46 protein-coding genes and 6 pseudogenes (2 of these 52 running past the window's edge) are annotated in these 57,671 nt (G+C 70.1%); 31 read left to right on the top strand and 21 right to left on the bottom strand.

Features of this window, described 5'->3' with window-relative positions; all coding sequences use genetic code 11:
• The 6 genes and pseudogenes from ACZZ0J_RS03435 to ACZZ0J_RS03410 form a co-directional block, all read left to right on the top strand.
• Window positions 1-785: the end of a DUF885 domain-containing protein gene (locus tag ACZZ0J_RS03435; protein WP_463434863.1), read on the top strand. 895 nt of this gene lie to the left of the window's left edge; 785 of the gene's 1,680 nt are visible here — the last part of the coding sequence; its start codon lies beyond the left edge, outside the window; it ends in the stop codon at window positions 783-785.
• A gap of 159 nt (window positions 786-944) precedes the next feature.
• Window positions 945-2,422, top strand: a pseudogene (gene rpsA, locus ACZZ0J_RS03430) (30S ribosomal protein S1).
• A gap of 90 nt (window positions 2,423-2,512) precedes the next feature.
• Window positions 2,513-3,115 (top strand): dephospho-CoA kinase, encoded by a 603-nt coding sequence (coaE, locus tag ACZZ0J_RS03425; RefSeq protein WP_131920106.1) that lies wholly within the window; start codon window positions 2,513-2,515, stop codon window positions 3,113-3,115.
• A 202-nt stretch (window positions 3,116-3,317) separates the two neighbouring features.
• Window positions 3,318-4,019: a BPSS1187 family protein gene (locus tag ACZZ0J_RS03420; RefSeq protein ID WP_463434859.1), complete on the top strand. Its 702-nt coding sequence runs from the start codon at window positions 3,318-3,320 to the stop codon at window positions 4,017-4,019.
• A gap of 156 nt (window positions 4,020-4,175) precedes the next feature.
• Window positions 4,176-5,678: a class I adenylate-forming enzyme family protein gene (locus tag ACZZ0J_RS03415; RefSeq protein ID WP_463434857.1), complete on the top strand. Its 1,503-nt coding sequence runs from the start codon at window positions 4,176-4,178 to the stop codon at window positions 5,676-5,678.
• Complete coding sequence (locus ACZZ0J_RS03410) at window positions 5,675-6,898, top strand: acyltransferase (RefSeq protein ID WP_463434855.1); 1,224 nt, start codon at window positions 5,675-5,677, stop codon at window positions 6,896-6,898. Before ACZZ0J_RS03415 ends, ACZZ0J_RS03410 begins: the two co-directional genes overlap by 4 nt.
• Window positions 6,899-6,927: 29 nt before the next feature.
• Here ACZZ0J_RS03410 and ACZZ0J_RS03405 read toward each other — a convergent pair whose 3' ends face one another.
• Complete coding sequence (locus tag ACZZ0J_RS03405) at window positions 6,928-8,532, bottom strand: MFS transporter (RefSeq protein WP_463434853.1); 1,605 nt, start codon at window positions 8,530-8,532, stop codon at window positions 6,928-6,930.
• 193 nt (window positions 8,533-8,725) lie between these two features.
• Here ACZZ0J_RS03405 and uvrB point away from each other — a divergent pair, with 193 nt between their 5' ends.
• The 11 genes from uvrB to ACZZ0J_RS03350 all read left to right on the top strand — a co-directional run bounded on the left by uvrB (window position 8,726) and on the right by ACZZ0J_RS03350 (window position 22,935).
• Window positions 8,726-10,798, top strand: a complete 2,073-nt coding sequence (uvrB, locus tag ACZZ0J_RS03400; RefSeq protein WP_111084166.1) for an excinuclease ABC subunit UvrB — start codon at window positions 8,726-8,728, stop codon at window positions 10,796-10,798.
• Window positions 10,788-11,756 carry an SDR family NAD(P)-dependent oxidoreductase gene (locus ACZZ0J_RS03395; protein WP_463434851.1) on the top strand — a complete coding sequence of 323 codons (969 nt, stop codon included), beginning with the start codon at window positions 10,788-10,790 and terminating at the stop codon, window positions 11,754-11,756. Before uvrB ends, ACZZ0J_RS03395 begins: the two co-directional genes overlap by 11 nt.
• Complete coding sequence (gene uvrA / locus ACZZ0J_RS03390; RefSeq protein ID WP_228505224.1) at window positions 11,753-14,779, top strand: excinuclease ABC subunit UvrA; 3,027 nt, start codon at window positions 11,753-11,755, stop codon at window positions 14,777-14,779. The genes ACZZ0J_RS03395 and uvrA overlap by 4 nt, the downstream gene beginning before the upstream one ends.
• A 17-nt stretch (window positions 14,780-14,796) precedes the next feature.
• Window positions 14,797-16,863, top strand: a complete 2,067-nt coding sequence (uvrC, locus tag ACZZ0J_RS03385; protein ID WP_463434847.1) for an excinuclease ABC subunit UvrC — start codon at window positions 14,797-14,799, stop codon at window positions 16,861-16,863.
• A gap of 103 nt (window positions 16,864-16,966) precedes the next feature.
• Entirely contained in the window at window positions 16,967-17,866 is a 900-nt protein-coding gene (rapZ, locus tag ACZZ0J_RS03380) for an RNase adapter RapZ (RefSeq protein WP_111083956.1), read from the top strand.
• 75 nt (window positions 17,867-17,941) lie between these two features.
• Window positions 17,942-18,922, top strand: coding sequence for a DNA-binding protein WhiA (gene whiA, locus ACZZ0J_RS03375; RefSeq protein ID WP_111083957.1), 981 nt, complete (start codon window positions 17,942-17,944; stop codon window positions 18,920-18,922).
• A 279-nt stretch (window positions 18,923-19,201) separates the two neighbouring features.
• Window positions 19,202-20,206 (top strand): type I glyceraldehyde-3-phosphate dehydrogenase, encoded by a 1,005-nt coding sequence (gene gap / locus ACZZ0J_RS03370; RefSeq protein WP_111083958.1) that lies wholly within the window; start codon window positions 19,202-19,204, stop codon window positions 20,204-20,206.
• Between the two features lie 3 nt (window positions 20,207-20,209).
• On the top strand, window positions 20,210-21,427 hold the full coding sequence (locus ACZZ0J_RS03365; RefSeq protein ID WP_194647813.1) for a phosphoglycerate kinase: 1,218 nt from the start codon (window positions 20,210-20,212) through the stop codon (window positions 21,425-21,427).
• Window positions 21,424-22,203, top strand: coding sequence for a triose-phosphate isomerase (gene tpiA, locus ACZZ0J_RS03360; RefSeq protein WP_111084168.1), 780 nt, complete (start codon window positions 21,424-21,426; stop codon window positions 22,201-22,203). The genes ACZZ0J_RS03365 and tpiA overlap by 4 nt, the downstream gene beginning before the upstream one ends.
• A 108-nt stretch (window positions 22,204-22,311) precedes the next feature.
• A complete protein-coding gene (gene secG / locus ACZZ0J_RS03355) occupies window positions 22,312-22,563 on the top strand; it encodes a preprotein translocase subunit SecG (protein WP_017887256.1) in 252 nt (83 codons plus the stop codon).
• A gap of 3 nt (window positions 22,564-22,566) precedes the next feature.
• The gene (locus ACZZ0J_RS03350) at window positions 22,567-22,935 is read left to right on the top strand and encodes an RNA polymerase-binding protein RbpA (protein ID WP_027465686.1); all 369 of its coding nucleotides are present in this window, start codon (window positions 22,567-22,569) and stop codon (window positions 22,933-22,935) included.
• 430 nt (window positions 22,936-23,365) lie between these two features.
• Here the strand turns inward: ACZZ0J_RS03350 and pgl are convergent.
• The 6 genes and pseudogenes from pgl to tkt all read right to left on the bottom strand — a co-directional run bounded on the left by pgl (window position 23,366) and on the right by tkt (window position 31,665).
• A pseudogene (gene pgl, locus ACZZ0J_RS03345) lies at window positions 23,366-24,111 on the bottom strand (6-phosphogluconolactonase).
• A 122-nt stretch (window positions 24,112-24,233) separates the two neighbouring features.
• A complete protein-coding gene (locus ACZZ0J_RS03340) occupies window positions 24,234-25,178 on the bottom strand; it encodes a glucose-6-phosphate dehydrogenase assembly protein OpcA (RefSeq protein WP_463434839.1) in 945 nt (314 codons plus the stop codon).
• Window positions 25,175-26,711 (bottom strand): annotated as a pseudogene (gene zwf / locus ACZZ0J_RS03335) (glucose-6-phosphate dehydrogenase). The gene ACZZ0J_RS03340 and the pseudogene zwf overlap by 4 nt, the downstream one beginning before the upstream one ends.
• Window positions 26,712-26,733: 22 nt before the next feature.
• The gene (locus tag ACZZ0J_RS03330) at window positions 26,734-28,332 is read right to left on the bottom strand and encodes a glucose-6-phosphate isomerase (RefSeq protein WP_463434837.1); all 1,599 of its coding nucleotides are present in this window, start codon (window positions 28,330-28,332) and stop codon (window positions 26,734-26,736) included.
• Complete coding sequence (tal, locus tag ACZZ0J_RS03325) at window positions 28,332-29,444, bottom strand: transaldolase (protein WP_463434835.1); 1,113 nt, start codon at window positions 29,442-29,444, stop codon at window positions 28,332-28,334. The genes ACZZ0J_RS03330 and tal overlap by 1 nt, the downstream gene beginning before the upstream one ends.
• A 127-nt stretch (window positions 29,445-29,571) precedes the next feature.
• The gene (gene tkt / locus ACZZ0J_RS03320) at window positions 29,572-31,665 is read right to left on the bottom strand and encodes a transketolase (RefSeq protein WP_463434833.1); all 2,094 of its coding nucleotides are present in this window, start codon (window positions 31,663-31,665) and stop codon (window positions 29,572-29,574) included.
• A gap of 432 nt (window positions 31,666-32,097) precedes the next feature.
• Between tkt and ACZZ0J_RS03315 the strand changes: the two genes are divergently transcribed.
• Entirely contained in the window at window positions 32,098-33,024 is a 927-nt protein-coding gene (locus tag ACZZ0J_RS03315) for a heme o synthase (protein ID WP_111083966.1), read from the top strand.
• A 354-nt stretch (window positions 33,025-33,378) separates the two neighbouring features.
• On the opposite strand, the gene ACZZ0J_RS03310 is transcribed toward ACZZ0J_RS03315, so the two are convergent.
• The gene (locus ACZZ0J_RS03310; protein WP_463434830.1) at window positions 33,379-34,248 is read right to left on the bottom strand and encodes a COX15/CtaA family protein; all 870 of its coding nucleotides are present in this window, start codon (window positions 34,246-34,248) and stop codon (window positions 33,379-33,381) included.
• A 359-nt stretch (window positions 34,249-34,607) separates the two neighbouring features.
• Here ACZZ0J_RS03310 and sufB point away from each other — a divergent pair, with 359 nt between their 5' ends.
• The 5 genes from sufB to ACZZ0J_RS03285 all read left to right on the top strand — a co-directional run bounded on the left by sufB (window position 34,608) and on the right by ACZZ0J_RS03285 (window position 38,801).
• Window positions 34,608-36,026, top strand: coding sequence for a Fe-S cluster assembly protein SufB (sufB, locus tag ACZZ0J_RS03305; protein WP_111083968.1), 1,419 nt, complete (start codon window positions 34,608-34,610; stop codon window positions 36,024-36,026).
• Entirely contained in the window at window positions 36,027-37,292 is a 1,266-nt protein-coding gene (gene sufD / locus ACZZ0J_RS03300; RefSeq protein ID WP_123339674.1) for a Fe-S cluster assembly protein SufD, read from the top strand.
• Window positions 37,292-37,618, top strand: coding sequence for a non-heme iron oxygenase ferredoxin subunit (locus ACZZ0J_RS03295; RefSeq protein ID WP_111083970.1), 327 nt, complete (start codon window positions 37,292-37,294; stop codon window positions 37,616-37,618). The genes sufD and ACZZ0J_RS03295 overlap by 1 nt, the downstream gene beginning before the upstream one ends.
• Window positions 37,619-37,689: 71 nt before the next feature.
• Complete coding sequence (gene sufC / locus ACZZ0J_RS03290) at window positions 37,690-38,472, top strand: Fe-S cluster assembly ATPase SufC (RefSeq protein WP_463434826.1); 783 nt, start codon at window positions 37,690-37,692, stop codon at window positions 38,470-38,472.
• A complete protein-coding gene (locus ACZZ0J_RS03285) occupies window positions 38,472-38,801 on the top strand; it encodes a metal-sulfur cluster assembly factor (RefSeq protein ID WP_111083972.1) in 330 nt (109 codons plus the stop codon). The genes sufC and ACZZ0J_RS03285 overlap by 1 nt, the downstream gene beginning before the upstream one ends.
• A 210-nt stretch (window positions 38,802-39,011) precedes the next feature.
• Here the strand turns inward: ACZZ0J_RS03285 and ACZZ0J_RS03280 are convergent, their stop codons facing one another.
• Entirely contained in the window at window positions 39,012-39,611 is a 600-nt protein-coding gene (locus tag ACZZ0J_RS03280) for a biotin transporter BioY (protein ID WP_123294377.1), read from the bottom strand.
• 115 nt (window positions 39,612-39,726) lie between these two features.
• Between ACZZ0J_RS03280 and ACZZ0J_RS03275 the strand changes: the two genes are divergently transcribed.
• A complete protein-coding gene (locus ACZZ0J_RS03275; protein ID WP_159571247.1) occupies window positions 39,727-41,325 on the top strand; it encodes an ABC-F family ATP-binding cassette domain-containing protein in 1,599 nt (532 codons plus the stop codon).
• Between the two features lie 98 nt (window positions 41,326-41,423).
• Here ACZZ0J_RS03275 and ACZZ0J_RS03270 read toward each other — a convergent pair whose 3' ends face one another.
• The 4 genes and pseudogenes from ACZZ0J_RS03270 to ACZZ0J_RS03255 form a co-directional block, all read right to left on the bottom strand.
• Complete coding sequence (locus ACZZ0J_RS03270) at window positions 41,424-41,849, bottom strand: SURF1 family cytochrome oxidase biogenesis protein (RefSeq protein ID WP_463434821.1); 426 nt, start codon at window positions 41,847-41,849, stop codon at window positions 41,424-41,426.
• Window positions 41,850-42,003: 154 nt separating this feature from the next.
• Window positions 42,004-42,183: pseudogene (locus ACZZ0J_RS03265) on the bottom strand (SURF1 family cytochrome oxidase biogenesis protein); the annotation flags it as partial.
• Between the two features lie 218 nt (window positions 42,184-42,401).
• Complete coding sequence (locus ACZZ0J_RS03260; RefSeq protein WP_463434819.1) at window positions 42,402-42,629, bottom strand: hypothetical protein; 228 nt, start codon at window positions 42,627-42,629, stop codon at window positions 42,402-42,404.
• Between the two features lie 79 nt (window positions 42,630-42,708).
• Window positions 42,709-43,131 carry a DUF3099 domain-containing protein gene (locus tag ACZZ0J_RS03255; protein WP_123312561.1) on the bottom strand — a complete coding sequence of 141 codons (423 nt, stop codon included), beginning with the start codon at window positions 43,129-43,131 and terminating at the stop codon, window positions 42,709-42,711.
• A 165-nt stretch (window positions 43,132-43,296) separates the two neighbouring features.
• On the opposite strand from ACZZ0J_RS03255, the gene fabG reads away from it, so the two are divergent.
• Window positions 43,297-44,010 carry a 3-oxoacyl-ACP reductase FabG gene (gene fabG / locus ACZZ0J_RS03250; protein WP_027465673.1) on the top strand — a complete coding sequence of 238 codons (714 nt, stop codon included), beginning with the start codon at window positions 43,297-43,299 and terminating at the stop codon, window positions 44,008-44,010.
• Between the two features lie 126 nt (window positions 44,011-44,136).
• On the opposite strand, the gene serB is transcribed toward fabG, so the two are convergent.
• Together serB and glgC are read right to left on the bottom strand one after the other, a co-directional pair.
• Complete coding sequence (serB, locus tag ACZZ0J_RS03245) at window positions 44,137-44,775, bottom strand: phosphoserine phosphatase SerB (protein ID WP_214546699.1); 639 nt, start codon at window positions 44,773-44,775, stop codon at window positions 44,137-44,139.
• Window positions 44,776-45,054: 279 nt separating this feature from the next.
• The gene (glgC, locus tag ACZZ0J_RS03240) at window positions 45,055-46,296 is read right to left on the bottom strand and encodes a glucose-1-phosphate adenylyltransferase (protein ID WP_123294454.1); all 1,242 of its coding nucleotides are present in this window, start codon (window positions 46,294-46,296) and stop codon (window positions 45,055-45,057) included.
• A 47-nt stretch (window positions 46,297-46,343) separates the two neighbouring features.
• Here glgC and glgA point away from each other — a divergent pair, with 47 nt between their 5' ends.
• The 3 genes and pseudogenes from glgA to ACZZ0J_RS03225 all read left to right on the top strand — a co-directional run bounded on the left by glgA (window position 46,344) and on the right by ACZZ0J_RS03225 (window position 48,691).
• A complete protein-coding gene (gene glgA / locus ACZZ0J_RS03235; protein ID WP_463434813.1) occupies window positions 46,344-47,543 on the top strand; it encodes a glycogen synthase in 1,200 nt (399 codons plus the stop codon).
• Between the two features lie 9 nt (window positions 47,544-47,552).
• Window positions 47,553-48,334, top strand: a pseudogene (locus ACZZ0J_RS03230) (ABC transporter ATP-binding protein).
• A 108-nt stretch (window positions 48,335-48,442) separates the two neighbouring features.
• On the top strand, window positions 48,443-48,691 hold the full coding sequence (locus ACZZ0J_RS03225; protein WP_017887280.1) for a type B 50S ribosomal protein L31: 249 nt from the start codon (window positions 48,443-48,445) through the stop codon (window positions 48,689-48,691).
• Window positions 48,692-48,770: 79 nt separating this feature from the next.
• Here ACZZ0J_RS03225 and ACZZ0J_RS03220 read toward each other — a convergent pair whose 3' ends face one another.
• Window positions 48,771-49,514, bottom strand: a complete 744-nt coding sequence (locus ACZZ0J_RS03220; protein ID WP_123339893.1) for a 3'-5' exonuclease — start codon at window positions 49,512-49,514, stop codon at window positions 48,771-48,773.
• A 58-nt stretch (window positions 49,515-49,572) separates the two neighbouring features.
• Window positions 49,573-51,299, bottom strand: a pseudogene (gene treS, locus ACZZ0J_RS03215) (maltose alpha-D-glucosyltransferase).
• Between the two features lie 95 nt (window positions 51,300-51,394).
• On the opposite strand from treS, the gene ACZZ0J_RS03210 reads away from it, so the two are divergent.
• Complete coding sequence (locus ACZZ0J_RS03210; RefSeq protein WP_463434783.1) at window positions 51,395-52,471, top strand: alpha/beta fold hydrolase; 1,077 nt, start codon at window positions 51,395-51,397, stop codon at window positions 52,469-52,471.
• 5 nt (window positions 52,472-52,476) lie between these two features.
• Window positions 52,477-53,550 (top strand): glycosyltransferase, encoded by a 1,074-nt coding sequence (locus ACZZ0J_RS03205; RefSeq protein WP_463438131.1) that lies wholly within the window; start codon window positions 52,477-52,479, stop codon window positions 53,548-53,550.
• A 151-nt stretch (window positions 53,551-53,701) separates the two neighbouring features.
• Here the strand turns inward: ACZZ0J_RS03205 and ACZZ0J_RS03200 are convergent, their stop codons facing one another.
• The 3 genes from ACZZ0J_RS03200 to ACZZ0J_RS03190 form a co-directional block, all read right to left on the bottom strand.
• The gene (locus ACZZ0J_RS03200; protein WP_463434781.1) at window positions 53,702-54,163 is read right to left on the bottom strand and encodes a hypothetical protein; all 462 of its coding nucleotides are present in this window, start codon (window positions 54,161-54,163) and stop codon (window positions 53,702-53,704) included.
• 347 nt (window positions 54,164-54,510) lie between these two features.
• Entirely contained in the window at window positions 54,511-55,149 is a 639-nt protein-coding gene (locus ACZZ0J_RS03195; protein WP_111083982.1) for a histidine phosphatase family protein, read from the bottom strand.
• Window positions 55,146-56,066, bottom strand: a complete 921-nt coding sequence (locus ACZZ0J_RS03190) for a Sir2 family NAD-dependent protein deacetylase (RefSeq protein ID WP_463434778.1) — start codon at window positions 56,064-56,066, stop codon at window positions 55,146-55,148. The genes ACZZ0J_RS03195 and ACZZ0J_RS03190 overlap by 4 nt, the downstream gene beginning before the upstream one ends.
• A gap of 108 nt (window positions 56,067-56,174) precedes the next feature.
• On the opposite strand from ACZZ0J_RS03190, the gene ACZZ0J_RS03185 reads away from it, so the two are divergent.
• The gene (locus ACZZ0J_RS03185; RefSeq protein ID WP_123339666.1) at window positions 56,175-56,993 is read left to right on the top strand and encodes a TrmH family RNA methyltransferase; all 819 of its coding nucleotides are present in this window, start codon (window positions 56,175-56,177) and stop codon (window positions 56,991-56,993) included.
• Between the two features lie 35 nt (window positions 56,994-57,028).
• Here ACZZ0J_RS03185 and ACZZ0J_RS03180 read toward each other — a convergent pair whose 3' ends face one another.
• Window positions 57,029-57,671, bottom strand: the 3' portion of a protein-coding gene (locus ACZZ0J_RS03180; RefSeq protein ID WP_463434776.1) for an AtzH-like domain-containing protein. Its footprint extends 971 nt past the window's final position; the window shows 643 of its 1,614 coding nt (coding positions 972-1,614); its start codon lies off the right edge, out of view; the stop codon is at window positions 57,029-57,031.

Genomic DNA, 57,671 nt, shown 5'->3' with positions numbered 1-57,671 from the left:
GGATCCTGCACGGCACGGACGCCCTGCAGCGCTGGATGCAGGAGACGAGCGACGCCTCCGTCGCGGCGATGGCCGGCACGTACTTCGACATCCCGGACCCGATCCGCCGGCTGGAGTGCCGCATCGCCCCGACGCAGGAGGGCGGCATCTACTACAGCGGGCCGTCCGACGACTTCTCGCGCGCTGGCCGGATGTGGTGGTCGGTGCCCGAGGGCGTCACCGAGTTCGGCACCTGGCGCGAGAAGACGACCGTCTACCACGAGGGCGTCCCCGGTCACCACCTGCAGATCAGCCAGGGCGTCTACAACCGCGGTGAACTGAACACGTGGCGCCGCCAGCTGTCCGGCTCGTCCGGACACGTCGAGGGCTGGGCGCTCTACGCCGAGCGCCTGATGGAGCAGCTCGGGTTCCTCGACGACGACGGCGACCGGCTGGGCATGCTCGACGGCCAGCGCATGCGTGCCGCCCGCGTGGTGCTCGACATCGGCGTGCACCTGCAGAAGACCAACCCGGACGGCGGCGGCTGGACGTGGGAGTACGCCCTCGACTTCATGCGCGAGAACGTCAACATGGACGACGCGTTCGTGCAGTTCGAGGTCGCACGGTACTTCGGGTGGCCCGGACAGGCGCCGTCGTACAAGGTGGGCCAGCGCGTGTGGGAGTCGATCCGCGACGAGGTGGCCGCCCGCGAAGGCGCCGACTTCGACCTGAAGTCGTTCCACCGTCGTGCGCTCGCCCTCGGCAGCATCGGTCTCGACACGCTGCGGAGCGCGCTGCTCGGCTGACGCGCGGGTGACACGCCCGGTTGTGGGGCTCCGCCGGTGCGGTTAGACTTGTGCGGCGCAATCCGCGTCACACAATCAATCGCCACGGCGGTGCACCACGGGGGTCTCGGCTCCTCGCCCGCCACGGCCCGACTCATGTCCGTTCGGAGCAATCTCTACATGACAACCACTACGACCAAGGCTCCTAAGCAGGTCGCCATCAACGACATCGGTTCGGCTGATGACTTCCTGGCCGAGGTCGAGAAGACCCTGAAGTTCTTCAACGACGGTGATCTCATCTCCGGCACCGTCGTGAAGATCGACCGCGACGAGGTCCTCCTCGACGTCGGTTACAAGACCGAGGGCGTCATCCCCTCGCGCGAGCTCTCGATCAAGCACGACGTCGACCCCAACGAGGTCGTCAAGGTCGGCGACGAGGTCGAGGCCCTGGTCCTCCAGAAGGAGGACAAGGAAGGCCGCCTCATCCTGTCCAAGAAGCGTGCGCAGTACGAGCGCGCATGGGGCGACGTCGAGAAGATCAAGGAGTCCGACGGCGTCGTGACCGGCACGGTCATCGAGGTCGTCAAGGGTGGCCTGATCGTCGACATCGGTCTCCGCGGCTTCCTCCCCGCCTCGCTCATCGAGCTCCGTCGCGTCCGCGACCTCACGCCGTACCTCGGCCAGGAGATCGAGGCGAAGATCCTCGAGCTCGACAAGAACCGCAACAACGTGGTCCTGTCGCGCCGTGCGCTCCTCGAGCAGACGCAGTCCGAGTCCCGGACCACGTTCCTCAACAACCTGCACAAGGGCCAGGTCCGCAAGGGCATCGTGTCCTCGATCGTCAACTTCGGTGCGTTCGTGGACCTCGGTGGCGTCGACGGTCTCGTCCACGTCTCCGAGCTCAGCTGGAAGCACATCGAGCACGCCAGCGAGGTCGTCGAGGTCGGTCAGGAAGTCACCGTCGAGATCCTCGAGGTCGACCTGGACCGTGAGCGCGTGTCGCTCTCGCTCAAGGCGACGCAGGAGGACCCGTGGCAGGTCTTCGCCCGCACCCACGCGATCGGTCAGATCGCACCGGGCAAGGTCACGAAGCTCGTCCCGTTCGGCGCCTTCGTCCGCGTTGCCGACGGCATCGAGGGCCTGGTGCACATCTCCGAGCTCTCGAACAAGCACGTCGAGCTCGCCGAGCAGGTCGTCTCGGTCAACGACGAGGTCTTCGTCAAGATCATCGACATCGACCTCGACCGTCGCCGCATCTCGCTCAGCCTCAAGCAGGCGAACGAGGGCGTGGACCCCGAGGGCACCGAGTTCGACCCGGCGCTCTACGGTATGCCGACCGAGTACGACGACAAGGGTGACTACAAGTACCCGGACGGCTTCGACCCGGAGACGAACGAGTGGCTCGAGGGCTACGACACCCAGCGCACCGAGTGGGAGGGCCAGTACGCGGCCGCCCAGGGTCGTTGGGAAGCCCACAAGGCGCAGGTCGCGAAGACCATCGCCGACGAGGAAAAGGGTGGCTTCGACCTCCCGGCCGGCGCTTCGACGTCGTCCGCTTCCTCGTCGTCGTCGTTCTCGAGCGAGACCGGTGGTGCAAGCCCCTCGCCGACGACGCTTCGCTGGCGGCGCTCCGCGAGAAGCTCAGCTCGACCAACTGATCGAGCGAGTCGCACTGACCGGAAGCCCGGCATCCCCCAGGGGTGCCGGGCTTCCGGCGTTTCCACGCTGCGGGTCGTTACCCTGTCGCAGTGCGCATCATCGGTCTCACGGGCGGCATCGCCGCGGGCAAGTCGACGGTCTCCAAGCGGTGGGCGGAGCACGGCGGGATCGTCGTCGATGCCGACCGGCTGGCACGGGACGCCGTCGCACCCGGCAGCCCCGGGCTCGCGCAGGTCGCCGAGCGGTTCGGCTCCTCGGTGATCGCGGCCGACGGCTCGCTCGATCGTCCCGCGCTCGGCGCGATCGTGTTCTCCGACCCGGCGGCACGCAAGGACCTCGAGGCGATCACCCACCCCGAGGTCTGGCGGCTCGCCCAGCGTGCCTTCGACGCGGCAGAAGCCGCCGACCCGGACGCCGTCGTCGTGTACGACGTGCCGCTGCTCGCCGAGGCCCGCGGATCCCGCCCGCTCCGGTTCGATGCGGTCGTGGTCGTCGACGCCCCCGCCGCGCAGCGCATCGAGCGGCTGGTCGAACACCGTGCGATGGCCCGCGACGAGGCCGAGCGCCGAGTCGCCGCACAGGCGAGCGACGCCGACCGTCTCGCCCTCGCCGACCACGTCGTCGACGCGACGGGCACACTCGACCAGACGATCCGGTCGGCCGACGAGGTGTGGTCGCGGATCACCTCGTGAAGCACCGGCTGCTGCTCGTCCTCGCCGCGATCGTGCTCGTCGCGATCGGCGGCGGAGCGCTGTTCGCGGCGAACCTCCTCGGTGCGCAGCGCATCGAGGACGACGGACGCGTCCCGACGATCGACCGCTCGCACGCCGCCGCGCCGCCATCGGGCGACGAGCGCGGACCCGAGGGGAGTTCCACCGGTTCCGGCTCGGCACCGTGGGCGGCGAACGGCTCACCCCGAACCGCGACGACTTCGCCGCCCGCACCTCGGCCGGCGGCCCCCTGCTGCTGTTCCTGCCCGCGACGCGGTCGCGGCCGGCGGAGTACCAGCGGTTCCTCGGACAGGCCCTCGCCGACGGCTACCACGTGCTCGGGCTGGACTACTGGAACCTCGGACGCACCCTGTCCGGCACGTGCGAGGCCGACGCCCGCTGCTACGGCATGGTGCAGCGCAACCGGTTCGACGGCACCCGCCAGTCCGAGTTCAGTTCGGTGACGCCCGCCGGGTCGATCGTGTCGCGCTTCCGTGACGCGGTGGCCTACCTCGACGACCACGACCCCGACGGCGGGTGGGGCCGCTTCGTGAAGGGCGACGACGACATCGCCTGGCAGGACATCGTCGTGGCCGGACACTCCCAGGGCGGCGGCGAGGCGGCGTACATCGCGCACATCCGGTCCGTGCGCGGCGCGCTGATGTTCTCGTCGCCCGTCGAGTCACGCGGTCCGTCGCACGCGGCCTGGATGAACCGTCCCGGCAAGACCCCGTCGCCCGGATGTACGCCGTCGACGACGTCCGCGACGCCTTCGGCCCGCGGATCACCGGGTCGTGGCGGGTCCTCGGGCTCGACGGCGTCGACGGCCCCTTCCGGACGGACACCGATCCACCGCCAGCCGGCGCGGACCCGCACGCGATCCTGACCGACGTCCGGGGCCGGGGGAAGGCGCACTCGTTCATCATCAAGGACTCCACGCCGCTCGGACCGGACGGGGACCCCCGGATGACCGCGCTCTGGCAGTGGATGCTGCACCGGTTCCCCTCTGACGGCTCATAGGGTCGCGCAATAGCCTCTGCTGGTGCAGCCCGTCGACGGAGAACCCGACCTGCGCTCGCTCATCCGCGACCGCGCGGCGGAGAGCCCCGAGCGCCCCTACCTGGAGGACGCCCGTTCCGCGCGCGTCCTGACCTACCGAGCACTCGAGGACGCCGTGACCGCCTGGTCCGCGACGTTCGACGCGATCGGCGTGCCCGCCTCCGGAGCCGTCCTCGTCGACGTCGGCGACCCCATCGCGTTCGCCGTGGTGCACCTGACCGCCGTGGCGACCGGGCGCCGTGCCGTCCCGGTCGACACCGGACAACCGGCGACCGAGCCGGCCCGTCTCGCCGACCTGATCGGCGGGGCCTCGATCGTGGTGTCGGACCGCGCCGTGGACGGGACCGTCCCCGGGGTGCCCGCCAGCGGGATCGACGCGGCCACGTTCCTCCCGGCCGCCGTCCGTGACGGTGACGTGCCCACGCAGAGTCCGGACGCACCGGGCGAGGGCTCCGTGGTGCTCTTCACCTCCGGGTCGACCGGCGCTCCGAAGGGCGTCGAGCTGCCGGAGTCGCAACTGCTGTTCGTCGCGCGGGCGGTCGCGCGGCACAACGGGTTGACCGGCCGCGACCGCGGGTTCAACTCGCTGCCGTTGTTCCACGTCAACGCCGAGGTCGTCGGCCTGCTGGCGACGCTCGTCGCCGGGGCGACGCTCGTGCTCGACGTGCGCTTCCGGCGGACCGGGTTCTGGGAACTGCTCGCCGAGCGGCGCATCACCTGGCTGAACGCGGTGCCGGCGATCCTCGCCGTGCTCGCGAAGACCGGGCCACTGGACTTCCCGGAGGGCCTCCGGTTCGTCCGGAGTGCTTCGGCACCGCTGCCGGACCCGGTGCGGACGGCACTCGGAGACGTCCCGCTCGTCGTGAGCTGGGGGATGACCGAAGGTGCGTCGCAGATCACCGCGACACCGTTGGACGCGCCTGCTCGCCCGGGGACCGTCGGCGTGCCCGTCGGGTCCGAGGTGCAGGCACGCGACGAGGACGGTGCTGCCCTGCCCGCCGACGAGGTCGGTGCACTGTGGGTGCGCGGACCGGGGATCGTCGGGCGCTACCTGATCGGGCGCGCATCCGACCGCTTCGACGCCGACGGCTGGCTGAGCACCGGCGATGTGGGGTCCGTCGCTTCGGACGGCTGGGTCTCGCTCGCGGGACGCTCCGACGACGTCATCAACCGTGGCGGCGAGAAGGTCTACCCCTCCGAGGTCGAGGACGTCCTGCTCGGCGATCCCCGGGTGCTCGAAGCCGTGGTGGTCGGGCGGCCGGACGACGTGCTCGGGGCCGTGCCGGTGGCGTACGTGATCCTGCAGCAGGACGCAGCCGACGAAGCGGACGCCGCTGCGCTCGTCGCCGACCTGACCGCGCGCGCCGTGGCCCACCTGACCCGCTTCCGCCGCCCCGTCGAGATCATCGTGGTCCCCGACCTGCCGCGCGCGCCCACCGGCAAGGTGCAGCGGGCGAAGGTGCGGACGATGGCGCAGCCGTCGTGACCGGCGCCCAGCCGCAGCCACAGGCCCAGCCGCAGCCGCAGGCCCGGCCGCAGGCCCAGCCGCGGCCGCAGGCCCAGACCCCGACCCGCACCGCGGCGGGCAAGCCGCGCCACCTGTACGAGGTCGACGTCCTCCGGATCCTGACCTTCGCCTGCGTCATCGGCGTGCACACCACGAGCCACACGGCCGCGTCCGACGACGTCGGCCTGAACGCGCTGCTCGCCCTGCTGCACTTCACCCGGCTCGTCTTCTTCTCGCTGACGGCCTTCGTGCTCGTCTACAGCTACACGCTGCGACCGCGGCCGATGGCGCAGTTCTGGCCGAAGCGGTTCCTGCTCGTCGGTGTGCCGTACCTGGCGTGGTCGTTCGTGTACGTCGGCTCGAGCTGGCTCCTCAGCAGCACCCGTCGGGGCGACGTGCCCGACCTGGTGCGCACGCTCGCCGAGGGCATCGTCACCGGCTCGTCCTGGTACCACCTGTACTTCCTGCTCGTGACCATGCAGGTGTACCTGCTGCTGCCGGTCATCGTGTGGCTGGTCCGGAAGACCCGCGGGCACCACGTCACGACGCTCGTCGTGGCGCTGGTGGTGCAGCTCGTCGTCTTCGCCGGGTACAAGTACTTCCCGGCGAGCGACGCCTGGCTGCACGGCTACCAGAAGCAGTTCTTCTTCTCGTACGTGTTCTTCATCGTCTCCGGGGCGATCGCCGCCGACCACGCCGACGCGTTCCTCCGGTTCATCCGGGTGCACCGCCGGGCCGTGCTCTGGGCGTTCGCCGGCGTCGGCGCGCTGACGCTCGGCGTCTGGGCACTCCAGGTCGCCCTCGGCCAGTCGCTCTACGCCGCCGGGACTCCGCTGCAACCGATCGAGGCCGTGTGGAGCACCGCGGTCTTCGTCGGCTTCCTGGCGATCGGTGCGCGCTGGGCGGATCGTCGGCGTCCCGGCAGCCCGGTCGCGCGCTTCGTCGACTACGCCTCGGACCGGTCGTTCGGGATCTTCCTGAGCCACCCGTTCCTCATCTGGATCCTGCTGTACGGCGACAGCTGGCTCGAGGCCGTGTTGCCGCGGCCGTGGCTGACGCTCGTCACGTACCTGCTCGTGGTGGTGCTGTCGGTGGCGGTCACCGAGGCGTTCCGGTGGACCCCGCTGAGCGTGCCGCTCACCGGCCGGCCGTCGCTCGCGTCCCGCGCCCAGCGTCGGGCCCGCGGCCCGCAGCGCTGACCCGCGCCTTCCGGGCGTCCCTGGTCGGTTCACCCGACCAGGGACGCCCGTTCCTGCTGCTGTGCGCGGCGGTGGACACGCTGCGCGGCGGTGGACGCGCTGCGCGGCGGTGGACGCGCTGCGCGGCGGACGGGAGGCGCGGGTCGGCCTGGACCCGGGCCTCCCGTCCGCCGGCCGGGGACCACCAGGCCCCGCGCACGTCCCGTGGGTCCGGTTGCGGACAGCGGAATCGGGCGTACCTGGTCGTTCCTCCCGACCAGGTACGCCCGATTCGGCACGGCGTGCCGCTGACAGTGCGCGTCGCGGGTCAGGGCGCGCTGCTCGGCGGCGGGGGTGCCGACCTCGAGGACGCCGTTCGTCGACGTGAGCCGCTGCGGCTTCATGAACCACGCGACGACCGCCGCGGCGCCGAGCAGCACGCACGACAGGGCGAACGGCAGCTGCCAGCCGGACGCGTCGATGAGCAGCCCGAAGACGATCGGGGAGACCACGCCGGCGATGCCGAAGCCGGTGTTCATGAAGCCGGACGCGGTGCCGGACCACTGCGGGGCGACGTCCATCGGGATCGCCCAGAGGTTCGCGTTGCAGAGCTCCAGGAAGAAGAACGACAGCGCGAGCGAGATCGTCGCGACGAGCAGGCCCTGCCCGATGACGAGCGGGATGAGGCAGACGAGCGACCCGCCGAGTCCGATCACCAGGACGGTCCGTCGGGCGTTCCGGGTGTTGCCGCCGCGGTGGATGATCCGGTCGCTGAGCATGCCGCCGACCGTGTCCCCGACGACGCCGGCGAGCAGGATGAGCGTGGTGAAGAGCGCGAAGTCGCCGATCTCGAGCCCGTAGGTCGAGCTGAGGAACGTCGGCAGCCACGTGAGGAACACCCAGAGGGTCCAGCCGTAGCCGAAGTCGACGAAGGTCACCGGCAGGATCTGCCGCGCCATCTGCCGCCACGGCACCGGCGGACGCGTCGCACGCGTCTCGACGGGTGGGAGCTCGTCGATCTCGACCTGCGTGATGCCCTTCGTGGACTCGGGCTTGTCGCGGAACCAGACGAACCAGACGATGCCCCAGGCGAAGGACAGGACCGCCGTGGCGAAGAACGCCCACCGCCAGCTGCCCGTCGAGCCGATCACCCAGGCGACGAGCAGCGGGGCCAACGCGTTGCCGAGCCGGGCCGCGGAGTGCACGACGCCCTGCGCGAAGCCGTTGCGGTCGCGGGGGATCCAGCGGGTCATGGCCTGGGTCGCGGTCGGGAACGCCGCGGCCTCGCTGAGCCCGAGGAGCGCCCGGGCCGCGAACAGGGTCCAGAAGCCGACGGCGAAGCCGGTCCACAGTGTCGCGACGCCCCACACCACGGTGATGACGAAGAGGGCCTTGCGCGGTCCGAACTTCTCGCTGATCGTGCCGCCGAAGACCTGCAGCAGCGCGTACGGCAGCGAGAACGCGGACACGATCAGGCCCGCGGTGGCCTCGTTGAAGCCGAACTCCTCGGTGATGTGCGGCAGCGCCGTCGAGATGTTCGTCCGGTCGATGTACGAGATCGCGTACATGCAGCAGAGCAGGAGGAGCACTCGTCCGCGGATGCGACCGCGGAACGGGGTGCCCTTCGTCGGTGCGGCGGGGGTCGCCGTCGTCATGGGGCCTCTTCGGGTGTGGCTCGTGCTGGCTCGTCGGGGACGTGCGGAGCGATCGGGTTGCTGAACGGACCGGACGCTATGCCCGCTGGTTATCAGCGGACTTGGAGGCTGCTTGGCGAGGACGATACGCCGAGGGCGAGCAGGGGCGCCGGTGTCAGGGGTGCCGACTACCGTTGAGGGCATGGGTGTTGCGATCGAACCGACCCGAGCGGTACGTCCGTTCGAGGTCATCAGCGAGTACACGCCGAGTGGCGACCAGCCAGCGGCCATCGCCGAGCTCGCCGGGCGCATCAACGCCGGTGAGACCGACGTCGTGCTGCTCGGTGCGACCGGTACGGGCAAGTCGGCGACGACCGCGTGGCTCATCGAGCAGGTGCAGCGGCCGACGCTCGTGCTCGCGCACAACAAGACCCTCGCCGCGCAGTTGGCGAACGAGTTCCGCAGTCTGATGCCGAACAACGCGGTCGAGTACTTCGTGTCGTACTACGACTACTACCAGCCCGAGGCGTACGTCCCGCAGACGGACACCTTCATCGAGAAGGACTCCTCGGTCAACGCCGAGGTCGAGCGGCTCCGGCACTCGACGACCAACTCGCTGCTCAGCCGGCGCGACGTCGTCGTGGTGTCGACGGTGTCCTGCATCTACGGTCTCGGCACACCCGAGCAGTACATGAACGCCTCGGTGGCACTGCACGTCGGGCAGACGATCTCGCGCGACCAGCTCGTGCGCAAGTTCGTCTCGATGCAGTACCAGCGCAACGACGTCGACTTCGCCCGCGGTACCTTCCGCGTGCGCGGCGACACCATCGAGATCATCCCGATGTACGAAGAGCACGCCATCCGGATCGAGATGTTCGGCGACGAGGTCGAAGCGCTCTCCTCCCTGCACCCGCTGACCGGCAACGTGATCAACGACCTGCCCGCCGTCTCGATCTTCCCGGCGTCGCACTACGTCGCCGACACCGACGTCATGCACCGCGCCATCGTCGACATCAAGGCGGAGCTCGCCGAGCGCCTGGCCGAGCTCGAGGGACAGGGCAAGCTGCTCGAGGCCCAGCGGCTCCGCATGCGCACCACGTTCGACATCGAGATGATGGAGCAGATCGGCTTCTGCTCGGGCATCGAGAACTACTCGCGGCACATGGACGGCCGCGTCGCGGGCGAGGCGCCGCACTGCCTCATCGACTACTTCCCCGACGACTTCCTCATCGTCATCGACGAGTCGCACGTCACCGTGCCGCAGATCGGCGCGATGTACGAAGGCGACGCCTCGCGCAAGCGCACCCTGGTCGACCACGGGTTCCGGCTGCCGAGCGCGCTCGACAACCGTCCGCTGCGGTTCGAGGAGTTCCTCGACCGCGTCGGGCAGAAGGTCTTCCTGTCGGCGACGCCCGGTCGGTACGAGCTCGGCATCACGGACAGCGTCGTCGAGCAGATCATCCGCCCGACCGGCCTGGTCGACCCCGAGATCGTGGTGAAGCCGAGCGACGGCCAGATCGACGACCTGCTCGAGGAGATCAAGCAGCGCGTCGACAAGGACGAGCGCGTGCTCGTCACGACCCTGACGAAGCGCATGGCGGAAGAACTGACTGACTTCCTCGGCAACGCCGGTGTGCGGGTGCGGTACCTGCACTCCGACGTCGACACCCTGAAGCGCGTCGAACTGCTGACCGAACTGCGGCAGGGCGTCTACGACGTGCTCGTCGGCATCAACCTGCTGCGAGAAGGCCTCGACCTGCCCGAGGTGTCCCTGGTGGCCATCCTCGACGCCGACAAGGAAGGCTTCCTGCGGTCGTCCACGTCGCTCATCCAGACGATCGGTCGTGCGGCCCGCAACGTGTCGGGCCAGGTGCTCATGTACGCCGACAAGATGACCGACTCGATGAAGACCGCGATCGAGGAGACCGATCGTCGTCGCGAGAAGCAGGTCGCGTACAACCTGGAGCGCGGCATCGACCCGCAGCCGCTCCGCAAGAAGATCGCCGACATCACCGAGGTGCTGCAGCGCGAGAACGACGACACCAAGGCGCTGCTGCAGGGTCGTCCCGGCGCCGACGGTCGCCGCTCGCCCACGCCCAACCTGAAGCGCGGCGGCATCGCGGGCGAGGGTGCGACCCAGCTCGAGGCGACGATCGGCGACCTCAACGACCAGATGCTCCAGGCGGCGGCGGAGCTGAAGTTCGAACTCGCCGCGCGACTCCGCGACGAGGTGCAGGACCTGAAGAAGGCGCTGCGGCAGATGGAGTCGGCCGGGCATGTCAGCTGACGGTCGCCGCACGGTCGTCGTCACCGGGGCGAGCGCGGGCCTCGGGTACCACGCGGCCGAGCAGCTCGCCGCGTCGGGGCACCGGGTCGTGCTCGCTACCCGCGACCGCGGTCGGGCCGCAGCGGCAGAACGGAGCATCCGCCGGCACGTGGACGGAGCCTCGTTGGCGCACGTGCACCTCGACCTCGCCGACCTCGACTCCGTCCGTGCCGCCGCCGACGAGCTCGCGGCCCTCGAACCGGACGGCGTCGACGCGATCGTGAACAACGCCGGTGTCGTCGGGGCCTCGACCCCGAGCACCACCGCACAGGGCACCGAGCTGCAGATCGGCACGAACCACCTGGGGCACTTCGCCTGGACGGCGCTGACGATGCCGCTGCTCGAACGGTGCAGCGGCCGCGTCGTGCACCTCGGGTCGATCGCGCACCGGTGGGCCCGTCTCGCCACAGGCGACCCGTTCCGCGTCGGCCACTACTCCAGTTACCGGCAGTACGGCCGCAGCAAGCTCGCGGTGATGCTGTTCGGCTTCGAACTCGCCCAGCGGTTGGCGGATGCGGGCTCGTCCGTCGCCAGCGTGGTCGCGCACCCCGGGCTGTCGCTCGACGCGCTCTCGCCGGAGCGCCCGGACGTCGCACCGTCGCGCCCGGAGCCCGCGTGGACCCGGCCGGCGCAGCGGCTGTACGCCCAGGGCAAGGACGCCGGTGCCGAGCCCCTCGTGCACGCTGCGGTCGCCGCGGACGTGCGATCGGGGAGTACTGGGGCCCGGCCGGGTGGATGCAGCTGCGCGGACCTGCAACCGTGGTCCGTGCCGAGCCGCGCGCACACGACCGGACCGCCGCCGCTCGGCTCTGGACGGCAAGCGAGCGTCGTTCCGGGGTCGCGTTCGCTCTCGACGCACTCGTCTGACACCGACTCGCGGGCGGATGTCGGACCCCTTTCGTACAATCGACGGCGATGACAATCACCTCTGACCGCGGCACCGCGACCTCGGGCCGGAACGCCTTCGGCGAGCCGACCGACCCCCACCTCCCCGGCGTGACCGTCCCGACCGGCTCCTCGACGCTCAGCGTCCGCGGGGCCCGGGTGCACAACCTCCGGAACGTCGACCTCGAGATCCCCCGTGACTCCCTCGTGGTGTTCACCGGCCTGTCCGGATCCGGCAAGTCGTCACTGGCCTTCGACACGATCTTCGCCGAGGGACAGCGACGCTACGTCGAGTCCTTGTCCGCCTACGCCAGGCAGTTCCTCGGCCAGGTCGACCGGCCCGACGTCGACTTCATCGAAGGGCTCTCGCCCGCGGTGTCGATCGACCAGAAGTCGACGAACCGCAATCCGCGGTCGACGGTGGGCACGATCACCGAGGTCTACGACTACATGCGTCTGCTCTGGGCGCGCATCGGGGTGCCGCACTGCCCGACGTGTGGCGAGGTCATCAGCAAGCAGACCGTGCAGCAGATCGCCGACCAGCTCATGGAGTTCGAGTCCGGCACGCGCTTCCAGGTGCTCGCCCCGGTCATCTCCAAGAAGAAGGGCGAGTTCGTCGACCTCTTCCAGGAACTCGCGGCGTCCGGCTACGCCCGCGCGATCGTCGACGGTGAGCGCATCCAGCTCAGCGACCCGCCGAAGCTCAAGAAGCAGGTCAAGCACGACATCTCGGTGATCGTCGACCGTCTGGTGTCGAACGAGGACATCCTCGGTCGGCTCACCGACTCGCTCGAGACGGCACTGCGCTTGACCGGTGGCACGGTCGGCATCGACCTGGTCGACCACGACGGCCCCGGTGCGGTGCGCACCTACTCCGAGAACCTGTCGTGCCCGAACAACCACCCGCTCGCGCTGACCGAGATCGAGCCCCGCACGTTCTCGTTCAACGCGCCGTTCGGCGCCTGCCCGGAGTGCTCCGGGCTCGGCACGCGCATGTCGGTGGACCCGGACCTGGTGCTCGGCGACCCCGACGCCTCGCTGCGTGACGGCGTCCTGCTGCCCTGGACCGGAGCGAGCGGGCTGTACTCGTACTTCGAGAAGCTCCTCGCCGGCCTCGGCAAGGACCTCGGGTTCACGCTCGACACCCCGTGGAGCCAGCTGGATGCCTCGGTGCAGGCCGCGATCCTGACGGGCAAGGACTTCCAGGTGTCGGTGTCCTGGCGCAACCGGTTCGGCCGCGAGATGCGCTACACCAGCGGGTTCGAGGGCGTCATGCCCTACATCGAGCGCAAGTTCGCCGAGGCCGAGTCGGACTCGCAGCGCCAGCGCTTCCAGGGCTACCTGCGCGAGGTCCCGTGCCCGGTGTGCGAGGGAACACGCCTCAAGCCCGAGGTCCTGGCGGTCACGGTCGACGGCCGCAGCATCGCCGACGTCACCGACATGTCCCTCGACAACGCGTACGCGTTCATGGACACCCTGACGCTCACCGACCGCGAAGCGCACATCGCCGCGGCGGTGCTGCGCGAGATCCGGGCGCGCCTCGAGTTCCTGCTCGAGGTCGGCCTGAACTACCTGACCCTGGCGCGCGGTGCCGGCGGGCTCTCCGGTGGCGAAGCACAGCGCATCCGTCTCGCGACGCAGATCGGCTCCGGCCTGACCGGCGTGCTGTACGTGCTCGACGAGCCGAGCATCGGGCTGCACCAGCGGGACAACCGCCGCCTCATCGACACCCTGGTCAAGCTCAAGGACCTCGGCAACACGCTGATCGTCGTCGAGCACGACGAGGACACCATCCGCACGGCCGACTGGGTCGTCGACATCGGCCCCGGGGCCGGTGTCAACGGCGGCAACGTCGTGCACTCGGGCTCGTACGAGGGCATCATCGCGAACCGCGAGTCGGTGACGGGGGACTACCTCGCCGGCCGTCGTGCGATCGAGGTCCCCGCCGAGCGTCGCAAGGTCAACCTGAAGCGCACCATCAGCGTGCAGGGCGCACGGGCGAACAACCTGAAGACGATCGACGCCGACTTCCCGCTCGGGGTGTTCACCGCCGTCACCGGCGTGAGCGGGTCGGGCAAGTCCACCCTGGTCAACGACATCCTGTACAAGGTGCTCGCGAACCAGCTCAACGGTGCGCGGCACATCGCCGGCAAGCACACCCGCGTCAAGGGTCTCGACCAGCTGGACAAGGTCGTGCACGTCGACCAGGCCCCGATCGGCCGCACGCCGCGGTCGAACCCGGCGACCTACACGGGCGTGTTCGACCGGATCCGTCAGCTGTTCGCCGAGACACCCGAGGCGAAGACCCGTGGCTACCAGCCCGGTCGGTTCAGCTTCAACGTCAAGGGCGGCCGGTGCGAGAACTGCTCCGGCGACGGCACGATCAAGATCGAGATGAACTTCCTGCCCGACGTCTACGTCGCGTGCGAGGTCTGCGGCGGCGCGCGCTACAACCGCGAGACGCTCCAGGTCCACTACAAGGGCAAGAGCATCTCCGAGGTCCTGGACATGCCGATCAGCGAGGCGGCCGAGTTCTTCGAGCCGATCTCGGCGATCCACCGGTACATGGCGACGCTCGTCGACGTGGGCCTCGGGTACGTCCGTCTCGGCCAGAGCGCGACCACGCTCTCCGGTGGCGAGGCGCAGCGCGTGAAGCTCGCCACCGAGCTGCAGCGCCGTTCGAACGGCCGGACCGTCTACGTGCTCGACGAGCCGACGACGGGTCTGCACTTCGAGGACGTCCGCAAGCTGCTCATCGTGCTGCAGAGCCTGGTCGACAAGGGCAACACCGTCATCACGATCGAGCACAACCTCGACGTGATCAAGTCGGCCGACTGGGTCATCGACATGGGCCCAGAGGGTGGCGCCGGCGGCGGTACGGTGCTCGCCACCGGCACCCCGGAGCACGTGGCCGACGTGCCGGAGAGCTTCACGGGCGTCTTCCTGCGCGAGATCTTCGACGCACAGGACGCCCGGGTCGGCAAGCAGCAGGCGGTGGAGGCCCGCACGGCGAGCCGACCGGGAAAGTCGACCAAGCAGAAGGCGGGTGCACGGTAGGTGGCGGACACCGTTCCGTGGCGCCCGAAGGCGGGGAGATCCCGACCGACCCGGGCGTCTACCGCTGGCGTGACGAGGCCGGCCGGGTGCTCTACGTCGGCAAGGCGAAGAACCTCCGCGCCCGGCTGAGCAACTACTTCGCACCGCTGCCGACGCTGCACGAACGCACCCGGCGCATGGTGCTGACGGCCCGCAGCGTCGAGTGGACGACGGTCGGCTCCGAGATCGAGGCACTGCAGCTCGAGTACACCTGGATCAAGGAGTTCGACCCGCCGTTCAACGTCAAGTTCCGTGACGACAAGTCGTACCCGTACATGGCGATCACCATGGCGGACGAAGCCCCACGGGTGATGGTCACGCGGAACCGGAAGATCAAGGGTGCGAAGTACTTCGGGCCGTACCCGAAGATCTGGGCGGTGCACGACACCATCGACCTGATGATCAAGGTGTTCCCGATCCGCACCTGCTCGGACTCGTCGTACAAGCGCGCGATGCAGACGGGCAAGCCCTGCTTCCCCGGGCAGATCGGCAAGTGCGGCGGTCCCTGCTCGCAGCGCGTCACCGTCGAGGAGCACCGTGCGCTCGTCGAGGAGTTCGTGCGGTTCATGAACAGCTACGACCGCCGGGTGATCACGGAGCTGCGCCAGCGCATGGGCGCCTCGGCCGACGCCATGCAGTACGAACAGGCGGCGAAGTTCCGCGACCAGGTCGAGGCGCTCGAGTCCGTGCTCGAGAAGTCCGCCGTGGTGCTCCGCGACTCGGTGGACCTCGACCTGTTCGGCATCGCCGAGGACGAACTCGCCGCCGCCGTCCAGCTGTTCTCGGTCCGTGGCGGGCGCATCCGCGGTGTCCGCGGGTGGGTCGTCGACAAGGAGCTCGACATCTCGACCGGTGACCTGGTCGAGCAGATCGTGCAGGGCGTCTACGCCGACAACGAGCTCACGCCGGCCGCCGTCGCCGAGGAACCCCCGCGCGAGGTCGTGGTGCCGACCCTGCCCGAGGACGCCGACGCGCTGCAGCAGTGGCTCAGCGAACGACGGGGTGGCCGCGGCACGAAGCTCAGCACGGCGCAACGCGGTGACCGGGCGGGCCTGGCCCGCACGGCCGCCCAGAACGCCGCCCAGGCGCTGATGCTCTACAAGACGAAGCGGTCCGCCGACTACACGACGCGCTCCGCGGCCCTCGCCGACATCCAGGACGCCCTCGGCATGACCGAGGCCCCGCTCCGCATGGAGTGCTACGACATCTCGCACCTGCAGGGCACGAACGTCGTGGCGTCGATGGTGGTGTTCGAGGACGGCCTGCCCCGCAAGGACCAGTACCGCCGCTACACGATCGCGGAGACCACCGACGACACCGACAGCATGTACCAGGTGCTGACGCGGCGTCTGGCGCGCCTCGACGAGGACGCTGACCTGCCGGACGTCCCCGACGTGACGAGCGCCGAGGTGGTCGAGGGCTCCAAGCCCTCGAAGCGGTTCGCCTACCGCCCGCAACTGCTCATCGTCGACGGTGGACAACCGCAGGTGCAGGCCGCCAAGCGCGCGCTGGACGAAGCCGGGGTGCAGGACATCGCGCTGGTCGGCATCGCGAAGCGACTCGAGGAGCTCTGGCTGCCCGACGACGACTTCCCGGTGATCATGCCGCGCAACTCCGAGGCGCTCTTCCTCATCCAGCGCATCCGCGACGAGGCGCACCGGTTCGCGATCACGCACCAGCGCACCCGCCGCAAGCGCGACGTGCGGTCCCGGCTGTCGGAGATCCCCGGGCTCGGGCCGTCGCGGGTGAACGCGCTGCTCAAGCACTTCGGGTCCGTGGCACGGCTGCGCGAGGCCACGGCCGACGAGATCAGCGAGGTGAACGGTGTCGGTCCGGCGACCGCTGCGGCGGTGGTCACGAAGCTGCAGCAGACCCCGACGAGCGCGCCGGCCACCAGTGCGGCCAGCCCGACGAGCGCGCCGGACGCCGAGACGGGACCGACGGCAACCCCGGAGCCGGCGGACCCCGCGGATGCTGCGCCGCTCGTCGGGAGCCCGGTGCGGGTCCCCGACGTGACCCGCGACGGTCCGCAGCTGCCCACGTGACGCATCCCGTGCCTCCCGACACCTGTCGGGCGATACCCTGGTCCCGCAGCCGAGACCTCCCCGGGCGACGCGCCCGGGCCGCCACGACGGAGCCCACTCCCAGATGACCGACAGCGCCACAGCGACCGCGCACGCGTCGCAGCACGACATCCTCATCGTCACCGGCATGTCCGGGGCCGGGCGTTCGACGGTCGGCAAGGCCCTCGAAGACCTCGGCTGGTACGTCGTCGACAACCTGCCGACGCAGATGCTGGCACCACTCACCGAACTGGCTGACCGCGCCGGCGAGAAGATCCCGAAGATCGCCACGGTCGTCGACGTCCGCGGCGGACGGTTCTTCACGGACCCGGAGCACGCGGTCGAGCAGGTGCGGTCGACCACGTCCGCACGGGTCCGGGTGCTGTTCCTCGAAGCCACCGACGCCGTCCTGGTGCGGCGCTTCGAGCAGGTCCGACGACCCCACCCGCTGCAGGGCGAGGACACCCTGCTCGACGGCATCGCGCGCGAGCGGACCCGGTTGGCCGGTCTGCGCGAGGCATCCGACATGGTGATCGACACCTCGGACCTCAACATCCACCAGCTCGCGAACACCGTCACCGAGCAGTTCGCCGACGATCACTTCGTGGGTGTTCAGGTGACGCTCATGAGCTTCGGGTTCAAGTACGGACTGCCCGCCGACGCCGACATGGTGGCCGACGTCCGGTTCCTGCCGAACCCCTACTGGGTCCCGGAACTCCGGGCCCACACGGGCCTCGACCAGCCCGTCTCGGACTACGTCCTGGCCCAGGCCGGAGCCCGTCCGTTCGTCGACCGGTACGTCTCCGTGCTCGAGCCGGTGCTCGAGGGGTACCAGCGCGAGAACAAAAGACACGCTACGATCGCCATCGGCTGTACCGGCGGGAAGCACCGCTCGGTCGCCATCGTCGCCGAGTTGGCGAACCTCCTCCGCGGGATGCCTGGCGTCGCCGTGCGTGTGAAGAACCGAGATCTCGGCCGGGAGTGACCGTCCCTCCGGCCGCTCCCCACGCACGTGCCGCCGGAATCGCGGGACCACCAGATGAACGTTAGGAATGATGCTGTGCCGTTGACTGCCGAGGTCAAGGACGAACTGGCCAGGGTCGCCGTGAACCGCAACACGGTCCGCGCCGCCGAACTGGCCACGATCCTCCGGTTCGCGGGTGGCCTGCACGTCATCTCGGGCCGCATCGCGGTCGAGGTGGAGCTCGACACCCGGATCATCGTGCACCGGGTCCGCAAGGACCTCGCCGAGCTGTACGGCGTCCGCAGCGAGGCGTCGGTCGGCTCGTCCGCGTCGTCCCGTCGTGGCACCCGCTACCTGGTCCGCGTGCTCGAGGCGGGGGAGACCCTCGCACGCCAGACCGGTCTGATGGACGCCCGTCGCCGCCCCGTCCGCGGGCTGCCGAACCGGCTCACCACGGGCAACCGCGAGGACCTCGCCGCGATCTGGCGCGGTGCGTTCCTCGCCTCCGGCACCCTGACCGACCCGGGCCGGGCCGCAGCGCTCGAGGTCACGTGCCCCGGCAACGAGGCCGCCATGGCCCTCGTCGGTGCCGCGTCGCGTCTCGGGGTCGCCGCGAAGGGCCGTGAGGTCCGTGGCGTCCACCGCGTCGTCATCCGCGACGGCGAGGCCATCGGCCAGATGCTCACGGTGATGGGTGCCGCCCGCACCACCGCCGACTGGGAGGAGATGCGGCAGCGTCGCGAGGTCCGTGCGACCGCGAACCGCCTCGTCAACTTCGACGACGCGAACCTCCGCCGCTCGGCGCAGGCCGCCGTCGCCGCCTGCGCCCGCGTCGAGCGCGCGCTCGAGATCCTCGGCGACGAGGTCCCCGACCACCTGCAGTACGCCGGCGCGCTGCGCCTGCAGCACCGCGACGCGTCGCTCGACGAGCTCGGCCAGCACGCCGACCCGCCCATGACGAAGGACGCCATCGCCGGTCGCATCCGCCGACTTCTCGCCATGGCCGACAAGCGCGCGTCCGACCTCGGCATCCCCGGGACGGAAGCGAGCGTCCCCGAGGAGCTCGAGGGCGTCTGAGACGGGTCGTCCGACCTGCATGACGGGAGGCGCGGTGCCAGCTGGCACCGCGCCTCCCGTCCGTTCTGTGGTCGACTTCGCGGGCCGCACCGACGTCCGTCAGGACACCGTGCGGGACCGTCCGGACGGACCGTCATCCGGCACGGTCTGGCAGGGTCCGACTGCTAGGGTCGTTACGGCGACGTTACGGGGCGTATCGTCCACCACACGCGGGCCCGACAGGGCCAGCGCCTCCGAAAGCAGCGCCCCTCGGGCGCTCCACACCCACCAGGAGATCCATTGACCGTCAAGATCGGTATCAACGGCTTCGGCCGTATCGGCCGCAACTTCTTCCGGGCCGCCCTCGCGAAGGGCTCCGACCTCGAGATCGTGGCGGTGAACGACCTCACCGACAACGCCGCTCTGGCGAACCTGCTGAAGTTCGACTCCATCACGGGTCGTCTCGGCGTCTCCGTCGAGCTCGACGGCGACAACATCGTCGTCGACGGCAAGGCCATCAAGGTCCTCGCGGAGCGCGACCCCGCCAACCTCCCCTGGGGCGAGCTGGGCGTCGACATCGTCATCGAGTCGACCGGCTTCTTCACCAAGGCCGCCGATGCGCAGAAGCACATCGACGCTGGCGCCAAGAAGGTCATCATCTCCGCCCCGGCCACCGGTGACGACGTCACCATCGTCCTCGGCGTGAACGAGGACCAGTACGACCCGGCGAACCACAACATCATCTCGAACGCGTCGTGCACCACGAACAGCCTCGCGCCGCTCGCAAAGGTGTTCAACGACAAGTTCGGCATCGAGCGTGGTCTCATGACCACGATCCACGCCTACACCGCCGACCAGAACCTGCAGGACGGCCCGCACAAGGACCCTCGTCGTGCCCGTGCGGCCGCGCTGAACATCGTCCCGACCTCGACCGGTGCCGCCAAGGCCATCGGCCAGGTCATGCCGGAGCTCGCCGGCAAGCTCGACGGCTTCGCGCTCCGCGTCCCGGTGCCGACCGGCTCGATCACCGACCTCACCCTCGAGACCAAGTCCGAGGTCACCGTCGACGAGATCAACGCCGCGTACAAGGAAGCTGCAGAGGGCCCGCTCAAGGGCATCCTGCTCTACAGCGAGGACCCGCTGGTGTCGACCGACATCACGACGGACCCGCACTCCTCGATCTACGACTCCGGCCTGACCAAGGTCATCGGCGGTCTCGTGAAGATCACCTCGTGGTACGACAACGAGTGGGGCTACTCGAACCGTCTCGTCGACCTGACCGAGTACGTCGGCGAGCGTCTGTAACACATGGCCCTCCGCACCCTCGAGGACCTCGGCGACCTCGCCGGCAAGCGAGTCGTCGTCCGTTGTGACCTGAACGTCCCGCTCAAGGACGGCACGATCACGGACGACGGCCGCGTGCGGGCGTCCCTGACGACCCTCAACACCCTCATCACCGCCGGCGCGCGCGTCATCGTGATCTCCCACCTGGGCCGCCCCGACGGGGAACCCAAGCCGGAGTTCTCGCTCGCGCCGGTCGGCCAGCGGCTCTCCGAGCTGCTCGGCAAAGAGGTCACGTTCGTCGGCGAGACCGTCGGCGACGAGGCGACCGCGGCCGCCGAGGCCCTCGAGGACGGTGACGTCCTGCTGCTCGAGAACCTCCGGTTCAACCCGGAGGAGACCTCGAAGGACGCTGCCGCGCGCTCCGCGTTCGCGGACCGCATCGCGGCACTCGGTGACGCCTTCGTCTCCGACGGCTTCGGTGTCGTGCACCGCAAGCAGGCCTCGGTCTACGAGCTCGCGTCCGCGCTGCCCAGCGCAGCCGGTTCGCTCATCGAGACCGAACTGCGGGTGCTCGAGCGCCTGACCACCTCGCCGGAACGGCCGTACACGGTCGTGCTCGGTGGCTCGAAGGTCAGCGACAAGCTCGGCGTCATCGACCACATCCTGCCCAAGGTCGACACGCTGTGCATCGGCGGCGGCATGCTCTTCACCTTCCTCGCGGCCCAGGGCCACGGGGTGGCGAAGTCGCTGCTCGAAGCCGACCAGCTCGACGTCGTCCGCGAGTACCTCTCGCGGGCGAAGGAACTCGGCGTGACGATCGACCTGCCGACCGACGTCGTGGTGGCCTCCGGGTTCTCCGCCGACGCGGCGCACGAGACGGTGGCGGCCGACGCGATCGAGTCGTCGTCGTTCGGCACCGATGGCATCGGCCTCGACATCGGCCCGGAGACAGCGGCACGGTTCGCATCGGCGGTGTCCGGTTCGAAGACGGTGTTCTGGAACGGTCCGATGGGCGTGTTCGAGTTCCCGGCCTTCGCCGCCGGCACGAAGACCGTCGCCAAGGCCCTGACCGAGGTCGACGGCCTCGGCGTGGTCGGCGGTGGCGACTCCGCCGCTGCGGTCCGCTCGCTCGGCTTCTCGGACGACCAGTTCGGGCACATCTCGACCGGTGGCGGTGCGAGCCTCGAGTTCCTCGAGGGCAAGTCGCTTCCCGGTCTCGAAGCACTGGGGTGGTCCGCATGACCCGCACGCCGCTCATTGCGGGTAACTGGAAGATGAACCTGGACCACCTCCAGGCCATCGCCACGGTCCAGAAGCTCGCGTGGACCCTGAAGGACGCCCGCCACGACTTCGACGACGTCGAGGTCGCGGTGTTCCCGCCCTTCACCGACCTGCGGAGCGTGCAGACGCTCATCTCGGCCGACAAGCTGCCGATCCACTTCGGTGCGCAGGACCTGTCGCAGTACGACTCCGGCGCGTACACCGGCGACGTCTCCGGCGCGTTCCTGTCGGCGCTCGACGCGCAGTACGTCATCGTCGGACACTCCGAGCGGCGCACGCTGCACGGTGAGACCGACGAGGTCGTCGCGGCCAAGACCGCCGCGGCCGTCAAGCACGGCCTCGTGCCGGTCGTCTGCGTCGGCGAGACCGGTGAGCAGCGCGAACAGCGCGGCGCCGGCGTCGTGCCGGTCGAGCAGCTCCGTGTCGTGCTCGACGCCGTGCAGCCGTCCGACATCGTCGTCGCCTACGAGCCCGTCTGGGCGATCGGTTCCGGCCAGGCAGCCACGGCCGAGCAGGCGCAGGACGAGTGCGCCGCGATCCGTCGCGGCATCGCTGCTGCCTGGGGCGACCAGGCTGCTGCCGACACGCGCGTCCTGTACGGCGGTTCGGTCAAGTCCGGCAACATCGCCGGGTTCCTCCGTGAGCCCGACATCGACGGCGCCCTCGTCGGCGGCGCATCCCTCGACGTGCAGGAGTTCGCGGCGATCGCCCGGTTCCGCCAGCACGTCGGGCTGTAGCCACACCTGCTGGCGTCGGGCTGTAGTCCGCACCACTCCCGTCCGTGTACCGGCCGTGCCTCGCGCGGCCGGTACACTGGTACGGCTGACTGACACGAAAGGTACGTCGTGGCGATACTCTCCGTCGTGCTGCAGGTCCTGCTCGCAATCACGAGCCTCCTGCTCACGCTCCTCATCCTCCTGCACAAGGGCCGCGGTGGCGGCCTCTCCGACATGTTCGGTGGCGGCGTGACGAGCAACCTCGGGGCGTCCGGCGTCGCCGAGCGCAACCTCAACCGCATCACGGTGATCCTCGGTCTGGTCTGGATCGTCTCCATCATCGTGCTCGGTCTCATCAACAAGTTCACGGCGGGGGTCTGATCCATGGCTAGCGGAGGCAGTGCAATCCGAGGGTCCCGCGTCGGCGCCGGACCGATGGGCGAACAGGACCGTGGGGTCCAGGCCGAGCGTGTGGCGATCTCGTACTGGGACGCCCTCGGCAACGAGGTCGTGCGGTACTTCGCCGCGAACCTCCCGGACGAAGAGATCCCGGAGACGGTCGATTCGCCGTCGAGCGGGCTCCCCGCCGGGCGCGACAAGGAGAACCCTCCCGTGGTCTCCAAGACGGAGCCCTACAAGACGCACCTCGCGTACGTGAAGGAGCGTCGCACCGAGGAAGAGGCAGCGCAGCTCCTCGAGGACGCGCTCCAGCAGCTCCGCGAGCGTCGCGGTACCGCGGCCAAGAAGGCGTAGCGCCCACACACTGACGAAGGCCCCCGCACCGTGATGGTGTGGGGGCCTTCGTGCGTCGCGGGGGCTCTTGGGCTCCACTCGGCGATTGTGTCCCGCCGAGGTTCCACGACATGCCGCGTGCGTTGCGTCGAGGTTCCACGGCCATCCGGTACGAGCGCCGAGATGCCGAAATCTCGGAACCTGGGGAAGTCGGCGGCCCGGGCGGCCACCGCGGCACGGGGCAGCTCGACGGGCTGGCGGTGCAGCAGCGTGTGGGCGTCGCCGAGGTTCCACGACATGCCGCGTGCGTTCCGCCGAGGTTCCACGGCCGGCCGGTGCGAGCGCCGAGATGCCGAGATTTCGGAACCTCGGGGGCAGGGCCGCGACGGCACGACGGACGGGAGGCCCGGTGCCAGCTGGCACCGGGCCTCCCGTCAGGCAGGACGCGCGTCTAGTACGTCGACGCGATGAGGTTCTCGGGGACGTCGCGCGCGGCGTCCTGGTCCACGAAGAAGACGGTGCGCTTGCGACCCTGGACGCCACCGACGGGGACGTCCTCGACGGAGGCGCCCGCCAGGGCGAGCCCGAGGACCGAGGCCTTCTCGGCACCGGACAGGATGACCCAGACGCGCTGCGAGGCGTTGATCACCGGGTAGGTGACCGTCAGACGCTGCGGCGGCGGCTTGGGGAGTCGTCGACCGACACGACGGCGCGGTCGGTGACCGTGAGCTGCGGGAACTCGGGGAAGAGCGACGCGGTGTGCCCGTCGGGGCCGACACCGAGCAGCGTGATGTCGAAGCGCGGAGCGACGGCACCCTCGTACGCGGCGTCCTGCAGCTCGCGCTCGTACTGCAGCGCGGCCGCTTCGATGTCGATGCCGGCGTCGGACGCGGGCATCGGGTGGATGTTCGACTCCGGGATGTCGACGTGGTCGAAGAAGTCGGTCTGCGTCCCCGTGGTGTTGCGGTCGGCGTCACCGGCCGGCACCCAGCGCTCGTCGACCCACCAGACGTGGACCTTCGACCAGTCGACGCTCTCGCGCGCCGGCGACTGGCCGATCGCGGCGAGGACGAGGGACGACACCGAGCCACCGCTGATCGCGATGTCGGCACGCTCCTGCTCGTCGAGCACGTCGATGATCTTGGTGATGAAGCGTGCGGCGACCGAAGCGCCGAGGGCCTGCTTGTCCGGGTGCACGAGCACCCGCCGTTCGTTGGTCACGTGACTCCCGTGTTCGTGGCGGCCGACCGGTCGTACGACCGCCTTCGGTCCGGTCGGGCCGCCTGCACCAGACAGACGACCCGACCGTTGTGGGGTGCTCAGCGGGCGATGGTCTCGCGCAGCTGGGGAACCCCGTGCTTGACGACGTCTCCGAAGAGGACGTCCGGGTCGAGTCTACGGAGTTCCTCGGCCAGGCAGTCACGCAGGTTGCGGCGTGGCAGCGACAGGTCGTGCGTGGGCTGACCGGGCATCGAGAGCGTCGCGACGTCCACCAGGGAACGCTCGAGGTCGATGGTGCCCGACTCGCGCACGAGCTTGACGCCGTGGATGCCGCTCGAGCCGGTCGCGCGCGGCGACGTGGTGACCGTCACCGGCACCTCGAGCTGGAGCTGCAGCCACGCGGCGAGCAGGATCGTCGACGGGCTGTCCGACGCGCCCGTCACCTCGACGCCGGTGATCGGCTCGTACGGCGGCTGGTCGAGCGCCGCGGCGAGCTGGTTCCGCCACAGGGTCAGTCGGGTCCACGCGAAGTCGGTGTCGCCCGGCACGTACGAGGCACCGAGCGCCTCGATCGCGCCGTTCGGGTCCCTCTGCGCGGCGGCGTCGGTGATCCGGCGCTGGGCGATGCGGCCCAGTGCCGAGGCCGACGGCTGCGACGGCGCGGTCTGCGGCCACCAGGCCACGACCGGGGCGTCCGGCAGGAGCAGGCCCGTGACCAGGCTCTCCTCGTCGGTCGCGGTCTCGCCGTAGGCGCGGAGGACGATGACCTCGCTGGCGCCCGCGTCGCTGCCGACGCGGATCTGCGCGTCGAGACGGCCGGGCGACTTCGTGTCGCCGTCGTTCTTCGACACGATGATCACGCGCATCGGGTGCTCGCGGGACGCCTCGTTCGCGGCCTCGATCGCTTCTTCCTCGTGGCCGAGGGCCGTCGAGATGATCAGCGTCAGGACACGACCGAGGGCGACGGCGCCGCCCTCTTCGCGGATGTGGACGAGCTTCTTCTGGATCTTCGAGACCGTGGTGTTCGGCAGGTCGATCTTCATGGACGCCTCCAGGTCCGGCCGTCGCGGGCGAGCAGGGCATCGGCGGACGCCGGACCCCACGTGCCGGGACGGTACTGCTCGGGCTGGCCCTGCGTGGCCCAGAACTCCTCGATCGGGTCGAGGATCTTCCAGGACAGCTCGACCTCCTGGTGCCGCGGGAACAGCGGCGGGTCACCGAGGAGCACGTCGAGGATGAGTCGCTCGTACGCCTCGGGGGACGCCTCGGTGAACGCGTGGCCGTAGCCGAAGTCCATCGTCACGTCGCGCACCTGGGTGCCGACGCCGGGGACCTTCGAGCCGAACCGGAGCGTGACGCCCTCGTCCGGCTGGACGCGGATGACGAGCGCGTTCTGACCGAGCGGGGACTGCGAGTTGCCGTAGACGTCCTCGGGGACGCGCTTGAAGACGATCGCGATCTCGGTCACACGACGGCCGAGCCGCTTGCCGGCGCGCAGGTAGAACGGGACGCCCTGCCAGCGACGGGTCGCGATGTCGAGCTTGATCGCCGCGTACGTCTCGGTGCCGGACTCGGGGTTCATCCCGGCCTCGTCGAGGAACCCGAGCACCTTCTCGCCGCCCTGCCAGCCGCCGGCGTACTGTCCGCGCGCCGTGGCGGTCGACAGGTCCTCGGGCAGCCGCACGGCGGACAGCACCTTCTCCTTCTCGGCACGCAGGTCGGCGGCCTTGAACGAGACGGGCTCCTCCATCGCGGTGAGCGCGAGGAGCTGCAGCAGGTGGTTCTGGATGACGTCGCGCGCAGCGCCGATGCCGTCGTAGTACGCGGCACGTCCGGCGACGCCGATGTCCTCGGCCATCGTGATCTGCACGTGGTCGACGTAGTTCGAGTTCCAGATGGGTTCGTACATCTGGTTCGCGAACCGGAGCGTCAGCAGGTTCTGGACGGTCTCCTTGCCGAGGTAGTGGTCGATGCGGAACACGTCGTCGGGCGCGAAGACGCTCTCGACGATGGCGTTCAGCTCGCGCGCGGTGCGGAGGTCGGAGCCGAACGGCTTCTCGACGACCACGCGGCTCCACGAGCCCTCCGCTTCGCGGTGAGGCCGGACAGCTTCAGCTGCTCGGTCACCACCGGGAACATCTTCGGCGGGATGGACAGGTAGAACGCGTGGTTGCCCAGCGTCCCGCGCTCGGCGTCCAGGTCGTCGACGGTCTGCTTGAGCTGCAGGAACGCCTCCGGGTCGTCGAACGAGCCCTGGACGAAGCGGATGCCCTGTTCGAGCTGACGCCAGACGTCCTCGTCGAACGGGGTGCGGGAGTGCTCCTTGACGGCGTCGTGCACGAGCTGGGAGAAGTCTTGGTCCTCCCAGTCGCGACGGGCGAAGCCGACGAGCGCGAACCCGGGGGCAGGAGCCCCCGGTTGGCCAGGTCGTAGACCGCCGGCATCAGCTTCTTGCGTGACAGGTCGCCCGTCACGCCGAAGATGATGAGCGTGCTCGGTCCCGCGATCCGGTTCAGTCGACGATCCGTCGGCAGCCGGAGCGGGTTGTGCTCCGGGGTGATTGCCACCGGTGACATGAGTCGGTGAACTCCTTACGAGTCAGTGGGAGACGGCGGAGGCGATGGCCGCGGTGGCGGCGCGCACGTCCGACGTCGTGAGGGTGAGGACCGGGCGGCCGTGCTGCGCGAGGACACTCGCGTCACCGGCTGCCTGGGCCTGGAGGAGCTGGCCGAACGTGAACGGCCGGCCCGGGATCGCCAGGTCGTCCGGTTCGTCCGCCACGATCTGCAGGAACACTCCCGTGGCGGGTCCGCCCTTGTGGTACTGCCCGGTCGAGTGCAGGAACCGTGGGCCGTACCCGAAGCTGACCGGCCGACGCGTGCGCGCCGCCAGGGCGTCGCGGAGCGACTCGAGGTCACGGTTCGTGGTGCGGTCGACGTACGCCTGCACCGCCACGTAGCCGGTGGCGTCCAGTTCGGACAGAAGGCCCGTCACGGCTTCTGCGAGCGTCGTCCCGACCGGCAGTCCGGGCGTCGCGGAGACGGCGATGCCGTCCTCGGTGAACGCGGGGTCCGCAGGCGCGGGACGGTCGTCGAGCAGCGCACGGGTCGCGACCTTGGCGGCCTCGACGTCGGGCTGGTCGAACGGGTCGATGCCGAGCAGCCGCCCGGCGACGGCGACGGCGTACTCCCAGACGAGGATCTGACCACCGAGGGTCCCGGTGATCTCGACCTCGCCCTCGGCGACGTGGCGCTCGTCCTCGCGCGAACCGACCAGGCGGATGACCTGGACGTCCGGCAGGGCTGCGGAGACCTCGGGGGAGTCGGCGTGCAGCACGACGGGCAGCAGGCCACGTCCGCTCTTGCCGGTCGACTCCGCGATCAGCTGCTCCGCCCAGTCGCCGAACCCGACGATGTGGGTGCCGTCCGGCACGATCGCGATCGTGGAGCGCAGCGGGTCGGTGCCGGCGAGGACCGCACCGAGCACGAGCCCGGGGTTCTCGTCGAGGTCGACCGACAGCAGCGCGGAGATGGCGTCGGCCTCGTCCAGCAGCTCGGCGATGTCCGCTCCGGCGAGACCGGAGGGCACCAGCCCGAACGCGGTGAGGGCCGAGTAGCGGCCGCCGACGGTCGGGTCGGCGGTGAAGACCCGGTAGCCGGCGTCGATCGCGGCGGCCTCGAGCGCGGAGCCCGGGTCGGTGACGACGACGATGCGGCCGGTGGGGTCGATGCCCGCGTCGCGGAACGCCTGCTCGTAGACGCGGCGCTGGGAGTCGGTCTCGAGCGTGGAGCCGGACTTCGACGAGACGACGAGCACGGTGCGCTCGAGGTCCGTCGTGACGGCGGCGCGGACCTGCGCGGGGTCGGTCGAGTCGAGCACCGTCAGCGGGACGCCAGCGGTGCGCGTGATGACCTCCGGCGCGAGCGACGAGCCGCCCATGCCGGCGAGGACGACGTGGTCGACCCCTTCGGCACGGAGCGACTCGCGCAGCGCGGTGATCTGGGCGACGAGCGGGCGGGAGACCGAGACGGCCTCCACCCAGCCGAGGCGCTTGGACGCCTCGGCCTCGGCGTCCGGTCCCCACAGCTCGGGGTCCTGGGCGGTGATGCCCGAGGCCACCAGGTCAGCGACGAGCCGCGGGACCACCGAGTCGATGGCCCGCGCGGCATCGCCGCTGGCAGCGATGGAAACCGTCACTACTTGGCGCCCTCGAGCGCGGTCTTCACGGTGTCGACGAGCTCGCCCCACGAGACGTTGAACTTGTCCACGCCCTCCTTCTCGAGCAGCGCCACGACGTCGTCGTAGTCGATGCCCTGCGCGGCGAGCTGGTCGAGGACCTGCTGCGCGGCGTCGAAGGTGCCGGCGATGGCGTCGCCGTGGATCTCACCGTGGTCGAACGTGGCGTCGAGCGTCTTGCCCGGCATCGTGTTCACGGTGTTCGGTGCGGCGAGCTCGGTCACGTAGAGCGTGTCGGGCAGCGACAGGTCCTTGACGCCGGTCGAGGCCCAGAGCGGACGCTGCGTGTTCGCACCGGCCTCGAGCAGGCCGAGGGCGCGCTCGGAGGCGAACGCCTCGGTCCAGACCTGGTAGGCGAGCTGCGCGTTGGCGATGCCGGCCTTCGACTTCAGGGCCTTGGCCTCGTCGGTGCCGACGGCGTCCAGGCGCTTGTCGATCTCGGAGTCGACGCGCGACACGAAGAACGAGGCGACCGAGTGGATCTTCGACAGGTCGTGGCCGGCGGCCTTGGCCTTCTCGAGCCCACCGAGGTAGGCGTCGATGACGGCGCGGTAGCGCTCGAGCGAGAAGATCAGGGTGACATTCACCGAGATGCCCGCGCCGATGACCTCGGTGATGGCCTCGAGGCCCTCGACCGTTGCCGGGATCTTGATGAGGACGTTCTCCTTGCCGACCTTCTCGAACAGGAACTTGGCCTGCTCGATGGTCTTGGCGGTCTCGTGCGCGAGACCCGGCTCGACCTCGATCGAGACGCGGCCGTCGAAGCCCTTGGTCTCGTCGTAGATCGGCTTGAAGACGTCGGACGCGTTGGCGACGTCCTGCGTGGTGATCTCGAAGATCGCCTCGGTCACGTCGGTGCCGGCAGCGGCCAGCTCCTTGACCTGGGCGTCGTAGCGCTCGCCCTTGGCCAGGGCCGACGCGAAGATCGTCGGGTTGGTGGTCACGCCGACGACGTTCTTCTGCGCGATGAGGTCGGTGAGCGCACCGGTCTCGAGGAGCTCGCGGGACAGGTCGTCGAGCCAGATGCTCACGCCGACCGCGGAGAGGGCGGCAGTGGGGGTGTTCTCAGCCATGTGTTTCTCTTCTTTCCTTCATCGGCCTGATGGCCGGGGTCTGAGGGACCGGGGGCGCGTGGCGGAGCCGAACCGCGCCTCCCGGCAGAAGGGCCGGATCCGGCGAACCGGACCCGGCCCCTGCGGGTCAGGAAGCCGCGATGGATTCCTTCGCGGCGGCCACGACGTGTTCCGTCGTGAAGCCGAACTCCTTGAAGAGCGTCTGGTAGTCGGCCGAGGCACCGAAGTGCTCGATCGAGACGCTGCGGCCCTTGTCGCCGACGATGTCGCGCCAGCTCATGGCGATGCCGGCCTCGACCGACACGCGAGCGGTGACGTCCTTCGGGAGCACCTGGTCCTGGTAGTTCTCGGACTGGGCGCGGAACCACTCGATGGACGGTGCGCTCACGACGCGGGCGTTGATGCCCTCGCCCTTGAGCTGCTCACGGGCCTCGACGGCGATCTGGACCTCGGAACCCGTCGCGATGAGGATCACGTCCGGGGTGCCGTTCGGCGCCTCGGCCAGGATGTACGCACCCTTGGCGACGTTCTTCGCCGAGGCGAAGACCTCACCGGAGGCGTCGCCCTCGCCACGCTCGAACACCGGCAGGTTCTGACGGCTCAGCGCGATGCCGGCCGGGCGGTCGGTGTGCTTGAGCATCTCGAGCCAGGCGTACGCGACCTCGTTGGCGTCGGCGGGGCGGACCACGTCGAGACCCGGGATCGCACGGAGCGACGAGACCTGCTCGATCGGCTGGTGCGTCGGGCCGTCCTCGCCGAGGGCGACGGAGTCGTGGGTCCAGACGTAGATCGCCGGGGCGCCCATGAGCGCGGCGAGACGGACTGCCGGACGCATGTAGTCGCTGAAGATCAGGAACGTGCCGCCGAAGGGGCGGGTGTTCCCGTGCAGGACGATGCCGTTGAGGATCGAGCCCATGGCGTGCTCGCGGATGCCGAAGTGCAGCACGCGGCCGTACGGGTCGGTGCTCCACGTCGACGTCGAGGCCTCGGCCGGACCGAAGGACTTGGCGCCCTCGATCGTGGTGAGGTTCGACTCGGCGAGGTCGGCCGAGCCACCCCAGAACTCGGGCATCAGCGGCGCGATGGCGTTGATGACCTTGCCGGAGGCAGCGCGGGTCGAGACGGCCTTGTCGGCCGGGAAGACCGGCAGTGCTGCCTCGAGGTCCGCGGGGAGCTCCTTGGCGTTGACGCGGTCGAACAGCGCCTTCTTGTCGGCGTTGGCAGCAGCCCACGCGTCGAAGGTCTTCTGCCACTCGGCGTGCTGCGCCTGGCCCTTCGCGACGGCGCCGCGGGTGTACTCGAGGACCTCGGGTGCGACCTCGAAGGTCTTCGACGTGTCGAAGCCGAGGACCTCCTTGAGGCCCTTGATCTCGTCGGCGCCGAGCGCCGAACCGTGGATCTTGCCGGAGTTCTGCTTGGTCGGCGACGGCCAACCGATGATCGTCTTGAGGACGATGAGCGATGGCTTGTCGGTGACCTGCTGGGCGGCCTCGATCGCGGCGTGGAGCTCCACGGCGTCCTCGGAGTACTCGCCGGTCTTCTTCCAGTCGACGATCTGGACGTGCCAACCGAGCGCCTCGTAGCGCTCGGGGACGCTCTCCGAGAACGCGATGTCGGTGTTGTCCTCGATCGAGATCTGGTTCGAGTCGTAGAACGCGATCAGGTTGCCGAGCTGCTGACGGCCGGCGAGCGAGCCCGCCTCGTTCGTCACGCCCTCCTGCATGTCGCCGTCACCGGCGATCACGTAGGTGAAGTGGTCGAACGGCGACTGGCCGGCCAGGGTCTCCGGGTCGAACAGGCCGCGCTCGAAGCGCTGGGCGTAGGCGAAGCCGACCGAGGACGCGAGGCCCTGGCCGAGCGGGCCGGTGGTGATCTCGACACCGTCGGTGTGGCCGTACTCCGGGTGACCCGGGGTCTTCGAGCCCCACTTGCGCAGGTGCTGCAGGTCGTCGAGCTCGAGGCCGTAGCCGTGCAGGTAGAACTGCACGTACTGCAGGATCGAGGCGTGACCGGCGGAGAGGATGAAGCGGTCGCGGCCGATCCAGGTGGAGTCGCTCGGGTCGCGACGCATCACCTTCTGGAAGAGCAGGTGTGCGAGCGGCGCGAGGCTCATCGCGGTGCCGGGGTGACCGTTGCCGGCGGCCTCGACCGAGTCGGCGGCGAGAACGCGGGCCGTGTCGACGGCCTTCCGGTCGATGGCGTCCCAGGTGAATTCAGCCACTTGGATGTTGACCCTTCTTGATGCGACATGTGCGAGGGCTCGTGCCATCGCACGGACATGTGGCCATCCCGGGGCCGAGTCGTGTCGCCGTCTAGCGGCGGCCGACCGGCTCATCGCGGCCGACGTCATCGGGGCGCGCACTGCGGGAGGGCAGGTCCAGCATAGTGACCAGCCACTCAGAAGGGGTTCAGGTGACGCCCGATGTTCACGAGTCGGGTCACCCGGGACCTCTTCCGCCGGGCGTGTCGTGCTCCGCGGCCCGTCGTTCCGACCGGGATGGGGGAGCGGGGCATCATCGCGGCGCTTCCATCACGTAAACTGTCGACGACCCGTGGACATTCCGGGTCAGCGCATGCCCGGACGCCGCCGCAGTCGTCCACCGAGTGTGCGAGCTGATGCGAACAGACTGAGGTTCCCTTGCCGACTGCCACCGTGACCAGGCCCGACACCGATCGACCCCGATCGACGCTGTCCCGCAAGGTCCGTGCGTACGTCTCGTTGACCAAGCCGCGGGTCATGGAGCTGCTGCTCGTGACCACCGCGCCGACCATGTTCCTGGCCGAGCGTGGCGTGCCGGACCTCTGGCTCGTGTTCTGGACGATGCTCGGCGGGGCGATGTCCGCCGGCTCGGCGTCGGCCTTCAACTGCTACATCGACCGTGACATCGACCGGCTGATGAAGCGGACGAGCACCCGCCCGCTGGTGACCGGTGAGCTCTCGGACCGCGAAGCCCTCGTGTTCTCGTGGATCCTCGGCGTCCTGTCGACGGCGGTGCTCGGGTTCCTGGTGAACTGGCTCGCCGCGGCCCTGAGCGTCATCGCGATCCTCATCTACGTGTTCGTCTACACGCTGTGGCTCAAGCGCCGCACCCCGCAGAACATCGTGTGGGGCGGCTCGGCTGGCTGCATGCCCGTGCTCATCGGCTGGGCGGGCGTCACCGGGTCGCTGACGTGGGCCCCGGTCATCCTCTTCATGGTGATCTTCCTCTGGACGCCGCCGCACTACTGGCCGCTGTCGATGAAGTACCGCGACGACTACGACGCCGCCGACGTCCCGATGCTCGCCGTGGTCCGCGGTCGCACCGTGGTCGGCCTGCAGGTCGTGCTCTACGCCTGGGCGACGCTCGTCTGCTCGCTCCTGCTCATCCCCGTTGCGCACATGGGCCCGCTGTACACCGTGGTCGCACTGGCCGGCGGCATCTGGTTCGTCGTCGAGTCGCACCGGCTGTACTCGCGGGCGATCCAGCACGTCGAGCACGTGCAGCCGATGCGCGTGTTCCACAGCTCGATCACGTACCTGACGCTGCTCTTCATCGCCGTGGGCATCGACCCGCTGCTGCCGCAGGTCTTCACCTTCTAGGCGCTGCGCGTCGCCGCTGGCGACGTCGTACGACGAGTTCGATGTCGTGCGACGTCGCCTTCGTCGTCGGTGCGCGTGCGCAACGGTTGCGGGCGCGGGGTTGCGACGTCCTCGACGTCGTACGACGTCGAGGACGTCGCTCCGGGTCAGTGCGGGACCTTGCGCGGCCGTGGACGTGGGCGCGGGGCGCACGCGTTTTGCGACGGTCCACCGGTCGATCGTCGCGTGGACTGTCGGGCCGTGCGTACGTACCCGATGCGTGTGCAACGAACGACACCCCACGAGTCGATCGACTCGTGGGGTGTCGCAGAACCGGTGTCGGAGACGGGTGCGCGCGTGCGACGCGCCCGGGCGTCAGGCGGCGTCGAGCGGTTCGCGCACGGCCTCGCGGCCGGCGCTGGCGCGCGTGGCGAGCACGACCGCCGTGGTGGCCCCGACGAGCAGCCCGGCGAGCACCATGTGCGTGCCCACCAGCCCGACGGGCAGGCCGGTGCGGGCCTGGGTCAGGCCGACGGCGATCTGCAGGAACTCGACGACGAGGAGCAACAGTGCCCACTTGCTCGAGATCCGGAGCCGGACGGCGCCGACGACGAGCACGAGGGTCAGCGCGAACAGGGCGTACGCGGGCCAGGCGTGCACGTGTTCCATGACCGCGGGGTCGAAGCCCGTGCGGTGCAGCATCCCGCCGTCGACGGCCTCGTCGGCACCGGCGTGCGGGCCGCTGCCGGTCGTCAGGATGCCGACGAGCACGGTGACCACGACGGCGGCGACGGTGCCGCGGACGACGCCGGTGTACCAGCCGGGCACGAGGCGGTGGCTGGTGCGGGGCCCGTGCATCGTCCGGTAGACCAGGGCCGCGGTGACCGATGTCAGGGCGGCGGACACGACGAAGTGCAGCCCGACGACGAACGGGTTGAGGTTCGTGAGCACGCTGAGCCCACCGATGACGGCCTGGACCGGGATCGCGACGCCCTGAGCGAACGCGAGCCAGAAGAGTTCGGGGCGCGTGCGGAGCATCCGGACGACCGCCAGGAACATGGCGATCGCCACGATGACGAGCACGAAGGTGAGCAGTCGGTTGCCGAACTCGATGATCCCGTGGATGCCCATCTCGGGTGTCGAGACCAGCGAATCGGCCGTGCACTTGGGCCAGGTGGGGCATCCGAGGCCCGACGCGGTCAGGCGGACGAGGCCGCCGGTGCCGATCAACACGACCTCGACCACGAACGAGGCCCACGCCAGCGCGATGACCCGGCGGTCGACGACCCGGGGGAGCGACCACCACCGTGCGGTCCGGAGATCCTGGTCGACGGGGGTCCGACGCGAGTCACGAGGGTGGTGCCTTCCTGTTGTTCCGTGCAGTGAACCTGTAGGATTCGAGGGTTCAGCAGCAGTCAAGTCTAGGCAGGCGCCGGCTCCGAATGGGCCGAGATCGCCGATCGATCCAGGGACTGCGTGGAACCATTGTCGTTGCGAGGGAGCAGCACCGTGTCCGCCTGTCGGCGGTCTGCGGTGGAATGGCGTCCAGACGCCACGGGTTCACACCTGAAGACGCTGCCCCGCGAGAAGGAAACGAGGAGACCATGTCCGACGTGCTCATCGACCGTCCCGAGCTCGAAGGGCTCGGGCAATACGAGTTCGGCTGGTCCGACTCCGACTCGGCCGGGGCCTCGGCCCGCCGTGGGGTCTCGGACGAGGTCGTCACCGACATCTCGAACCTCAAGCACGAGCCCGAGTGGATGCTCAAGAACCGGCTCAAGGGCCTGCAGCTCTTCGGGCGCAAGCCGATGCCGACGTGGGGTGCCGACCTGACGGGCATCGACTTCGACAACATCAAGTACTTCGTGCGCTCGACCGAGAAGCAGGCGCAGTCGTGGGAGGACCTCCCCGAGGACATCCGCGCGACCTACGAGAAGCTCGGCATCCCCGAGGCCGAGCGCCAGCGCCTCGTCGCCGGTGTCGCCGCGCAGTACGAGTCCGAGGTCGTGTACCACCAGATCCGCGAGGACCTGGAGCAGCAGGGTGTCATCTTCATGGACACCGACACCGCGCTCCGCGAGCACCCCGAGCTCTTCCAGGAGTACTTCGGCACCGTGATCCCGGCCGGCGACAACAAGTTCGCCGCGCTGAACACGGCCGTGTGGTCGGGCGGCTCGTTCGTCTACGTCCCCAAGGGCGTCCACGTCGAGATCCCGCTCCAGGCCTACTTCCGGATCAACACCGAGAACATGGGCCAGTTCGAGCGGACGCTGATCATCGCGGACGAGGACTCCTACGTCCACTACATCGAGGGCTGCACCGCCCCGATCTACAAGTCGGACTCGCTGCACTCGGCCGTCGTCGAGATCATCGTGAAGAAGAACGCCCGCGTTCGCTACACGACGATCCAGAACTGGTCGAACAACGTCTACAACCTCGTGACCAAGCGTGCGATCGCGCACGAGGGCGCCACGATGGAGTGGATCGACGGCAACATCGGCTCCAAGGTGACGATGAAGTACCCGTCGATCTACCTCGCCGGTGAGCACGCCAAGGGCGAGACCCTGTCCGTCGCGTTCGCCGGCCCCGGCCAGCACCAGGACGCCGGCGCGAAGATGATCCACATGGCGCCGTACACGACGTCGTCGATCGTCTCGAAGTCGATCGCCCGTGGCGGTGGTCGTGCCGGCTACCGCGGCGAGGTCCGGGTGGACCCGGCGGCCCACCACGCGGCGAACACCGTGCGGTGTGACGCGCTGCTCGTCGACACGATCAGCCGGAGTGACACGTACCCGGCGATCGACATCCGCGTCGACGACGTCCAGCTCGGGCACGAGGCCACGGTCTCGCGCGTGAGCGAGGAGCAGCTCTTCTACCTGATGTCCCGCGGCATGGCCGAGGACGAAGCGATGGCGATGATCGTCCGTGGCTTCATCGAGCCGATCGCCCGCGAGCTCCCGATGGAGTACGCGCTCGAACTCAACAAGCTCATCGAGATGAGCATGGAAGGATCCGTCGGCTAGATGTCCAGCACCACCCCTCCCCACATCGACCAGCCGATCGAACCCGCGGCACCCGCCCAGGGTGCCGAACAGCACGGCGCCGGAGCCCACTCCGACGGCGGCTGGGACGCCCCGGACAAGAAGATCCCGGTCCAGACCCGCTCCGAGCGGTTCCAGTCCGGCGACCTCGAGGCGTTCCCGACCGTCACCGGCCGCGAGGTGAACTGGAAGTTCGCGCCCCTGGCGAAGCTCCAGCCGCTCCTCGACGGCGGTCTCGACGGATCCGCCTACCGGTTCCTCGCCCGCCAGTCCGACGGTGCCGACGTCGAGTGGGGTCGCAGCGACGACCCCCGCGTCGGGACCGCCGGTCTGCCCGAGGACCGTGCAGCGGCCGCTGCGTGGACGGCGCGCGACGCCGTCCTCGCCGTCACCATCACGGCGACCGAGGCGCACGAGTTCATCACCATCACGCGTTCCGACTTCGGCACGCAGCCCCGCGCGGCGCACACGGTCATCACGGCCGAGCCGCACGCCCAGGGCATCGTCGTGCTCGACAACCGCGGCAGCGCACTGCTCAGCGAGAACATCGAGATCGTCGTGCAGGACGGTGCACGCCTGACCGTCGTCAGCCTGCAGGACTGGGACGACGACGCGGTGCACGTCTCGACGCACTTCGCCGAGGTCGGCCGCGACGCCTTCCTGAAGCACGTCGTGGTCTCGCTCGGCGGCGACGTCATCCGGGTCAACCCCTCGACGCACCTCGGTGCGCAGGGCGCCGACACCGAGATGTACGGCGTGTACTTCGCCGACGCCGGTCAGTACATCGAGCAGCAGGTCTACGTGAACCACGATGCGCCGAACACGCGCGGTCGGGTCAACTACAAGGGCGCGCTGCAGGGCAAGGGCGCGCACACCGTGTGGATCGGTGACGTGCTCATCGGTCGCGCCGGTGACGGCACCGACTCGTACGAGCAGAACCGCAACCTCGTGCTGACCGACGGCACGCGTGCCGACAGCATCCCGAACCTCGAGATCGAGACGGGCAACATCGAGGGCGCCGGCCACGCGAGTGCGACCGGTCGCTTCGACGACGAGCAGCTGTTCTACCTGCAGGCCCGCGGCATCCCCGAGGAAGAAGCGCGTCGGCTCGTCGTGCTCGGCTTCCTGGTCGAGGTCATCCAGAAGATCGGTGCGCCCGAGCTCGAGGAACGACTCATCGCCGCGGTCGAGCAGGAGCTCGCCGAGGGCCGCTCGGTGATCGTCGCGCCGGCGGAGGCCGACGCCTGATGCCCACGAAGGTCTGCGCGGAGTCCGAGATCGCGGTGGACAGCCCCATGCGCGCCGTCGTCGACGGCACCGCGGTGGCCATCGTGAAGGACTCGTCCGGCACCGTGCACGCCATCGGCGACACCTGCACCCACGGGGACATCTCGCTGGCCGAGGGGTTCATCGAGGGCGACACGCTCGAGTGCTGGGCCCACGGCTCCCGCTTCTCGCTCGCCACGGGGAAGCCGCAGAACTTCCCGGCGTACGAGCCCGTCCCGGTGTTCCGGGTCGAGGTGCGCGAGGGCGACGTCTACGTCGACGTGCACGATCCCGTCCCCGTCGACTGACTCCGCCTCCCGGCCCCCACACTTTCCGCGGCCCGTCCGCGACACGACAGAAAACCGAAGGAACCCACGCAATGTCCACTCTGGAAATCCGCGACCTCCAGGTCTCGATCGACACCGATCAGGGCACCAAGGAGATCCTCAAGGGTGTCGACCTCACGATCAACGAGGGCGAGATCCACGCGATCATGGGGCCGAACGGCTCCGGCAAGTCCACGCTGGCCTACACGATCGCCGGGCACCCCCGGTACGACGTCGTCGGTGGCTCGATCACCCTCGACGGCGAGGACGTCCTCGCGATGAGCGTCGACGAGCGCGCCCGTGCCGGCATGTTCCTGGCGATGCAGTACCCGGTCGAGATCCCCGGCGTGACGGTGTCGAACTTCCTCCGCACCGCCAAGACGGCGATCGACGGCGAGGCCCCGGCCCTGCGCGGCTGGATCAAGGAGCTCCGCCAGTCGATGGCCGACCTCAAGATGGACTCGTCGTTCGCCGAGCGCAACGTCAACGAGGGCTTCTCCGGTGGCGAGAAGAAGCGCCACGAGATCATGCAGCTCGAGCTCCTCAAGCCCCGCTTCGCCGTGCTCGACGAGACCGACTCCGGCCTCGACGTCGACGCGCTGAAGATCGTGTCCGAGGGCGTCAACCGCGCCAAGGCCGCGACCGGCCTGGGCGTGCTGCTCATCACGCACTACACGCGCATCCTCCGCTACATCAAGCCGGACTTCGTGCACGTGTTCGTCGCGGGCAAGGTCGCCGAGCAGGGTGGCCCGGAGCTGGCCGACCGCCTCGAGAACGAGGGCTACGACCGCTACGTGCAGGCTGCGGCGGCGTCCGCCGCAGAGGCGCAGGCCTGATGATCGCGGCACTCGCACCGGAGAAGTTCGACGAGGTCGTCGAGGGCCTGAAGGAGGTCCAGGACCCGGAGCTCGGCGTCAACATCGTCGACCTCGGCCTGATCTACGACCTGGCCTGGGACGACGAAGCCTCGGCGCTCGTGATCAGCATGACGCTGACGAGTGCCGGCTGCCCGCTCACCGACGTCATCGAGGGCGACACCGCGAACGCGCTCGACGGCATCGTGGACGCCTTCCGCATCAACTGGGTCTGGATGCCGCCGTGGGGTCCGGAGCGGATCACCGACGACGGGCGCGAGATGATGCGCGCGCTCGGGTTCGCGATCTAGTCGCGACCACACCGCAGACGGGAGGCCCGGTGCCAGCTGGCACCGGGCCTCCCGTCTGTCCGTGGTCGCGCCGCGCGCGGGGCGCGACACGCCACTCACGTTCGCCGAGGTTCCACGGACGAACGCAGAAGCGGCCGGGGTTCCGAGACATCGGAACCCCGGCCGCCGAGCCGGGCGTGTCGACCGTGTCGACGACGAGCGCGCCGTGCGTCAGCGGCGGCCGAGCGCCTTCCACGCGAGCGGCACGATGCCCGCGGCGATGAGCGCCTTCGCGATCCCACCGACGATGAACGGGTACAGGCCAGCAGCGAGCACCGACTGCAGGTCGTTGGGTGCGCCGAGCTGCCCGAGCACGACCGCCAGGTACGGCAGACCGGTCACGAACGGGATGGCACTCGCGAGCAGCATCGCGACGGCTGCGCGCCCGAAGTGCCGGTCCCAGTTGCGGCGGGCCAGCCAGCCGACGACGCCCGCGGCGGGGATGAACCCGATGACGTAGCCGAAGCTCGGTACGGCCAAGGCCTGCAGGCCGCCGGTCATGTCGGCGAAGAACGGTGCGCCCGCCAGGCCGGCGACGGCGTAGACGAGCAGCGAGAGCATGCCGCGTCGGGCACCCAGGGTCGCACCGACGAGGACGACGGCGAGCGTCTGCCCGGTGATCGGGACCGGCCACATCGGGACCTCGAGCTGTGCCATCGCAGCGGTGAACAGGGCTCCGCCGGCGACGAGGGCGGCGTTCGTGGCCAGCCCGTGCGTCCGCAGACGGTCGGCGAGGACTGCGCGGGGAGCGAACCCGGTGGCGTTCGTCATGGATTCTCCTAGAATGGACTGCTGGTCCCGTTCGGAACCATCGGTCCCGTCAGCGTAGCGGTGCACCTCACGCACACGTCGTTGTGCAAACCCACCAACTGATTGGACGTCCACTGTGCTTGCCGTGCACGAACTCGAGATCCGCGTCGGAGCTCGTCTCCTCATGGAAGACGTGTCCTTCCGTGTCGAGAAGGGTGACAAGATCGGACTCGTCGGCCGCAACGGCGCGGGGAAGACGACGATGACCAAGGCCCTCGCAGGCGAGACGCAGCCGAACGGCGGCACGATCGACCGCGGTGGTGAGATCGGCTACCTGCCGCAGGACCCGCGCTCCGGCGACCCGGAGGAGACCGCGCGCAAGCGCATCCTCGACGCCCGCGGGCTCGGTGAACTCGTGGAGGGCATCCGCCTCGCCACGCTCGACATGGCGAGCGAGGACACCGCCGTCGCCGAGAAGGCGATGCGCCGGTACAGCCGGCTCGACGACCAGTTCAACGCGCTCGGCGGCTACGCGGCCGAGGCCGAGGCGGCGTCGATCGCGTCGAACCTCAAGCTGCCGGACCGCATCCTCGACCAGCAGCTCAAGACCCTGTCCGGTGGTCAGCGTCGTCGCATCGAGCTCGCGCGGATCCTGTTCTCGGACGCCGAGACGATGATCCTCGACGAGCCCACGAACCACCTCGACGCCGACTCGGTCGTGTGGCTGCGGGAGCACCTGAAGACCTACCCCGGCGGCGTCATCATCATCTCCCACGACGTCGAGCTCGTGGAAGAGGTCGTCAACCGCGTGTTCTACCTCGACGCCAACCGCCAGACCATCGACATCTACAACATGGGCTGGAAGCTCTACCAGCGGCAGCGCGTCGCCGACGAGGAGCGTCGCCGCAAGGAGCGCGCCGGCGCCGAGAAGAAGGCCGCGACGTTGAAGGACCAGGCCGCTCGGTTCGGTGCGAAGGCCTCGAAGGCCGCCGCGGCGCACCAGATGGTCGCGCGTGCCGACAAGCTGCTCGCAGGTCTCGAGGACGAACGCGTCGCCGACCGGGTCGCCAAGATCCGCTTCCCCACGCCGGCCCCCTGCGGCCGCACGCCGCTCATGGCCGAGGGGCTGTCGAAGTCCTACGGGTCGCTCGAGATCTTCGCGGGCGTCGACCTGGCGATCGACCGCGGTTCGCGCGTCGTCATCCTCGGGTTCAACGGTGCCGGCAAGACGACGCTGCTCCGGATCCTGGCGGGCGCCGACCTGCCCGACACCGGTGAGATCCAGCCCGGCCACGGCCTGCGCATCGGGTACTACGCGCAGGAGCACGAGAACATCGACATCAACCGCACCGTGATCGAGAACATGGTGTCGGCGTCGACCGACCTCAACGAGACCGAGGCCCGTCGCGTGCTCGGGTCCTTCCTGTTCACCGGGGACGACGGCTACAAGAAGGCCGGGGTCCTGTCCGGTGGCGAGAAGACCCGACTGTCGCTCGCGATGATCGTGGTCTCCGGGGCGAACGTGCTGCTGCTCGACGAGCCGACGAACAACCTGGACCCGGCGTCGCGCGAGGAGATCCTCAATGCCCTCGCCGGGTTCGAGGGCGCGGTCGTCCTGGTGTCGCACGACGCCGGTGCCGTCGAGGCGCTCAACCCCGAGCGCGTGCTGCTGCTGCCGGACGGCACCGAGGACCACTGGAACAAGGACTACGCGGAGCTCATCGAGCTCGCCTGACGCCGGTCGGCAGGGCAGCCGGGTGGCCAGGCGGAGCCTGTCCGCACGGTGCCGGGTTCGCCGTCCGGTGCGCCGACGCGCGCACACGAGCGGGCGCGTCAGCGGCGGGACGCGATCAGGTCGTCCTCGATCTCGGCGTCGGTCTTGGGCTTGGCGTCCTTGCGGCGCTGCCGCTCCTGGGCGCGCTCGCGTTCTTCCGGGTCGTCCTGGTTGAGGTTCCGGTACTCCTGCACCATGACGTACGCCAGGAACCCGAAGCCGCCGGCCGCGAACAGGAACCACTGGATGAAGTAGCTCAGGTGCAGGCCCGTGTCGGCAGTGGGGCGCTCCCAGCCGAGCGGGCGCGCCTCGGTCGGGGCGGGGGACTCGGAGGCGAGCTCGCCGTACGCGCCGGTCCAGATGGGGGTGTCGACCTTCTTCGCGACGTCCGCCAGTGTCACCGACTGCACCTGGTCGGTGTGCGCGGGGTCGGTGCGGCCGGGGATCCGGGGTTCGCTCTGCTGCAGGCGGACGATCGCCGTCACCTCGCCGGACGGGGAGCGGGCACGTGGTCGGGGGCGTCCTGCGCGTTGCCGGTGGGGACCCAGCCGCGGTCGACGATGAACGCGCGGCCGACGTCGGTGACCAGGGGGTGAGGACCTCGAAGCCGGGCTGGCCGTTGTGCACGCGGTTGCGGACGAGCAGCTGCGCGTCGATGTCGTAGCGACCCGTGACGGAGACGCGGAGCCACTCCTGCTCGTCCTGCCAGCTCGACGCCGTCGGCAGCGCCTGGTCGAGGGGAACCGGGGTGTGGTCGTAGTTCTGGGCGACCTGCTCGTTCTGGCGCACCGCTTCGTTGCGGCGGTCCCACTGCCACATGCCGAACAGGGCGCAGACGATCGCGAAGGCCACGGCGATCGCGAAGTACCCCAGCCAGCGGCGACTCCGGACGAAGTGCCATCCGACGAAGGGCTCGTCCGGGTCCTCCTGGGTGCGGCGTTCATCGTCCGGCACGGAGCGACGGGCGTGGTCGGCGGCGCGCTGCAGCTTGGCTGCGTGCTTCCGGCCGTACCGGGAGTGCGGGTCGAAGTCGTCGGTCATCGACCGGTGCCGGCGGAGCGCACCCCGACGTCGTTCTTCGGCGACGAGGCCGGGTCGCGTTCGTCGTCGAGCCGGTCGACGTCCTCGTGCATGCCGGTGACGCGCACCGGGAAGGTGCGGGACCGGAGGTAGTCGGCGAGGAAGTCGCGGTGCTCCTCGCACGCGGCCCAGATCTTCACGCGGTCGGCGGAGTGGATCCGGGGTTGCGCCAGTTCACCCGCCACGCTGCCGTGTTGGAGCAGCCGGCCCGGGAGCAGACGGGAGTCGAGCCCGGTTCGGTGTGCAGGTCGAAGGTCGCGCCCATCAGCGGTGTCCCCACATCTTCGAGCGGTCGCCGTTGCGCTGCCACTCGTCCTGCGCGTGCTGGGCCTGCTGCCGGAGGCGGTCCTGCTCGTCGCGGTAGGCCTGGGCCCGGTCCTCTTCCTGCTGCTCGCGGAGGCCCGGGTCGACCGCGTCGTAGAGCTGCATGGCACCGGCGGGCGAGATCATGTCGCTCTCGGTCCGGCTGCCGGCGTTCGCGACGATGACGGCGACCCAGGGGATCACGGCGGCGAGGACGATCGGCACGACGGCGATCCAGGAGTGCCAGATGGAGTAGACGAGCACGGCCACGACGAAGAGGACGACGCGGATGGCCATCTGCCACACGTAGCGGGACAGGCGGTGCGCCCGGTCCAGCTCCGGCGAATCCGGGAGCGTGGTGATGCTGGTGTGCGTGCTCTTCATACAGATGGTCTCCGTCTACCCGTGGTCCAGCCTAAGCCTCCGGGGCCGATCGTGGGTGCGCCGCGCGCGAACGGGCTGCGGTGCTGGCTCCGCTACGCTCGTCCGGGCGTGTCCGCCGACCCGTCGGCACGACACGACCGCACACCACCACCGAACGGAGCGACCATGAGCACCCCCCGTACCGTCCTGATCACCGGCGGCAACCGCGGCATCGGCCACGCCCTCGCCGAGCGTTTCGTCGCCGCCGGGCACCGCGTCGCGGTCACGTCGCGCAGCGGACAGGGCGGACCCGAAGGGGCCCTCACCGTGCAGGCCGACATCACCGACACGGCCTCGGTGGACGCTGCCTTCACGCAGGTCGAAGCCGAGCTCGGTCCGATCGAGGTGCTCGTGGCCAACGCCGGCATCACGAACGACCAGCTGCTGCTCCGCATGTCCGAGGACGACTTCACGAGCGTCGTCGACACCAACCTGACCGGCACGTTCCGGGTCGTGAAGCGCGCCACCAAGGGCATGATGAAGGCCAAGTTCGGGCGCATCGTGCTCATGTCGAGCGTCGTCGGCGCCTACGGCCAGATCGGCCAGGTCAACTACGCGTCGTCGAAGGCCGCCCTCGTCGGCATGGCCCGCTCGATCACCCGCGAACTCGGCTCGCGCGGCATCACCGCCAACGTCGTCGCGCCCGGGTTCATCCAGACCGACATGACGGCCGCGCTGTCCGACGAACTGCAGGCCGAGTTCAAGAAGGCGATCCCGGCGGCCCGGTACGGCACGGTCGACGACGTCGCCGACGCCACGCTGTTCCTGGCGAGCGACGGGGCCGGCTACGTCTCCGGCGCGATCATCCCGGTCGACGGCGGCCTCGGCATGGGCCACTAGCCAGCCCGCCCGGCGGGCCCGCTCGGCCTGTCCCGCCCGAGTCTCGGCCTGAGCGACACTGCTCGGGCCGCGCGGGCCGAGCAGTGTCGCCCTGCGCGAGACTCGGCTGCGAGGATCGGCGGAGCGTCAGCCGCGCAGGCCGAGCGTCGCGAGCACGGCGGACAGGTCGCGGTCCACGACGGCGACGTCCGCCTGCTCCCGCACGCGCGGCTTCGCGTCGAACGCCACCGACAGGGCGGCGACGCGCATCATCTCGAGGTCGTTCGCCCCGTCACCGATCGCGACGGTGCGGACCGCGTCCACGCCGTCGGCCTCGGCCCACTCCCGCAGGGCGACGGCCTTGGCGTGCGCGTCCACGACGTCGCCGAGCACACGGCCGGTCAGCTCGCCGTCGGCCACCTCGAGCCGGTTCGCCCGGCAGTGGTCGAGACCGAGCTGCTCGGCGAACGGGTCGAGGACCTCGTGGAACCCGCCGGACACGACACCGACGGTCCCACCGGCGGCGTGCACGCCGCGGACGAGTTGGTCGGCACCCCGCGTCACGCGGACCGCCTGCTGTGCGCGTCGGAAGACGTCGACCGGGAGGCCCGCCAGGGTCGCGACCCGCTCCCGGAGGCTCTCGGCGAAGTCGATCTCCCCGCGCATGGCGCGCTCCGTGATCGCCGCGACCTGTGGCCGGGTCCCGGCGGTGTCGGCGAGGAGTTCGATCACCTCGTCCTCGAGGAGGGTGGAATCGGCATCGAGGACGACGAGGAAGCGGGGCACGGACCAACGGTACCGACAGACGGAGGCACGGCCCGCGTCCGTGACGCGAGCCGTGCCTCCTGTCCGTCCGTTCGTCGGTGTCGACGTGACCGGCCGACGCTACGCGTCGACGCGGACGCCCTTGCCGACCCATGGGCGGAGCCCGGACTTGTTGACGGATCAGGCGTCGACGCGGACGCCCTTGCCGACCAATGGGCGGAGCCCGGACTTGTTGACGGATCAGGCGTCGACGCGGACGCCCTTGCCGACCAATGGGCGGAGCCCGGACTTGTTGACGGATCAGGCGTCGACGCGGACGCCCTTGCCGACCACGGTGATGCCGGACTCGGTCACGGTGAAGCCGCGGGCCTCGTCGGCCTCACGGTCGATGCCGACCTGCGCACCCGGCGCGATGACGACGTCCTTGTCCAGGATCGCCCGGTTCACGACCGAACCGGCGCCGATCGTCGCCCGCTCGAAGACGATCGAGTCGAGGACCTTCGCGCCGGAGTCGATCCCGCACCACGGGCCGATCATGCTGCGTTCGACCTGCGCGCCCGACACCAGGCAACCGAGCGACACGAGCGAGTCGACCGTCGAGCCGGTGTTGCCGTTGGCGTCCCGCACGAACTTCGCCGGCGGCAGGTTGGTCTGCTGGTTGAAGATCGGCCAGTCCTGGTTGTACAGGTTGAACACCGGCACCGGGGCGATGAGGTCCATGTGCGCGTCGAAGAACGAGTCGATCGTCCCCACGTCGCGCCAGTAGTACTTGTCGCGGTCGGTGGACCCGGGGACCTCGTTGCGCTGCAGGTCGTAGACACCGGCGTCGCCGCGGTCCACGAAGTCGGGGACGATGTCGCCGCCCATGTCGTGCGCGGACGACTCGACCTGGCCGTCGCGGAGCACCGCGTCGACGAGGGCGTCCGCGTTGAACACGTAGTTGCCCATCGAGGCCAGGACCTCGCCGGGGGAGTCGGCGAGCCCGACCGGGTTCTTCGGCTTCTCGAGGAAGGCGTCGATCTTCGTCGGGTCGTCGGCGTCCACCTGGATGACGCCGAACTGGTCGGCGAGCTCGATGGGCTGACGGATCGCCGCGACGGTGGCGCTGCGACCCGAGGCGATGTGCGCCTCGACCATCTGGTGGAAGTCCATCCGGTACACGTGGTCGGCGCCGACCACGACGACGATGTCGGGACGCTCGTCGCGGAGCAGGTTGAGCGACTGCAGGATCGCGTCGGCCGACCCGGCGAACCAGCGCTTGCCGAGTCGCTGCTGCGCGGGGACCGACGCCACGTAGGACCCGAGCAGGCCCTCCATGCGCCAGGTCTCGGCGACGTGCCGGTCGAGACTGTGCGACTTGTACTGGGTGAGGACGACGATCTTCTGCAGACCGGAGTTCACCAGGTTCGACAGCGCGAAGTCGATGAGACGGAAGTTCCCGCCGAACGGGACTGCGGGCTTCGCCCGGTCGGCCGTGAGCGGCATGAGCCGTTTCCCCTCGCCGCCAGCGAGCACGATGCCGAAGACCTTCTTTGGTGCCATGCCGATCACAGTAGGCGTCAGCACTGGGAACCGGTTACCTTGAACCCGTGCGAGTCGATCTACTGACCAGGGAGTATCCGCCGGAGGTCTACGGCGGAGCGGGTGTCCACGTGGCCGAACTGACTGCTGCGCTGCGGTCGGGGACGGACACCGACGTCCGTGTCCGGGCGTTCGGGGCGTTCCGCGACGAAGCCGACGTCTGGGGGTACCGCACGCCGGCCGGTCTCGAACAGGCGAACGGCGCGCTGCAGGCGCTCGGCACCGACGTGGCCATCGCCGCCGACGTCGAGGGCGCCGACCTCGTGCACTCGCACACCTGGTACGCGAACTCGGCGGGCCGGATTGCGCAGTTGACCTACGGGATCCCCCACGTCGTCACGGCGCACAGCCTCGAGCCGCTGCGCCCGTGGAAGGCCGAGCAGCTCGGCGGCGGCTACCGCCTGTCGAGCTGGATGGAACGCGAGGCGTTCGAGAACGCCGACGGTGTCATCGCGGTGTCGAAGGCCATGCGCGCCGACATCCTGCGCTCGTACCCGTCGATCGACCCGGCCAAGGTGCACGTCGTCTACAACGGCATCGACATCGACGCCTGGAAGCCGCAGGTCGACGAGGACGCCGTCCGCGCCCTCGGCATCGACCCGTCGCGCCCCAGCGTCGTCTTCGTCGGTCGCATCACCCGGCAGAAGGGCCTGCCCTACCTGCTCCGCGCCGTGGCGTCGCTCCCCGAGGACGTCCAGATCGTGCTGTGCGCCGGTGCCCCGGACACCCCGGAGATCCTCGCCGAGGTCACCGGGTTGGTCGAGGGCCTGCGCGAGCAGCGCGAGGGCGTCGTGTGGATCGACCGGATGCTCGCGCACGAGGAGATCGTGAACGTGCTGTCCTCGGGCACCGTGTTCGTGTGCCCGTCGATCTACGAACCGCTCGGCATCGTGAACCTCGAGGCCATGGCGTGCGGCATCCCCGTCGTCGGTACCCGGACCGGGGGCATCCCCGAGGTCGTCGCGGACGGCTTCACCGGTCGCATCGTGCCGATCGACCAGGCGCAGGACGGCACGGGCACCCCGACCGACCCCGACAAGTACGTGGCGGACCTGGCTGCGACGCTCAACGAGGTGCTCGCCGACGAGGGGCTCGCGAAGCTCATGGGCCGCGCCGGGCGCCTGCGCGTCGAGTCCGAGTTCACCTGGGACGCGATCGCCACGAGGACACGGCAGGTCTACGACGAGGTGCTCGGCCGGACCCCGTAGGCTGGTCGCATGCCCTCGGTCGTGCGCTTGTCGGACGTCTCCGTGGTCCGCAACGGGGCCACCATCCTCGACTCGATCTCGTGGGGGTGCAGGACGACGAACGCTGGGTCGTGCTCGGCGCGAACGGCGCCGGCAAGACCACGCTGCTGCAGGTCGCCGGTGCCCAGACGTTCCCGACCTCGGGTGACGTCGAAGTGCTCGGCACCGAGCTGGGCGGCGCCGACCTGTTCGAGCTCCGCCCGCGCATCGGCTTCGCGTCGACCGCCCTGGCCCGGCGCATCCCGGTGACCGAGAAGGTCATCGACGTCGTGCTGACGGCTGCGTACTCGGTCACGGGTCGCTGGAACGAGGAGTACGAGGAGCTCGACGTCCGCCGTGCCCAGCGCGTGCTCGAGGAGTGGGGCCTGGGGTCGTTCACCGACCGCACCTTCGGCGAGCTGAGCGACGGCGAGCAGAAGCGCGTCCAGATCGCCCGTGCCGTCATGACCGACCCGGAGATCCTGTTCCTGGACGAACCGGCCGCCTCGCTCGACCTCGGTGCCCGTGAGAGCCTCGTCCGCACCCTCGGCGGCTACGCCCAGAGCGCCGACTCGCCGGCCATCGTGATCGTCACCCACCACGTCGAGGAGATCCCCGCCGGGTTCACCCACGCGCTGGTGCTCGGCGACGGCCACGTGCAGGCCGCCGGGCCCATCGACGAGGTCCTGACCGACCAGACCCTGACCGAGGCGTTCGGCATCGCGCTGTCCGTCACGAAGGACGCCGGTCGGTACACGGCGCGCGCGTCCTAGCGCTGCGATCGCGCCGTCCGTCTGGTAACGTTGACGGCTGGCGCAAGCCGATGACTTCCCGCGCATCTCGCGCAATCCCACCACCGCTACCGCTATCGAGGAAACTCCATGAAGACCGACACCCACCCCGAGTACCGCGCCATCGTCTTCCGTGACCTGGCCTCCGGTGAGACCTTCCTGACGCGTTCCACCGCGAACAGCGACAAGACGATCGAGCTCGACGGTGCCACCTACCCGGTGATCGACGTCGAGATCTCGTCCGCTTCGCACCCGTTCTACACGGGCAAGCAGCGCATCCTCGACTCGGCCGGTCGCGTCGAGAAGTTCAACCAGCGCTTCAAGGGCTTCTCCAAGTAAGCAGCCCCACAGCACGTCGGAACGGGCGGTCCTCCTTCGGGAGGACCGCCCGTTCTGCGTCGTGCGGCCGGTGCGCGGGTCAGGCGCCGTTGCGGTGCGGCCAGCGACCGTCGGCGGTGAAGGACGGGTCGCGCTTCTTGCGCATGTACTCCTGGAACGAGGTCGCCTGCTCGGCGCACCACCCGACCTGCTTGCGGTGGAGCTCTTCTGCCGAGATGCCGAGTTCGTCCTGGTACTTGCCGGCGATGGCCTGGGCGACCCGACCGGCCGCGATGGCGTCGGCGCCGGCGTCGTGTGCGTCGTCGAGGGTGACGCCGTACAGCTCGGACGCCGCCTCGAGCGTGCGCTTGCCCTTGCGGAAGGTGTCGAGGGCCTTGTCGATCACGAGCGGGTCGACGACGTTGCCGATGACGGGGGAGGCGAACCCGTGCCGCTTCGCCTCGCGGTCGAGGACCGTCAGGTCGTACGGGGCGTTGTAGATCACCAGCGGGATGCCGCGGGCGAACACCGCCTCGATCGCGGCGATGATCTCGGCGACGACCTCGGCCGCGGGACGCCCCTCGGCCTGGGCGCGCTCGGTGGTGTAGCCGTGCACGGCCGCGGCGCCCTCGGGGATCGCGATGCCCGGGTCGGCGATCCACGCGCCCTCGGCGATGGAGGCACCCGTCATGTCGATGAGGCCGACGTGCGCCGTGACGATCCGCGCCGTCTCGACGTCGACACCGGTGGTCTCGAGGTCGAAGACGCCGAGGGCGTGCCACCAGGGGCGTCCGGAGAGGTCCTGCGCCGGGGCGGGCGTGTCGAGCTGTGCTGTCGGATCCAGCTGTGCTGTGGGGAACGTCACGCGGTCAGGCTAACGGGACGCACCGACACGACCGGTGCTACCCGACCGGCGCGCCGACGTGCAGCCAGTAGAACGACTGCGTCCCGAGGGTCAGCGTGACGGTGCCGTCCTCGTCGAACGCGGGGAACGAACCGCCGCCGAACAGGTCGTAGAGCGGCCGACCGGCGAACTCGGGAGCCGACACCGTGACCGACGTCGGGTTGGTGGCGAACGAGAACACGCACAGCACGTCCTCCGCCGACGGCCCGAACTGCTGGCCGGAGCCCTCCACGAGCGCACGAACGCCAGCACCGACTCGTTCGAGGTCTCCTGCACGTGCAGGGTCCCGAGCCCGAACACCGGGTGGGCCTTCCGCACGTGGATGACGTTGCGCACCCAGTGCAGCAGGGAGCGGGACTGGGCGAGCTGCGCCTCGACGTTGACCTGCGCGTAGTTGTACACGAGCGACTGCACCACGGGCAGGTAGAGCTTGCCCGGGTCTGCCGTGGAGAACCCGGCGTTGCGGTCGGGGGTCCACTGCATCGGCGTACGGGACGAGTCGCGGTCGGGCAGCCAGATGTTGTCGCCCATCCCGATCTCGTCGCCGTAGTACAGGAACGGCGAGCCCGGCAGCGAGAACAGCAGTGCGTGGATGAGTTCGAGTTCGGCACGCGAGTTGTCGAGCAGGGGAGCGAGGCGGCGGCGGATGCCGATGTTCGAGCGCATCCGGGGGTCGTAGCCGTACCAGCCGTACATGGCCTGCCGGTACTCCTCGCTGACCATCTCGAGCGTGAGCTCGTCGTGGTTGCGGAGGAACACGCCCCAGGCTGCCGCGGACGGCACGTCGAGCGTCTCCGACAGGATCGCCGACAGCTCCTTGGCGTGCTGGGCACGGAGCGAGTAGAAGATGCGGGGCATCACCGGGAAGTCGAATGCCATGTGGCACTCGGGCTCCTCGTCGGTGCCGAAGAAGGCGGCGGTCTCGCGCGGCCACTGGTTCGCCTCGGCGAGCAGGACACGGCCGGGGTACTCGTCGTCCACCATCGCGCGCATCTTCTTGATGAACTCGTGGGTCTCCGGTTCGCCCTCGCCGTTGCCTTCTTCGGACTCGAACAGGTACGGGATCGCGTCGAGCCGCAGACCGTCGACACCGAGGTCGAGCCAGTGCCGCACGACGTCGTACACGGCCTCGACCACCGCGGGGTTCTCGAAGTTCAGGTCGGGCTGGTGCGAGAAGAACCGGTGGAAGAAGAACTGCCGGCGGACCGGGTCGAACGTCCAGTTCGACTCCTCGGTGTCGACGAAGATCACCCGGATGTTCGGGTACTCCTCGTCCGTGTCCCGCCAGACGTAGAAGTCACCGAAGGGGCCGTCGGGATCCTCGCGGGACTGCTGGAACCACTCGTGCTGGTCGCTGGTGTGGTTGATCACCATGTCGATGACGATGCGCATGTTGCGCTCGTGCGACTTCGTGACGAGCTCGCGGAAGTCGTCGAGCGTGCCGAACTCCGGCAGGATCGCCTTGTAGTCGGCGATGTCGTACCCGCCGTCGCGCATCGGCGACTGGAAGAACGGCGGCAGCCACAGGGCGTCGACGCCGAGCCACTGCAGGTAGTCGAGCTTGCCGATCACGCCCTGCAGGTCACCGATCCCGTCGCCGTTCGAATCGACGAACGAGCGGATCATGCACTCGTAGAAGACCGAGCGCTTGTACCACTGCGGGTCGAGCGTCAGGCCGGGCAGCTGGATCGGGGCTGTGAAGGTCACCGTGCTCCTCGTCGTCATCGACGGGCCGGTCGACGGCCCGCCCCGGACACGATAGGCGCGCGATGCTGCGGGTGTCCGGGGTTTCGTGCGGTTGTCTTCGTAGACTGGCGCCGATGCAACCGCCCGTGCTCTCCCCGTACCAGTCGCTCATGGCCGCCACACCGGTGGTCCACCGGTCCGTGCAGGTCGACGGCCGCACCACGCACTACTGGGAGTACGGGCCGTCCGACGCGACGCAGACCGTCCTCGCGGTGCACGGGTTCCGCGGCGACCACCACGGCCTCGAGACGATCGCCGCGCACCTGCAGGACGTCCGCGTGATCGTCCCCGACCTGCCCGGCTTCGGCGTGTCCGACCCGTTGCCGGTGTCGGACATCGAGTCGTACGTCGGCTGGCTGCGCGCGTTCCACGAGGCGCTCGGGCTCCGCCGCGACGCCGTCGTCCTCGGCCACTCGTTCGGGTCGATCGTGGTGTCCGCCACCGTGGCTGCCGGGCTCGACACCCGGCTGCTCGTCCTCGTGAACCCGATCGCCGCGCCGGCGCTGCAGGGACCCCGTGCGGTGGGCACCGGGATCGCGATCGGCTACTACAAGGCCGGCGCGGTGCTGCCGAGACCGATCGGGCTCGGGATCCTGCGGAACGCCGCCATCGTGCGGGTGATGAGCATCGCGATGCTCAAGTCGCACGACCGCGGGATGCGCCGCTGGGTGCACGACCAGCACGACCGGTACTTCTCGGCCTTCGCGAACCGCACGAGCGTGCTCGAGGCGTTCCGGACCTCGGTCACCCACGACGTGTCCGAGTACGCGGACCGCATCGACGTGCCGGTGCTGATGATCGCCGCCGAGCACGACGACATCACGGCCGTCCCCGAGCAGCGCGCCCTGGCCGCCCGCCTGCGCGATGCCGAACTCGTGGTCATCCCCGGGGTCGGGCACCTGGTGCACTACGAGACACCGGCACCGGCCGCGGCGGCGGTGCTGCGCCGGATGGCGGACACGGCCGCGCGCCCTGGACGGGGCCGCGGCACCAAGGCGGGCCGACCGTCGGGGGCGGGACGGGCCTCCCGGTCGACCGCGACGACGGCGACCGGGACAAAGGCGACCGCGACGAAGGCGACCGCGCCGAAGGCGAGCGCGCCGAAGTCGGACGACTCGACGACGAGCGACGCGAAGGAGTCCGACGCGTGACGCGTCTGCGCATCGGCATCGACTGCCGCTACGTCCGGATCGGCCGCCACGACGGCATCAGCCGGTTCACCGCCGGGGTCGCCTGGAACCTGCCCGACCGGCACGACGTCGTGCTGCTCGTCCACGACGAACGCCAGCTCGAGTCGCTGCCGCGCGACCTGCCGTGGGAGCTGCTCCCCGCGCCGACCGAAGCGGGGGAGCCGCTCGTCGCACGACGGGTGAACCGACTCGGCCTCGACGCGGTGTTCTCGCCGATGCAGACGATGGGCTCGCGGGGGCGCGACTACGCACTCGTGCTCACCCTGCACGACCTGATCTACTACCGGAACCGGACGCCTCCGCGCGAGTTCTCGTGGCCGCTCCGGCTCGGGTGGCGCGCGTTCCACCTGTCGTGGGTGCCGCAGCGCGTCCTGCTGAACGGTGCCGACGGGGTGGTCACGGTGTCCGAGACCACCGCGGGGCTCATCGCCGAGCACCGGCTGACGAAGCGTCCGGTGACGGTGGCGTACAACGCTGCCGACCCGGCGGCTCCGCGTGCGGCGGGTGCGCCGCGGGAGCGCTCGCTCGTCTACATGGGCTCGTTCATGCCGTACAAGAACGTCGAGACGCTGGCGGCCGCGTTGCCGCTGCTCGGAGCGGACTGGACCCTGCACTGCATGTCACGCGTCTCCGACGCCGACCGTGCACGGATCGAGGGGCTCGCGCCGGCCGGCGCGATCGTGTTCCACGACGGTGCGACCGACGAGGAGTACCTGTCGGTCCTCCGATCCGCCACGGCCCTGGCGACGGCGTCGTACGACGAGGGCTTCGGCATCCCGCTGGTCGAGGCGATGGGCGTCGGGACCCCGGTCGTCGTGAGCGACATCCCGATCTTCCGCGAGATCGGGGGCGATGCGGCCGAGTACTTCGACCCCGCCTCGCCCTCGGCGGTGGCGGCTGCGGTGCGGCGCGTCGAGGAGCGGTGGGACGAAGCATCGGCGCAGTCGGTCGAGCGGGCCGCGCGGTTCCGGTGGCAGGACTCGGCGGAGCAGGTCGTGCGGGCGGTCGAGCGGGCCGTGGCCGACCGGCGCGGGCGGTAGCGGGGCGCGGTGGCGTCGGTCGACGCGATGCGTTGCGATGCGATGCGTTGCGATGCGATGCGATGCGATGCGATGCGATGCGATGCGACATCGTCGACGTCGTACGACATCGGATTCGTCGTTCTGCATCGGACATGCGACCGGCCGACCGCTACTTCGCGGCGATCACCTCGACGCTCGCCCCGGGGAACACCTTGCGCGTCTCCTCGGTCACCCGCGCCACGATCGGCGGGACGGCGGCCCCACGCCCCGGGGTACGGACGACGATGGCCTGGTCGGCGGCGCGGTCCGAGGGGGTGCCACCGCGCTCCCACGAGCAGCGGACGGCCGTGACCCCGCCGATGCGGTCGAGCCTGTCCGCCAGCACCAGACGCTTCGCCGTCACCGACCGTGAGTCGGAGACGCCCACCTCGATGGCGCCGAGGTCGGCGATCGCGACGACCCGGACGCCGTTGCCGCCCGCCGATTCGGTCGCGCGGCTCAGCGTCTCGACCAGGTCGGTGCGCGCGGCGGCGTCGAGGGACGGGTCGGCCGTGATCGTCGCGGTGGCGTCGTAGCTCGCGAAGCCCGTCTTCTCGGCCGGGTGGTGGAGGACCTCGGTGACACCCGGCACGTCGGCGAGCCGGTCGTCGAGGCGGTCGAGCGCCAGGTCCGGGCGGGGAACGCGCCCCCGACGCCGGTCTGCACGCTGCCGATGATGGTGCCGAGCACGAGGGCGATCACACCGGCGACGACGACGGTGCCGCCGCCGATGAGGAGCCAGGTGCGGGCACGCTGCCCCATCGTGCGGGTCTGCACGCTGGCGGTCTCGGGCCCGAAGGCACGGTCGAGGTCGTCGTCCTGCTGGTCGGCGGCGTGCCAGCCACCCGGGTCGGTTCCGTCGGTCACCATGTCGCCCCCTGGTTCGGGTGCGTCGGAGCCTAGTCGCAGGACGGCCGCCCCGTCCGCGGCCGGCGCGCGTCAGCCCCGGCGTTCCAGCGGGTTCTGGTAGTCGAAGGCGTACCGCCCGGGCCCGTCCGAGACGTCGTCGATCGGGTCGTCGAACCGGACGAGCTCTGCGTGGAAGCGTTCGGGGTCCCAGCGGAACGAGTGGATCGAGCCGTTGCGGATCGGGGTGGCGTGCCGGTCGGCGGTGCCGGGCGCCGCCTCGTTGACCACGCTCCGGATCACCGCGCCGTGGGTGGCGACGACCACGACCCCGCCGTCGAAGCGCACCGCGATCTCACCGAGCGTCTCGGTGATGCGGGCGAGCAGCGCGGACCGGGACTCGCGGCCGGGGATGTCGTCGTGCGGGTACTTCGCCGTGACCTCGGTGTCGGTGAGCCCCTCGGCTTCGCCGTAGGAGCGTTCGGCCAACCCGGCGTACGTCACGGGCGCCGCGAGCCCGAGCCGGTCGGCGATGATCGCCCCGGTCTCGGCGGCGCGGGACAGCGGCGAGGCGACGACGGCGTCGAACTGCCGGCGGGTGAGGAGTTCGGCGGCCTCGGCGGCCTGTCGCCGTCCGGTGTCGTTGAGCGGGATGTCGGTGGAACCCTGGATGCGGCGCTGCGCGTTCCAGTCGGTCTCACCGTGCCGGACCAGGTACAGGAGCGTCGTCACCCGTCGATCATCCCAGACGCCGCGGGACCGGCCGCCGTGGGCCCCGACCCCAGCCGCTCGGCCAGGTGCACCAGCGTCTCGGTCGTCCCGCCGTCGAGCTTCACGGCGGCACGGCGGTCGCTGCGGGTCGCACCGCGGTTCACGATGACCACCGGGTTCTTGCGGCGGGCAGCGTGGTCGACGAGCCGCACGCCGGAGTTCACCGTCAGGGACGACCCCACCACGAGCAGCGCCTCGGCGTCGGCGACGATCGACACCGCCTCGTGGAACTTCTCGGTGGGCACGAACTCGCCGAAGAAGACGACGTCGGGCTTGAGCATGCCGCCGCACACCGAGCAGTCCGGCACCACGAAGCGCTCGACGTCGGTGATCTCGACGTCGCCGTCGGGCTGCAGCTGCACCGAGCCGGGCTCGTCGATCCACGGGTTGGCACGGTCGATGGTCGTGGCGAGGTCGGCGCGGGAGAACACCTGCCCGCAGGTCAGGCAGAGGGCGCGGTCCATCGACCCGTGGATCTCGACCACGCGGCGGGAACCGGCGCGCAGGTGCAGGCCGTCGACGTTCTGCGTGATGACGCCCGTGACGACACCGGCGTCCTCGAGGGCGGCGAGCGCCCGGTGCCCCTCGTTCGGTCGGGCGGCGGCGAAGCTCCGCCAGCCGAGGTGCGAGCCGGCCCAGTACCGCTGCCGTTTGGCGGCGTCGGCGCGGAACTCCTGGAAGGTCATCGGCTTGCGCACGACCCGCCCGGCGCCGCGGTAGTCGGGGATGCCGGAATCGGTGCTCAGACCGGCGCCGGAGAGCACGGCGACGCGCTTGCCGGCGAGCACCTCGAGCACGCGGTCGAGGTCCGCTGCGGTCGGCAGACCCGTCGGCGCCCCGGTGGGCGGTCCGGTCGTCGACGCAGCATCATCCAGCACCCTGTTCACGGTACCCTCAACAGCCGACCGTCCCGGTCGCTTCCCCTTCGGCGAGACGCGGCGAGACACCAGCTGGCCCACCCCCTGCACCACACCGAAACGAGCCCCGTGCACCCCGTCCGCATCGACTCCCTCGACGACCCCCGCCTCGACGACTTCGCCCGTCTGACCGACGTGGCGCTCCGCCGGGTGAGCGAACCGGAGGGCGGCCTGTACATCGCCGAGTCGAACACGGTCATCGAGCGCGCGGTCCGTGCCGGGCACACCCCGCGGAGCATCCTGGTGCAGGAGAAGTGGCTCGACAGCGTGCTGCCCCTGGTCGCCGACCACGACGGTCCGGTCTTCGTCGGCCCGGACGCCCTGCTCGAGGAGCTCACCGGCTTCCGCATGCACCGTGGCGCGATCGCCGCGGTGCAGCGCCCCGAACTGCCGACGGTCGCCGACGTGGTGCGGGACGCGAAGCTCGTCGTCGTGCTCGAGGACATCGTCGACCACACGAACGTCGGTGCCGTCTTCCGCAGCGTCGCCGGCCTGGGCGCGGACGCGGTCCTCGTCAGCCCGCGCTGCGCCGACCCGCTGTACCGCCGGAGCGTCCGGGTGAGCATGGGCACGGTCCTGCAGATCCCGTGGACCCGCATCGGCGAGTGGCCGGCGGCGGGCGAGGAACTGCGCGCGCAGGGCTTCCACCTCGCCGCGATGGCGCTCACCGACGAGTCGGTCGACCTCGCCGAGTTCGCCCGGGACGTCCCCGGCAAGGTCGCGCTCGTCATGGGCACCGAGGGGCAGGGGCTGACGCCCGCCGCGATCGCGTCGGCCGACACCACGGTGCGGATCCCGATGGCGCACGGTGTCGACTCGCTGAACATCGCCGCGGCGAGCGCCGTCGGACTGTGGGCGGTCACCCAGGCCCAGCGGCTCACCTCCTAGCCACGCCACGGGCGGACCGGGAGGCCCGACTCGCCTCAGCGCTGCAGCATCCGTCCGGCGCGGATCACCAGGGCACGGTCGGTGCCCGGTTCGCCGACCAGGCACACGCCGACGGGGGCTCCGTCCACGGTGAGCGCCGGGGCGCTGACCGCCGGGACGCCGCCGACGCTCGCGAGGCTCGTCATCGACGTCGTCGCGGTCCGGGTGCGTTCGAGTGCCGCGCCGTCGGCGGCGATGAGCGGTGCCGGTCCGGGGGCCGTCGGGAACAGCAGGGTCCGGCCGGCGAGCGCCGTGCGGATCGTCGCCCGGACGTCGTCGAGCCGCGCGACGGCGTCGGCGGTGGCTGCGGGGTCGTTCGCTCGGGCGGCGGCGAACCGGTCGCCGACGATGGTGCTCAGGGCACCGGGGTGGGCGTCGATCCAGGCACCGTGTGCGGCGACGGCCTCGGCGGCCTGCACGAGGCGCAGCAGTTCGCGCAGGTCGTCGAGGGGCGGGATCCCGAGGTCGGCGAGCTGCACGGCGCCGATCGGCTGGCCCTGTCCGGCGACGAACGCGGTGAAGGCCTCGGCGACGGCCGGCTCGACGAGGTCCAGGAGTTCAGCGGGCACGAGGAGCTCCGGCTCCGCAGGAGCGTCCGGATCCGACGGCACCGTGGCGTCGAGCGCCGCGAGCAGGACG

The organism is Curtobacterium sp. AC272 (assembly GCF_979258155.1).
The sequence above is the reverse complement of the archived record's forward strand: the minus strand, read 5'-3'. Positions and strand labels throughout refer to the sequence as shown.

Excerpts from the sequence above, each read along its gene's own strand:
- ACZZ0J_RS03405 (WP_463434853.1), bottom strand. The coding sequence starts at position 8,532 with ATGACGACGGCGACCCCCGCCGCACCGACGAAGGGCACCCCGTTCCGC.
- ACZZ0J_RS03395 (WP_463434851.1), top strand. The coding sequence starts at position 10,788 with ATGTCAGCTGACGGTCGCCGCACGGTCGTCGTCACCGGGGCGAGCGCG.
- uvrA (WP_228505224.1), top strand. The coding sequence starts at position 11,753 with ATGACAATCACCTCTGACCGCGGCACCGCGACCTCGGGCCGGAACGCC.
- rapZ (WP_111083956.1), top strand. The coding sequence starts at position 16,967 with ATGACCGACAGCGCCACAGCGACCGCGCACGCGTCGCAGCACGACATC.
- ACZZ0J_RS03365 (WP_194647813.1), top strand. The coding sequence starts at position 20,210 with ATGGCCCTCCGCACCCTCGAGGACCTCGGCGACCTCGCCGGCAAGCGA.
- tpiA (WP_111084168.1), top strand. The coding sequence starts at position 21,424 with ATGACCCGCACGCCGCTCATTGCGGGTAACTGGAAGATGAACCTGGAC.
- ACZZ0J_RS03350 (WP_027465686.1), top strand. The coding sequence starts at position 22,567 with ATGGCTAGCGGAGGCAGTGCAATCCGAGGGTCCCGCGTCGGCGCCGGA.
- ACZZ0J_RS03340 (WP_463434839.1), bottom strand. The coding sequence starts at position 25,178 with ATGAAGATCGACCTGCCGAACACCACGGTCTCGAAGATCCAGAAGAAG.
- tal (WP_463434835.1), bottom strand. The coding sequence starts at position 29,444 with ATGGCTGAGAACACCCCCACTGCCGCCCTCTCCGCGGTCGGCGTGAGC.
- sufB (WP_111083968.1), top strand. The coding sequence starts at position 34,608 with ATGTCCGACGTGCTCATCGACCGTCCCGAGCTCGAAGGGCTCGGGCAA.
- sufD (WP_123339674.1), top strand. The coding sequence starts at position 36,027 with ATGTCCAGCACCACCCCTCCCCACATCGACCAGCCGATCGAACCCGCG.
- ACZZ0J_RS03295 (WP_111083970.1), top strand. The coding sequence starts at position 37,292 with ATGCCCACGAAGGTCTGCGCGGAGTCCGAGATCGCGGTGGACAGCCCC.
- sufC (WP_463434826.1), top strand. The coding sequence starts at position 37,690 with ATGTCCACTCTGGAAATCCGCGACCTCCAGGTCTCGATCGACACCGAT.
- ACZZ0J_RS03285 (WP_111083972.1), top strand. The coding sequence starts at position 38,472 with ATGATCGCGGCACTCGCACCGGAGAAGTTCGACGAGGTCGTCGAGGGC.
- ACZZ0J_RS03280 (WP_123294377.1), bottom strand. The coding sequence starts at position 39,611 with ATGACGAACGCCACCGGGTTCGCTCCCCGCGCAGTCCTCGCCGACCGT.
- ACZZ0J_RS03255 (WP_123312561.1), bottom strand. The coding sequence starts at position 43,131 with ATGAAGAGCACGCACACCAGCATCACCACGCTCCCGGATTCGCCGGAG.
- fabG (WP_027465673.1), top strand. The coding sequence starts at position 43,297 with ATGAGCACCCCCCGTACCGTCCTGATCACCGGCGGCAACCGCGGCATC.
- glgC (WP_123294454.1), bottom strand. The coding sequence starts at position 46,296 with ATGGCACCAAAGAAGGTCTTCGGCATCGTGCTCGCTGGCGGCGAGGGG.
- ACZZ0J_RS03225 (WP_017887280.1), top strand. The coding sequence starts at position 48,443 with ATGAAGACCGACACCCACCCCGAGTACCGCGCCATCGTCTTCCGTGAC.
- ACZZ0J_RS03210 (WP_463434783.1), top strand. The coding sequence starts at position 51,395 with ATGCAACCGCCCGTGCTCTCCCCGTACCAGTCGCTCATGGCCGCCACA.